Below are 57,671 nucleotides of genomic sequence, written 5' to 3' on the forward strand. Positions count from 1 at the left end.
ATTTCCTCCTTGATTCTTTATTTCAACATAGTATATGCAAGGAGAAAGAATGCGTGTGAATCAGGAGTACAGATCCTTAAGCATCTGATCAAGTCCGGCCATCTCTTCACGCTTGTCTCTTGTCATCAATTGAGTGACCGCATCTTTAGGATTTTTATTTTCAAAAAGAATCTGGTAAATCCCTGAAGTGATCGGCATTTCAACCGCTTGTTCTTCAGCAATCTGATACGCGGCCTTAACTGTACGCACCCCTTCAACAACCATACCCATTTCACTTAGGACATCATCAAGCTGGTGTCCTTTACCCAGCAAGTTTCCAGCACGCCAGTTCCTGCTATGTACACTTGTACACGTAACGATCAAGTCACCAACACCGGATAATCCTAAGAAACTAATCGGGTTCGCTCCTAGCGACGTTCCTAATCGGGTAATTTCAGCAAGTCCTCTTGTGATGAGGGCTGATTTAGCATTGTCACCATACCCCAATCCATCTGAGATACCTGCGCCTAGGGCGATAATATTCTTTAATGCCCCGCCTAATTCAATCCCTAACACATCTTGACTTGTATACACTCTAAATGTATCACTATTGAATAGATTTTGAGCATGTTTACTCTTCTCTGGATTCTTCGCAGCAACTGTTACCGTTGTCGGGTGTCGCAAAGCAACTTCTTCAGCATGGCTTGGGCCCGATAGAACGACAATATCGTCGGAAGGATATTCCGGAAATTCTTCAGCAATTATTTCCGATACACGTTTCAATGTAACGGGCTCAATTCCTTTCGTTGCGTGAATGATCGTTGCTCCGTTCGGTAAGACACGTTGTAAAGAACGGGTCACTTCCCGGATTGCCTTTGCTGGAACAACGATTAAAACCGCCTCCGTTCCCTCCACTGCCTCATTTAAGTCAGAGAAGGCTTGGATTCCTTCAGGTAATTCTACATCTAAATATCGTTCATTGCGTTTTGTATTGTTAATCGCTTCAGCTTGCTCCGCCCGGTGGCTCCACAATCTTACGGAATGGCCATTATCAGCTAAAACGATACTTAAGGCAGTCCCCCAGCTTCCTGCACCTAACACTGCAATTTTTTTCATATAACTTTCTCCTCTCCTGGCTACTGACGTCTTCTTACAAAAATGTTGATCGGTGTGCCAGTATAGTCAATCGCTTCCCTAATCTTATTTTCTAAAAATCGCTTATACGAGAAATGCATTAACTCCGGATCATTAACAAAGATTACAAAGGAAGGAGGCTTCACAGAAACCTGTGTCGCATAGAGAACCTTCAAACGCTTCCCTTTAAATGTCGGGGTTGGGTTCACTGCAATTGCATCCATAATCACATCGTTCAACAAATTAGTAGGAATCCGTTTTGCGTGGTTCTCACTGACCATTTTAACAACTGGAAGCAATGTGTGCAGTCGCTTTTTCGTCTCCGCAGATAAAAATACAATCGGTGCGTAATCCAAAAATTGAAACTGCATTCTGATGTCCTCTTCGAATTTCTGCATTGCCTTTTGATCAGATTCGACGGTATCCCATTTATTAACTACAATGACAACTGCCCGTCCTTCTTCATGGGCATAACCGGCTACTCGTTTATCCTGTTCAATGATTCCAGTTTCAGCATCAATCAAGACAAGGGCAACGTCCGCCCTTTCAATCGCCTTTAAAGTCCGTAGCACACTATATTTCTCCGTCGTCTCATATACTTTCCCGCGTTTTCGCATACCCGCTGTATCGATGATGACATAGTCTTGTCCATCCCTAGTGAATGGAGTATCAACCGCATCTCTTGTCGTCCCCTCCATATTACTTACGATGACACGATCTTCATTTAAGAGTGCATTTACTAAGGAGGACTTACCGACATTCGGCCGCCCGATTACACTGAAGTAAATCGTTTCATCATCATCTTCTGGTTCTTCTTCTGGAGGAAAGTGGCGAATCACTTCATCCAGTAAATCACCAAGACCAAGGCCATGGGCGCCTGAAATAGGAAAAGGCTCTCCAAATCCAAGAGAATAATATTCGTAAATAGTTTCTTGCATCTCTGGATTATCTATTTTATTCACACCTAAAACAATCGGTTTATTGGATTTAAATAATAGTTTAGCAACTTCCTCATCCGCTCCAGTGATTCCTTCTTTACCATTTACTAGAAAAATAATAACATCTGCCTCATCGATTGCAATTTCAGCTTGTTGGCGCATTTGAACAAGCAATGGTTCGTCGCCCGCTTCAATTCCTCCTGTATCGATGAGATTAAATTCTCTATTCAGCCATTCCGCTTGCGAGTAGATCCGGTCTCTTGTAACACCGGGAATATCTTCTACAATTGAAATTCTTTCACCGACTAATCGGTTAAATATCGTTGATTTGCCTACATTAGGTCTTCCAACTATTGCAACTACTGATTTTCTCATGAAAGGAACTTCCCTTCTACAACATACTTTATTACTTCATTCATTCTAGCAAAATCAACTCATATAAACAATTTTTAACCGAAATCAATGTTTTACAATGATGTACAATTCCTCACTTAATGAATGAACAATTCCATCTGTTATCGCTTCTAGATTAGCAGCGAACGTTTCCAGTTCCTTCTTTGATTCACAAATAAAGATTGGTGCGCCTCCATTAACTTTCGACGGATTTGTTGTAATGACAGCTAGTACTGCTTTTTCGATATTCATCATTCATCCCTCGTTTCATGATAGGCTTTTGACTCGGAAGGCATTCGGATGGCAGTTTCTAGGATTGGGACTGCACCAATAATCCTAATGGCAAGATCAATATCACGATTTTGTGGGAGAATAAACATCCCGATTCTTCCGTCATCCAAATCCCGCTTTATGATCGGGGTTAAAGCAGGTGTTCCCGAATCACGAAAAACTCCAAGGGACACGGACACATCGTGAAGCATTGCTTGTCGCTGCCCTAAATTGGCTAGTGTCTGCACGACATTCTGGTTTTTCGGATAGATGATGAATCCGGCACCGTATTTCAATATTTCTTCACGTCTTTCTTTTAACCCAATATTCATAATATAAATATTATCAACATACAACCCCGCACCATCAAACTTCAAAGGGGTATATTCGATATTAGCGATGCTTTTAATCGTTTTTCCACTCATTAGGCGTAACCCTAGAAGGACGGAAGCAACACCTCCAGCGATCGCAATAGGAAGGCTGAAATAAATATACAATACTGTAGAAATAAGCGCCGTGAAAATACAAAGATAATTTCTGCTTTCAAATGAAATTGCAATCCCTTCAATATACACTTTCCCACGGGGAACTAGCTCCAAGGGGTCAATCTCAGTCAATGTATTCCTCTCCATATTACGGACTTCCCGAAATTGCGTAGCGGCAACCGTTAGTAACGTAACTGCCGTATATTCTCGCTCAATTAATGCAGGAACTGCAATCGCCCCTAAAGAGGCCGCAATAAATCCAAGAGAAACGTGAATGATTTTCCCGTGGAGATAGGTTGGATACTGTCTATAATCAGTTCTCAACATTAGAATCCTTGCCATCGTACCGACAAACACGCCAAATAAAATAGCATACTTAAATTCGCTCATATTCTCACTCCTTGGCATTCAGTCTGCCAAAAAAGCAAGTCTGGTATACACCAAGAAAAAGGTCCTCCTTTCGCAGGAAGACCTTTCATTATTATTTATATTTGTCGAGCTGATCGCCAATAACGTCTCCAAGTTGGAATCCGGAATGGTCGTCATCTTTTTCATAATTTTTTACTTCGACTTGCTCTTTCTCCTGTTCCAATTCTTTGATACTTAAGGAAATACGTTCGTCTTCTTCGTTCACGTCAAGCACTTTAACATTCACTTGCTGACCTACTTCAAGCACTTCATCTGGTGTGCCGATATGACGGTTCGCAATCTGGGAAATGTGAACAAGTCCTTCTACTCCAGGGAATAATTCAATAAAAGCACCAAAGCTAACTAAGCGTTTAACGGTCCCTTCTAACACATCACCTTGAGAAACGCGTTCCCCGATGTTTGTCCAAGGTCCTGGTAAGGTCGCTTTATGGGATAGAGAAATTCTTTCATTATCTCTGTCGACGGATAGCACTTCCACTTCAATCTTGTCACCTTCTGAAACAACATCGGAAGCTTTTTCAACATGGTAGTGGGCTAATTGGGAAATATGAACTAGTCCATCAATACCGCCGAGATCAACGAATGCACCAAAGCCTGTTAGGCGTTGTACAGTTCCTTCAATTACTTGACCTTGCTCGAGAGAATCAAGAAGTTCTTTCTTTTTCTCCTCTTCTTCCTTTTCAACTACGGCACGGTGAGAAAGGATAACGCGATTTTGACTGCGGTCGAGTTCTTCTACAATAACTTCTAATGATTTACCTTCATAATCACTGAAATCTTCTACATAATATGTTTCTACGAGTGATGCAGGGATGAAACCACGCACACCTACATCAACAACAAGTCCACCCTTAACAACTTCTTTTACAACGGTTTCAAAAACTTCCTTGTTGTCATGTTTTGCTTCAAGGTCTTCCCATGCTTTTTCAGCATCTACTGCCCGCTTGGACAATACTACTTCTTCATCTGTCAATTTCTTCACTTGTAGGGTAACAGAATCCCCTTCGCTTACAACATCGCTTGGAAGCTCAACATGTAAGCTGGAAAGTTCACTAATTGGGACAATTCCCTCTGTTTTATAACCGATATCTACGAGAACTTGTTTTTCCTCTACTTTTACAACTGTTCCCGTAACCGTATCTCCTACATTTAATTCTGGTATTTCGTTAAATTCATTAGTCATAACCTTAGCCCTCCTAATAGCATCATAGCGATATAAAATTATTCTTTCTATAACTTCTAATAATTACATTTCTTTGTCAAGTAAAGTATTCTAATTTTGCTTATTTTTATACTTTTCCACTTCTTGCAAGATAGAGTGGACGACTTCATGGATGGAAAGGGATGTTGTATCAAGTTCAACCGCATCATCTGCCTTCACTAAAGGTGCTGTTTCACGGTTAGTGTCTATTTCATCTCTTTTCTCAATTTCAGCTTTTAATTGTTCTAAATCCGATGGGATGCCTTTTGCAATATTTTCATCATGACGCCTTTTTGCTCTTTCATCAACAGATGCCACGAGAAATATTTTCACTTGTGCACCAGGAAGGACATGGGTACCAATATCCCGGCCGTCCATCACAACTCCACGGTCTTTCGCTAATTCCCTCTGCCGTTTCAACATCTCTTGGCGTACGGCAGTAAGCTTAGCAATATAAGATACATTCGCAGATACAGGCTGGTAACGGATTTCTTCTGTTACATCTTTTCCATTCAAAATAACACGTTGTCCTGTCGAATCGTTGGCAAGTTCGATATTCGTCTCTAGTAACAAGTTTAAAACTGCTGCCTCATCGGAAGGATCAACTCCATCGTTAAGCGCCTTCAACGTTAATGCACGATACATCGCACCTGTATCCACATAGATATAATTTAATTTCTCGGCTACAATTTTTGCGACCGTGCTCTTACCAGCAGCTGCCGGGCCATCAATCGCAATAGCTATATGTTCTTCCTGCATCTACAAACTTCCGTCCTCTCATAAGCATGTGGGTAATTTCTTCATAAGTACTGTAAGTAATAATCATTTCTATCTCTTGTTTATCATAGCATAATTCAATTTGACTGGTCTACAATCTCTACTTAAGATAATTCTTTTTTTCTCATTTCCCGCTGTTTTTCAAAACAGTAACTGATGACTAATTGTTGATCCATCGGTTTTAATCCAAGGAACTTTATTGAAGCTGTATGGATTCCGTTTCTCAGTTGCAAGAAAACGACTTGACCCGCTGTCTGTATATAATGATATTTCCCTGAGCTAAAGCTGAGTACGAGCCAGACATTAATCACTTCATGTATATCCAGTAGATCTTCCCTTGGCACGATTAATGATAACCCGCCACCGCTTATGTCGGAAGTAACCGTTGTAAAAGCTTCCTTGTCCTCATTTTGGCGATGGATAGCGGCATCAATTGTTGCATCCACACGTACAAACTGTCTCCGCTGAATTCGCTCAATATCTTCTAGCTCTGGTTTACAAAGTGCTAAAGCGGGGACATTCATCTTAACTCTATCTGCAAGTGTCGTCTGAAATTGATAAACTGCTTCATCATCACCTACGAAATCAACTTTAAAAGAGGCACCTATTTGGAAAAATTTGGTCTTCCCTGTTTGTTTATGTACGGGATAATCAATAAGAAGATAGTTGTCGTTGATGTCAACAACTTTACAATAATATTCATCCGCTTGCAATCCAGGTTCTTTAAATGTTAATCCCAGTTTTGTGCCAATCTTTATCATTGGTCCTTTCATATCTTCACCACGATTCTATCTGCCTTCATTACGGAATGATTGTATATATTTATTATTACAGATTTAAGAGAAAAGGGGAAGGCTTTTTGCCTCCCCCCCTTTACCTGTATTAAAAAAATATAAAATAAAGATGCAGTGGACAACTATAGTTGCTAGCAATCGCCACATCCGTTCTGGAGCTTTTTCAGGAATACTTCAATTCCTTGCCCCCGAGTTTTTCGACTTTTTCTTCTCTGCCATCCATGGCGTTAATGAAGATGCGGTACGTATCATTGTTGAATGTACCTAAGAATTCATAAGTAAGCACTTCTTCTTCCACATCATTCGTAATAATCGCTAGGCCGCTTTCTTCTATTTGGACATTCGTATTAACGAATTCACGTGCTTCTTCTTCCGTAAGTTCCGGTTCATCGATTTCTCGTTCATGATGATTACTATAATATTCGCTTGCTGTCACTCCTAAGACATCTCCATTATCTAGCGCTACTTTCACCTCTACGGAATCAGAGTAAATCCGAATGCCATCCTGATTATAATTGAACGAATACATTCCGACATTATTCAGTTCCATACTTTGATATAGTTCCATATCGTCAAAGTCAAATTGCTCCAAATATTTTTCCGCATGTTCTTGTCCATCATGCAAGCTAAGCTTCTTATTTTCTACCGGACGTTCGATTAATAATGTTAACGGATAACCTCCTTTTTGAGAGAGGTCCATGTAAGCGCGTTTCTCACCATTTTGATAAGATACACTGTAAATTGGAATATCGGCGCCATCTCCAGAAGGTGTAATTTCAATATTTTCTTTCGAATTGATATCGAAAATCTTTCTGCTTTTATCTAATGCTTCCTCTTCACTCAATTCTTTTCCGGGTAGATTTTCGAAGTGATCTTCTGGTTTTGTACTAACCCCGATTAAACCGGATTGGCTGTTCGCCTCAGCGTACCCCTCCACTTGCTTCTCTACAGTTTTGAACCCATCGATAATCGTGTTATCTGTTTGGTCATTGTTAACCAATGCAAGCTGAACATCCATCCACCGCAAATTATTTTCAAGTGCTAAATGCTGTACATGCCGCAATTCATCCTTAATATCATTTGCTTGCACGTAAAGATCCTCTAGAACTTTCGTTTCATCTTCAGTTAGCGGGTCATCATCCAAGTTGCGAATTGCCGTGCGGTACGTGAAATCACCAATATTCGAGAGAAACTCTTCTGTTTTATTAAATGGCAAGAGCCCAAGTGGTAATTGGGAAACATTGGAATGGGCTTCTGATGTAATCCGCCAAATATCAACGAACTTAGGTGATAACCGTTCATGGGAGTTCATTGCCAGCACTGTTCCAATCTCATCATGCAGTAAATCCATATAATAACTAAGTTCGTGGAATGATTTTTGATAACTGTTTTCCGCCTGTATTAAAATCGCATTTTTCTCCTGGTGTTCTTGGTAGCCCCAAATGGCTGCACCAACTAATCCGAGCGACAGAATACCAATGGTAATCCAACGAATCATACTATTCACGCCTTCCTATTTACAAAAGATATGCTTACCAATTTGCTTAATCTGCGGCCTTGACCATATCCAAGGCGAGGTTGCCGTATCCGGGTTAAAATAATAAATGGCATTGGATGAAGGATCCCAACCATTAATTGCATCAAGCACAGCCTCTTTTGCCACATCATTCGGTGTGAGCCAGATTTGACCATCTGCTACGGCTGTAAAAGCCCGTGGCTCAAAGATGACACCTGAGACTGTATTGGGAAAACTAGGACTCGCTACCCGGTTAAGAATTACGGCTGCAACTGCAACCTGACCTTCATATGGCTCTCCCCTTGCCTCCCCATATACCGCATTTGCCATCAATTGAATATCATTCTGTGAAAAGCCTTGCGGAACATTGACTGCGGTTGTATTATCTACTGGTACATTTTGCTCTGTTTGTTGTGCTTGGCCAGCCTGTTGCTGCCCGCCTTCCGTTCCGCCATAATGACTAAAGCGATTACCCTTGGAAATTTGTTCTTTCACATAAGCTTCATTGAACTGACTCGCTTTTACTAGTTTATTCTTTGTCTCCTGACCAGCGAGCCCATCAATGTTCATACCGAATTCATATTGGAAATTGCGAAGAGCCCAATATGTTCCCCACCCGAAAACTCCGTCAATATTTCCGTTGTAAAATCCTAAATATTGTAATCTCGCCTGTAATTCAATAACATCATCCCCAACTGCACCATGTTGAATAACCTGGGGACTGAATGCTTGTGCCTCTTCTTTTCCGTCGAAGAATAAAGGTAATAGAAACAAACCGAAAACGATGAAAAAACTAATCTGTCTGTATCGCAAGTCTAACCCTCCTCAAAAAACGATTCGTCATGCCGAAGAATCTTTGCTTATCTTCCGCGAAATGTTAACTAAGATATCAGAGTATAAGCGTCCGTTTCCTCTCACCTTTTAATTTGATTTCCTTATCTTTTACAAGCTGAAAGAGATACGAACGGTTACACTTTGATAAAGCAATGACTTGAGGATAGCTTTTGTTGCTAATCTATTTTTATACACTTTTATGAAATAAAAAGCATGTACGGCGAGGGATACTGTACATGCTTTTGTAACGACGTATTCTGTTCTTTAATTCAAATCAGGTTGATTAGCAATTTTCATGCGGTGAAGTCCGAATATCCATAAGATAATCATAAATGGGACAAGGTAGTAAATCCAGTTGCTCGAAACTGACTGCAAGATGTAATTATAGATTCCATGAAGTAGAAACGGGATGAAAAAAGCGAGCCAAAGATTAAACCTTGTCTTACTTACACGTGTCTTCGCTTTTCCGAAATAATACCCCATAATAACACCGAATAATGCATGAGATGATACAGGAAATATCGCTCTTGAAAAGGCATACTCAATGCCATTTGTCAGTAAATATAAGATATTTTCCACCGAGGCGAAACCCAAACTAATTGCCACAGCATATACAATTCCATCATAATGGTCATCAAATTCGTCATGATGGTACATGGAGAACATAAAAATAAACCATTTTAAAAATTCTTCCAGTAATGCAACTTGGAAAAAGGATGTCAAGAAAATATTTAACACGAACCCTTCCTTTACAAATGCATGCTGCACAAACATAATCGGAAATACAATCAGACAGCCTAATAGAAAAGACCGTACAATTAAAGGGATTGGTTCCGTATATTCATCCTTTAGATAAAAAAAGGACATCAATGCTACAACAGGGGCAAGTCCCACAGAAAAAATAGCAATCATAGTTATAAACCTCTTTCCAAGTACAATACTTTTATCGTATCATGAAGTTATCCTATTGGAAATAGTGAAAATGTGAAGCAGGTGATTTCGTTGAAGAAAATCTTGATTATCCATACAGGTGGAACAATTTCGATGCTGGAAAACAAGGAAACTGGAGCAGTTAACGTTACAGATGAACATCCATTGACTAAACTGCAGGATCAATACAACAAATTTGCCGATGTGGATGAATTCGTTGTTTTTGACCTGCCTTCCCCACATATTACACCAAAGAACATGTTGGAACTGGCAGAGTACATTAAACAATCCATACCTAAATACGATGGGATTGTCATTACTCATGGTACAGATACACTGGAAGAGACGGCGTATTTCCTTGATCTGGTGATCGATACTGAAAAGCCGATTATCATTACCGGTGCCATGCGTTCCAGTAATGAAATCGGATCAGATGCACTCTATAATTTAATCAGTTCCCTCCGCGTTGCCTGCGCGGAACAAGCAAATGGCAAAGGTGTACTAGTTGTTATGAACGATGAAATTCATACAGCTGCAAACGTCACGAAGACCTCAACAAGCAATGTCGCAACCTTTCAAAGTCCGCAATATGGCCCAATTGGAATTGTTACGAAAGAATTGATTGTTTTCCATCACAGCATTTTAAAAAGGGAGCATTATCCTGTTACGAAAGTTCGATCTAAAGTTTTTCTTCTGAAGGCATTTGCTGGGATGGATGAGGATTTAATTCACGCGCTCCACTTAGGGAAACCGGATGGACTTGTTATTGAGGCATTTGGCCAAGGTAATTTACCAGGAGCGATTATGGATGCACTTACGATAGTTATAAATGATAATATCCCAATCATCCTCGTCTCCCGCTGTTACCAAGGAACCGTTCAGCCAACTTATGCTTATTCCGGTGGCGGTAGACAATTAAATGAAATAGGTGTAATCTTCGCTAATGGACTAACCGGCCCTAAAGCAAGAATCAAATTACTCCTTGCCTTAGAACAAACGACGAATATGGAAGAGTTGAGCAAACTATTTTCTGAACAGTAAAGGAGCTAGCAGTCGCTAGCTCCTTTATAAATTATACTTTCATTGTCCGCTTCGCCGCGATCGAGCGTGCAATTGCTTCTCCGTGAAAACGTCCATTTTCAATAAAGATAGCATTGTTGTTAAACCCTGCCGCTACGACACCTGCTACATAGATTCCTTGTATGTTTGTTTCATACGTATCTTCATCATACGCTGGAATTCCACTCACTGGATCTGTTTCGACACCCGCGTCGTGTAAAAATTTGATATCTGGTTGGTAACCGATCATTGCGAAAACAAATTCATTATCAATACGCCGCTCGACTCCATCCACTTCATAAGAAACCGCATTTTCAGTAATTTCTTTTACGTTTGCATTAAATACCATCTCAATCTCATCTTTCCTAACTAAAGAATCAAATCCTGGAAGAATCCAAGGCTTAACGCTCGAAGAATATTCCTTTCCGCGGTAAAGGACTGTCACATTTGCTCCTGCCTTATGGAGTTCGATCGCTGCATCTACTGCAGAGTTTTTCCCACCTATAATTAAAACGTCTTTATTGTAATAAGGATGTGCTTCTTTAAAGTAATGGCTAACCTTAGGCAAATCCTCACCCGGAACATTGAGACGGTTTGGTTGATCATAATAACCTGTCGCGATAATTACAAATTTTGCTTTGTATTGTTTTTTCTCATTATGATTAGTTTCCGTATTGAGCAAAAAGCCTTTATCTTTCTTTTCAATCTTAGTAACTTCCTCGAAGGATTGAATGCGCAGAGATTTTCTTTTTGCTACTTCTCTGTAATATACCAGTGCTTCATTTCTGACTGGCCGCTGTTTCTCGGTAATAAAAGCAATATCACCGATTTCCAGATTGTCACTGGAGCTGAAAAATGTTTGGTGTGTCGGGAATTTGTACAAGCTATTCACGACGTTTCCTTTTTCAATTAACAGAGGGTTGATACCTCTGTCTTGTAAAGCAATCGCTGCAGCCATTCCACAAGGTCCGGCTCCAACAATAATAACTTCTTCCTGTTGCATTTACTGCCACATCCTTTTCACATGCTCTAATAATATTCTACTATAATTTGCTTATCGGATAAACCAAGATGGTTAAAAACAAAAACTTATATTCTACTGAACGTCAGCAGTCTAAAAATGGTAATTGTATCTTACCCAACAGAAAAAACCCCTATCCTAAGATGATAAGAGTTTTTTGTGTGATTAGCTTAAGTTTCTTATACCCAACCGCGGAACCTTGCTGCTTCGGCCATTTTACGGACCCCTATCATATAAGCAGCTAGCCGCATATCGACTTGCCTCGTTTCGGAAAGATTGTAAATGTTATTAAAAGAATCAATCATAATCTCATGTAGTTTTTGATCAATTTCTTCTTCAGACCAGTAATAACCTTGGTTATTCTGTACCCATTCGAAATAGGATACTGTTACTCCACCAGCTGAAGCAAGTACGTCAGGCACTAAAAGAATATCTCGATCGGTTAAAATTTTTGTCGCTTCAGCTGTTGTAGGCCCATTGGCAGCTTCGACAATAATACTCGCTTTAATATTATGTGCATTCTCCCGTGTGATTTGATTCTCGACTGCAGCAGGAATGATAATGTCACAGTCGAGTTCAAACAACTCTTTATTCGTAATTGTATTGTCGAACAGGTTGGTCACCGTGCCAAAACTGTCTCTCCTGTCAAGAAGATAGTCAATATCAAGGCCATCAGGGTCGTGCAGTGCACCGTGTGCATCCGCAATTCCCACAATCTTTGCCCCTTGATCATAAAGGAATTTCGATAGATAACTACCCGCATTTCCAAACCCTTGAATGACGATACGGGCCCCTTGAATATCAATTCCGCGTTTTTTCGCAGCTTCGTTTAGTACGATTGTAACCCCTTTTGCTGTAGCAGATTCTCTACCATGTGAACCACCAAGAACAATCGGCTTCCCGGTAATAAATCCTGGATTATTAAATTCATCAATCTTACTGTACTCATCCATCATCCAGGCCATGATCTGTGAATTCGTGAATACGTCTGGTGCCGGAATATCTTTCGTCGGTCCAACGATTTGACTGACAGCACGAACGTAACCACGACTAAGCGTTTCCAATTCACGGAAGGACATATGGCGCGGATCACAAATTATTCCACCCTTTGCTCCGCCATATGGTAAGTTGACAATACCCGCTTTCAAACTCATCCAAATGGATAAGGCTTTTACTTCTTTTTCCGTTACGTCTGGATGGAACCTAATGCCACCTTTCGTCGGGCCTACTGCATCGTTATGCTGGGCGCGATATCCAGTGAACACTTTCACCTTGCCATCATCCATACGTACCGGAATGCGAACAGTCATCATACGAAGCGGGTCTTTTAATAGCTCATATACCTCATTGGAGTATCCCAACTTTTCCAAAGCCGTCATAATTACTGCCCTTGTTGAACTTAAAACATCTAGATTTTCATGATTTTCTTCGGTAGAATCTACTGCTTTATCGGCTACCATGAAATTTACCCCCTAGAATACATATATTAATAAACCTTCTACTAAGAAGTTAGTATACACTTTCACTGTAAATATGCAATTAAAATACTATGGAACACCTATATTATTTGTCAGTTGAAACTAGTTGTAAAAATGATTCATAATCTGTTTTACAGCCTGCTTTTCATAAATAATTTTCCCGTATTCCTTTAGACGATGGGAAGTAAGAATACTTGAATGAGAATACTCCGACATGATTGCAATGATGCTTTCTTTTTCAATATCGGGAAGGGACTCTTCATCAAATAACATATAATAATGATCATCCAAATAATATACTTGCCCATCTTCTATTCCAAGTGGCGATAAATAGGATGCAACGTCGATTAAATCTTCAATGTCCTCAAATAAAAATATTAATTCATGGCTTTCGTCAAGTGTCACTTTCATTTCAATAAAATCTTCGTCTTCATTTTCCATATCACTCATTTGCGTCACGACTACATGCATACCTTGAGCCTGCATCATGAAAACTTGAACAAGCAGCATTCCATCAAGTTCTATATCTAATTCATCACTTGCATCATACATCATTTCACTAAATAAACTCCGGACACTAGCTGCATCGTGCCATATTTCATCACTCGTGAAACCACGCTCAATTAAATCGTCAAAAGTCAAAAATATGGTGAACTGATGACTGGATAGTCTTTCCACACGCATACAGTATCCCCCTTAAAAAATATTACTTAACAACAAAGACAACGGTCTATACATGCAGATGAAACATTGGATGTATACAATACTATATGCAATTAATCAATTTTTAGGTAGTAAGCTAATCCGTAAAGTCTGTTCCTTATTAGAGTTTATGCAACAGAGTCGTAATTTCATCCTGCCAGACATAAATTGCCGTTCCCAATCCCGCTATAACAATAATCACCGTAAAAAGAAATCGCAAGAGTGGCTTGCTTAACTTAATTTTAGTCCGTTTATTTTTCGTATGTACCTCTTTTCTCGGAGGTAAATTCAAAACATCAATCTCATTTATGATTTGATCAGCGAACAATTCTTCATCATTTTCATTTCCTTCTTCAATATCCTGAAAAAGGGTCCTCAACTCATTCGCTTGATCTTCCTCTTTATGTTCAAGCTGCGTACTCAACTTAGAAAGCACCTCACTTTTTGAAGCGAATAAATAATCCTAAAAGAAAGTCTACTATAAAATGAAGTGTAATAGTAACAAAAAGATTTTCCGTTAATAGAAAAAGGTAACCTATTAAAAGACTGATCACCAATATGGATAGGAATAATACCGGTTTCCTTAAATAACGGAGATGAACGAGTGCAAATAATATACTTGCAGGTATATATCCGATTGTACTTTGGATCACACCGCGGAATAGTAGTTCCTCTGAAATTGCTACTAGTAAAGCTATACCAAAAATAAACGAAATGGATCTGTTTCTAAAAATCCTTTCATTTATTCCGCCATCATCAACTGCAGATTCAGGCAGCAATCTAATTAATAGCAAGTCCATCCCGACGATGAATATAGCAGGTAGAACACCAAAGTAAATAACTTCCTGTGTGTCCCAAACAAATAAAGTTGTCCAATCACGAAATCGATCAAATAAAAACAAGCTTAACAAGAGAGCAATTCCAAGAAATATCCCTTGGGAAAACAATAGATTAATTTTTAGTTCCCGATCTGATAATTGTTTGATTAATTCACTTTGCTTCATGTTCTGCTCCAAGTAGTAGCTTTCGAAGTTTTCCCCTCCAATCGGTATCTTTCTGTAGACTAGGGGGTAACGCTTGAGCTTCCCATTGTTCAAGATCGATCCCACAGTTACTGCAGCACTCAAAGATTGGCGGATCATAACCCGATTGAAACTTTTTATACAACTGCTTCCGTAAGCAATCATCTGACTCAGCCCAACGAATCATCTCTTGCAACTCTTCCATTTTATACAGACTTCGTGATTGGATCCACTTGACAAGATGCTCATATACATTACGCCAATGCTCAGCTTGATAGACAACTTTCTTACCATTAATCATACCATGTTTTTCAAAATGAAACCGTAAAAATCTCCATTTTATTTCACTGATTTGAAAGAGTTCATTTAAATCATGCAGCGTTTCTTTCGTCAGTTCAATTCCTTGTTCACTCAACACTTTTAACTGTTGCATAATCATCCGGATTTCACCGGATTCTGGTAATTCATTTTCAATAATACTCTTTGGAATTGCAGCATCATAACGCCCATAGAGTAATAAACAAATACTTGGTTTTCCGTCTCGGCCTGCCCTTCCGACCTCTTGAATATATGCTTCCATTTGCGACGGAATATGATAATGAATAATTAAACGGATATTCTGCTTATTAATTCCCATTCCAAATGCACTTGTACAGCAAATTACATCAATTTGATTATTCATGAACTGTTGTTGAATCTGGATTCTATCGATTGGCTCTACGCCACCATGATAGAAAGCAACTTGAAGTTCAGGTAATTTCTCTGTTAAAATACGTGCAAGATTTTCAGCTTGGATTCTGCTCGAGAAATAAATTAAAGCAGGTCCATAATGTTTATTGAGGTATATAGTTAATAATTCAAGCTTCTCTTGATCAGAAGTTACATCTTGAATCGCAAATGTTAAATTGTTCCGATCCATTGGATAGACCCGCTTCACCATTCGGGGTCGGTCCAAGCTTTTAATAATATCCGCCTGAACAGCAGGGGTTGCTGTTGCACTTAATGCCAGCACTGGTGGATGATGCAAATTTTCAATTACCTTGCCAAGTTTTAAATAATCCGGACGGAAATCATGTCCCCATTGGGAAATACAATGGGCTTCATCGATAACGAATAAACTAATTTTAAGTTGCGACAATCGCTTGAGTAGCTGCGGCTGCTGCAATAATTCTGGAGAGATATAAAGTAATTTATAATGATGCAACTGTTCCATTACCATCTGTCTTTCGGAATAGGTGACAAAGCTATTTAACGCAACAACTCTTTTAAAGTTTTTAGCTTTCAATTCTTTTACCTGGTCGATCATCAAAGATATTAAAGGTGAAACGACAACGGTCAGACCATCCAATAACAGGGATGGCAGCTGATAACAAATCGACTTTCCAGAGCCGGTCGGTAAAATGCCAAGCACGCTTTTACCTTGCAGTACATCGGAAATAATTTCTCGTTGCCCTAGGCGGAACGAATGATATTGAAAATGTTTCTGTAATTCATTTTCCAAATGAAGAGTTTCACCCATGTCGACTTCCTCCCTCCCTCAATTTGTGATGAAAGACGAGCATTAAGCGTATTTGGAAAAAACTTATCTCTGGGTGGACATTTTCTTTAATCGTCTTCAATTTAAATGAATTCGTTTCTTGAATCGCTTGTAAAATTTCCTTCGTGTCTCTTTCCGATACATAATCCGAAAAGGGGAAAGCAGGATCATACAGTGCGATTTCAGCTAAATGATCGTAAATTGTATTAATTTTTAAGCTCCGTATGCGAGAAATCTCTTCAGGAGTAAGTCCTTGCTTGAACAAATCATATGTCTTCCCTGGTGAGCCGACTAATTTTACTGTCTGGCCAAGATCAGCAACTAGCGGGTATAGAGCGCTGTAGTCTGATTGACTTATTTCAATCTTTTGCAACAACATATGTATCATACCGACCAAGAGCAAGCGGATATCAGCTGCTTCTCTGTTATACTGGATCGCAAGTTGATCGAGACTTTTCCCGTAATGATTATATCCTGAAAATCGGTCAATGAATATTTGAGCTTCCTCTTCGGGAAAAGCAGCCAGTAACTGAACAAGTTCATCATATAATTCTTCCAAGTAACTTCTCTCATTTTCTTTAATCTGCTTATAAAATTGTCGTACAAACCGTTCAGTAGCCGGCTGATGAATAACGGGAATAAACGAGAAATTACTTTCGTTCGTATTACTTAATGTTTGAACGAGTAATAGTAATCTATTATAAAATACGTCGGCTTTATCAAAATACAGAAACCCCTGAAAATAGTGAAAGGGAATTCTGCTCTGGTGAGCGGCAAGCCACGTTTCTCCCTCAGGTAAACAGCGTACTGCTTGGCGTCCCTTTTCTTCAACAGTTTCTTCCAAGAAACCTGCTTGAATTAATGCAGTTATTTTCTCATCAAAGATTTGCTTCCTCAGCCCTCTATAAATTCCAAAGAATGCCTGGTTGGAGAAAATATGGGCATCTTGAAGGGTCTGGATGCTCCTGCTGCCTGTTAGTAAATGATAAATGCTTGATGTACTCCGCTCTTGTTTAATTTGTTTTGCTGCTGTTAAGAGTATACCGTTAAAAATCAATTATCTCACATCCATTCCTAATCATCTAATTGAAATTATTCGTGACTAGTTTTACAATAAGGAGTGTTTAATGGGGGTAAAATAAATGTATGTTATCGTGAATCAGGATACTTGTATCGCTTGTGGAAATTGCGGGGCTAATGCACCGAAGTTATTTGGATATAATGAGGAAGGGTTGTCTTTTGTTAAAATTGATGGCAATACAGGGACGAAAAAGGTAAAAAGAAGATTAAGAAACGACCTTCTGGATGCTTATGAAGCTTGTCCATCTATGTCTATTCATATTAGCAAAAAGCCATTTCAAACGGACAAGTAATAGATGTTACCCAAGTCATATTATAGTAAAATTTAAAGTAACAGCCAAGTGTTTCACTAAAACTATTGAAAACTGCGAGAATCAGTTAAAATTCTCGCAGTTTTCATTTAATATCAGCGATTATATTTACAGCGGTTGGAACAGGTAGCGGTGAATTGAAGTTATAGCCTTCTAATTGATTGAACGGGAGTTGGTCAAACTGGACTTCGGTATATCCAAAGCTTTTTGCTGTTAGTAATATTGCTTCAACCATTTGAATCGTTACATCTGCTTCTTGAATAGATTCTTGTACGAACTCCACTATAACTGTTTCCCCGGCTTCTTTCACAGTGAATTCAATATCTGCATCCATCACCGGTTTAATTTGACTATCGGAGTACGACTGTTTTAGTGCATGTAATGCCTCTTCAACTGTCGAATCATTGTCCAGAGGAACAATGATATAGTTACCACCATACAAAAAATAGCTTTCCCGCTGCTTAGCGTACGTAGATAAGTCAATTGTTTGCGTCGTTTCGCTCGCGTCATTTTCAAACGTTACCTCTTCAATACCATATGGAAGGAACATTTCGCCCAATAATTGTGGTAGTAATTCATTCGAATTCGAATCCTCAAGTAACTCGTTCTGCATAGTTAGGACGACTTGCTTCGTGTCGAGATCGATTGAAAACTCTGCACCCTCCAATATATAATGATCTGGTAAAAGGTCGAAAGCATTTAATATTTCATCCAACTGTGCGTAATAACTCTCCATGTCTGCTTCTTCTGGTACAAGAAAGGTTAACGGAATAACATACTCCCCTGTTGCATTATAAGTTGCAAAGTGAATGACTTCCCTGTCTGACGGTACATCGGTAAGTACCCCGCCACTAATAAGAGATATCTCCATTAGTCCCTCCCGCTCGAATGTTTCCGTACTTTCCATATTATCGTCGGAAGTATGGGACGATTCCTCTTCTATTCCGAAAATTGCACGTTCATCGGTTGCATCTGTTTCCATTGTTGTTTGTTCCGTTATGTTATGATTGACAACAAAAGGTAAGCCCAGAAGCAAAAGGAAGATCGAAAGAGCAGCAACATAAGGAATAAATCTCTTGCTCTTTCTTTGAGATTTTCCCTTGAACTGCAAAGTCAATTTTTCATATATTTCCTGTTGGGGGCGCTTGTCCTTATGCTGGGGCAGATTTTCCAATAGTTTAATTATCTTCTCATCATCTCGGTTAGTCACCCGACTCTCCCCCTTTCTTCTCTTTCGCAAACAAATTCTTCAACTTCTTTATTGCACGGTGCTGCAAGGTTTTCACATTGCTTACTGTCATATTCAGTATCTCTGCCGTTTCTTTCAGGCTATGCCCTTGTATGTAACGGAGAACAACTACTTGTTTCTGATTAATACTGCACTTATCTAGAAGGCGATACAATACTTGCATATCCTCCTGTTGGATAACGACTTCATCTGGAGCGGCCTCTGTCGTAGGGATGAATTCCGTCCATTCACCAAGATCGACTGTTTCGTTTGTATGTTTTTTCTTTCTTTTTTGCTTACGGAAGTGATCAAATACGGCATGTCTAGCTATCGAGAAAGCCCATGTTTTTTCACTGCTGTCTCCACGAAAGCGGTCATAGGATTTAATAATACGAATATATACTTCTTGAACGATATCTTCTGCCACAGTTCTGTCTTTAACCATATAGAAGACATAATTATAAATGTCCTGATGATACGTCTCATAAAAATGATTAAACAGAGCTTTCATCTGCTTCCCCCATTCCTCCTATTAGACGTCATTCCAATCAAAAACGTTTCACATTCATTTAGCGTATGTGTTTTGCTCATTCACTAATTTTAGGGTTCTAATCGACGTTCAGTTGCCCGGCGGAAAGCGAGAGGTGCCTGGACTGCGGACCTTCAGAAGTAAGTTGCACATACTACGCTGAATGAGAGTGATTAGTAGTTCTTTTTGAAAAAGCCTTTTATATTAAAATAAGGGTGTCTTGGGATGATTTGCTTTCTTTTTTAAGGTGTGAAGTCTAAATACTTTAGCGATGAAACTTGTATGTTCTAATTATAGATCATAAAAAAGGTTGGAACAAAACTTTGATGTTATGTTCCAACCTAATCTTGCCTTTTATTGCAAATCGAGGATGATTCGATCTCCACCGCTTAAGGTGTAATCTTTAGCTGGTACGTCGGATATTTCGTCGTTTACGAATAGATGCCAGCTTGTGCCTTCTTCTTCACTGATTGCGACCCGTTCAATGGAGGTCAGCTCGTCATCTTCATCTGTTTCGATATAGAACGTATCATCTAGAACTTCCAGTAAATTTGCACCATCTTCAATTTCAACTTGCTGTTCATTAATAAATTGTTCCCCATCATTGATTGAAATCGTGAGCCGGACCTCATTTTCCGGAACATCGTTCATTTCACCAGTTTCATTTGTACTAACTGTTGTTGTCGTCTCTTCATTACTGTTCCCGCATGCTGCAAGGAATAGGAGAACTGCAAAAATGATGAGAACGTTTATTAATCGTTTGTTCATTTGTAGCAACCTCACTTTGTAATCTGTTTCTTATTGGACTGGGGAATTACAAAAGTAAAAGTAGTACCTTGCAGTAACTTACTTTTCACGCGAATCGTACCTTGGTGAGCATCGATGATGTTTTTCGCAATAGCAAGTCCAAGGCCTGTCCCTTTCTTCTCTTTATTCCTTGTCCTTGATTTATCCGCTTTATAGAATCGTTCAAAGACAAACGGCAAGTCCTCTTCAGGAATACCGCTGCCATTGTCGGCAATCTCTCCAAGAAATTCTGTTTCATTCACTGTAACTTTAATATGAACATATCCTTGTTCATCAGTGTGTCGAATCGCATTATCAATCAGATTAGTGAAAACTTGTTCGACCCTGTCCGAATCAAAAGTTGCCTGATTTGTTGTGATATTCGTAGACAGTTTTACTTCTACATGATTCTCCTCGGCAACTCGTTGGAACTTCTTAATAATCCTTTCGATAAAGGGTTCTACCTCCACTGTTTCCAGGTTCAACTGAATATGTCCTGCTTCCATTCGTGCTAAATCTAATAATTCATTAACAAGTCTGCTCATTCGCAATGATTCATCATGAATGATGGCCGCAAGTTCATTTTTCTCCGATTTAGATTCTGCTACATCATCAACAATCGCTTCACTGTATCCTTGCAGCATTGCAATCGGCGTCCGCAATTCATGTGAAACATTTGCGATAAAATCTTTCCGTAGCTTATCCAGTCTCCGTTCTTCCGTCATATCTCGAATGACGGCAACTGCGCCTCGAACATAATTCTCATCGTACAATGGTGTCATCAGCATGACATAATCTCTTCCCTGTAGATGCATTTCGTGAACGACTTCTGTTTCTCCTCCGATTACTTTCTCTAAAGCCTTCCTTAATTCATCCGGTAATTTCTGTTGGTTTGCATTCGGTTCGATATTTCTTTCAAAATACCAGTCTTCGATATACTTCTCAGCTGGTGGATTGATCACAATAATATCTTCGTTACGGTTAAGCGTTATGACTCCATCAGCCATCGATTTTACAATACTTGCGAGTTGTTCCTTTTCTTGACTAACAGCATTAATATGATACTTCAGCTGTCTTCCCATCCGGTTGAATTCCCTGGCCAGATCTCCAAGCTCATCATGAGTTAAAACAGGAACTTTCGTATTAAATTCTCCTCGTGTCAAATCGGCTGCAGCTTCTCGCATTTTAATTAGCGGAGACGTTATCCGCGTTGAAAGGAATACTGCAAAGAATACAGTAAACACAATGGCAAAGCCTGCAGCAATTAAGATGATCTTCTGTGTCTCTTCCTTCGTTTGATTTACAACATCAAGGGATTGATAAATATAGACTGCACCATCATTTAAGAGTGGCTTACCAACAATTATTGCTGCCGTTGTATCGTCCGGCAGCACAATAAGTTTTTGAATTTCCCGTTCCAAGGTAATCACTTCAAGGAGATCCGGTTCATTTTCGATCCAGTCCAAATCAATAGCACTAAGTTCATTATCACTGCTCATCGACAGCCAGAAATCCCCTGTCGGATAAAGAATTGCAATCCTGCTTGCGGGATCTTTAATTAATTCGGCTGTTTCATGAATAAAACTCCGATCATCCTGCTGGTCAATGATTGTAGCAATCTTTGTAGCTGTTTCAAGCATATCCTCTTCTGCTTCATTAATATAGAAATTCTCAAAGAACTGCATGAGAAGCATAAACAGAATGAATAAAACAATAAACACAAGAAGGATAATTGTTAATGCCAATTTAATAACAATATTATTACGCCATACCATTATTCGTCCTCAACAACCTCGAATTTATAGCCGACACCCCAAACAGTAACAATCATCTTTGCAGCTTTATCTGAAACAGAACTTAACTTCTCTCTCAGTCGCTTGACATGCGTATCAACTGTACGCAGATCTCCAAAGAATTCATATTGCCATACTTCTTTCAGCAAGACTTCCCGGTTAAATACCTTATCAGGCGCTTTAGCGAGGAAACAAAGTAATTCATATTCTTTTGGTGTCAGGTTTACTTCTTCACCATCTGCGGTAACACGGTGGGCGTCATGATCAATTGTCAGATGCGGGTATACAAGAACATCTCTTGCCGAGCCATCTGCATTTGTTAATGAAGAAGAGGTCACTCTTCTTAGGATTGCTTTTACTCGTAGGACAACTTCGCGTGGACTAAATGGCTTCACAATATAATCGTCCGCCCCGACTTCAAAGCCTTGTACACGATTTGATTCTTCTCCTTTTGCTGTTAACATTATAACCGGTGTTGATTTTTGCTTTCGTAATTCCTCACATACTTCAATACCGTCCATTTCAGGCATCATGAGATCTAGGATGATACAGTCATAGTCCTCTTCCAATGCCATTTCCAAAGCTTCGTGACCATTCTCCGCTTCATCGATCTCATAATTTTCCCTTTCTAAATACATCCGAACAAGCCTGCGGATCCTTTCTTCATCATCAACTACTAAAATTCTTACATCGGTTTCCATGAATAAATTCCCCCACAATCTCTAATCTTTCATATATTCCACTAAACTCAATTATTACAAAACCCTTACATCAAATCTCTATCAATCATTATAAACGAATCCGTAATAAATGTATAAGAAAAGAGACAAATGCAGCCGAATTCTAACGATGCGGTGCATTTGTCTCTTTTTTTATTCCTGATATTTAAGCGTATGAGTGTAATCCGGCAAGGACTAGGTTCACGACAACCAAGTTAAACATAATGATACCGAAACCTACAACAGCAAGCCAACCTGATTTTTCACCGTGCCAACCACGGGATAGACGTAAGTGCAGGAAGGCAGCATAGAAGAACCATGTAACAAGTGCCCATACTTCTTTCGGATCCCAGCCCCAGAATCTGCCCCAGGCGATTTGTGCCCATATCGCAGCAAATATTAGTCCACCGAGGGTAAAGACTGGGAATCCAATTGCAACAGCACGATACATAATCTCATCAAGAAGGTCAGCTTTCACACCGCGCAGTAAAGGCTGGATTGCAGCAGCAACCCGTTTTCTTAAAATAAGTACGGTGATCCCATAGATGAGTGTACCGGTTAATAGAGACCAGATGACCGTATTAAACTTCCTGCCAGCGTCCTCTCCTTGCATCCAGGCTGGAGCTTCGAACAACGGCTCCATTACATTCTCTGAACGTAACACACCATTATTTGGAGAAACAATTGCCGGGAGGTGGTATTCTGTCTCTATAATTTGATTTCCATCTTGATATTCAAAAGTCGCTTTATAACCCGCGATATTAAATGCAGACGTGATCACGATAAAACCAATAACTATAAACAATGTATACATAACAATTTCAAGCCACGTATTCCTTTTTGTCCGCTTCGTCTGATCAATCTCCTTAATCAGGTACATTAATCCAGCAACGAAACTGATGAACAAAATACCTTGACCAATCGCTACAGTCGATACATGAATCCAGAGCCAGTAACTATTTAGTGATGGGACTAATGGAGCTACCTCTGTCGGGAACATACTCGCATAAGCAATAATTAACATTGCAATCGGTAAAGCAAATAGTCCTAAAAATCCAAGTCGATACATAAAATAAATAATAATGAATGCAAGAACCATCGCCATCCCGAGGAATGTGACAAATTCAAACATGTTTCCAAGCGGAGCATGGCCACTTGCTATCCATCTTGTAAAGAAATACGTTAATTGTGCTAAGAATCCAAGGATTGTAATAGTGATTGCAATATTGCCAGCGACTTCTTTTTTGTTTTCTTTATTACGTTTTTCACGAATTGTCGCTCCGAAAAATAGCGTCGCAATCAAATATAAGATAAAAGCAGCAAAAAGCATATTACTGCTTAAATTGACTAAATCCATCAAACACCCTCCTATAGAAGTTAGTAGACTAGACAAATAGATATACTACTTGTCTAGCTCCTGCCTATCTTCGACCATTTTTATATTCGTTTGTTCAATCGCTTTCTCTATATCTTTCGACAAGCCAAACCAGTTCTTATTCGTATGGGCAGCCAATAATACACCATCGTCTTTCGGGTGGATCCAGACTCTGCGATGTTGCCAGTACATTCCTTGAATAACACCAATCATAAAGATAGCTGCGCCAATTCCAAAGAAGATCAATGTATGGTCCACACGTAACGTCAGGCCACTGACATAATGGGTATCGAAATCCTGAATAGCAATTTTATATTCATTCTCTCCAGTTGCATCGATATTTCTACCGATACCAAGGAAACTTATTTCAGGTTCCGTTTCGTCTGGCGGGTAGACGAGCAATACAAATGCTGGATTTCTTGGATAATTTGTTTCTGAAGCCGGTGTTCCATCATCTGCTAAATAATAATCTGGATAATACTGATCAATCACTACCCTGAAATCATTATCCAGTATGTATTCTGATTCTGGATTAAATAAATCAATGGTAAAGGAATCAATCGCTTTTGCATCTTCATCATCCGTTTCATGGATTTTAAAGGTCATACTGCTGAATTCATTCTCCTGATACCCTTGTTGATATAGTGTATATCCGTCAAATTTCGCAGGTTTATTCATTTGGATGGATTCTGTTAGAATAGGTTCCAGTTCAGGTTCAGCACCTGGTATATCCTCATTTGCATCCTTATATATGACAGCATCCGTTTGGAAATTACTAGCTACCGCTCCAGTTTGTTCGATTGCATCTTTGAATCGCTCATCATCTGGATCGTGCAAGTCTAAATGAAACTTTTTGTTTTCAATATAGTATTCACCGTTTGTTCCAGGGATAACGATTGTCTCGCCTTCCCTCACCCAGACATACTCATCAGTGAACATAATCGGGGTTGTCCGTAATATTGCTGCAAGCAGAATGATAATGAGTCCGATGTGGTTGACATATGGTCCCCATCTCGAAAACCTGCCTTTTTCAGCTAAAATATGGCCGTTCTGCTCAGTTATTTTATAACGTTGCTTCTTCAATTTTTCTTTTACTTGTTCAATTTCCGCGTCACTGACTTCTTTTGATTCACTGTAAAAACGCTGTCTGTTCAGAAATGTCTCATGACGGCGCGGCTTTTGAATCTTCAGTGCTTTGTAAAGTGGTATAAAACGGTCTAGACTACAAATAACTAAGGAGACACCAATTAAACCTAATAATAGCAAGTACCACCAAGCACTGTACATTTCATGAAATCCGAGTAAATAATAGATCTTACCAATCAACCCGAATTGATCTTCATAATAGATTGCAGGGTCCCTTGATACAGCATTCTGTGGAATGAATTGTTCTTGCGGAAAAATCGTGCCAATCATAGAAGCGACAAGCGCAAGGACGATGAGCCAGACTCCTACTTTAACGGAAGAGAAGAAACCCCAGACTTTATCGACCATTGATTTCCGGTAAGTCTGTGAACGGCGTGCAGATCCTTCATATCTCATATTAAGTAATTTCTTCTGATCATTGCCGTCAATATGCTGATTCCCTTCTACCGGTTTCCCGCATGCTTCACATAGGACCGTTCCCTCCGGGTTAATATGACCGCATTCACATTTGATCTTGTTCATTTATATCCCTCACAGTTGTCTTTACCAAATCTGGAATAAACATATTTTCTGGTAAGGTAACTTTCATACCTATTAATTTGGTGTTATTTCGTTCAAATATCCTTCCAGCAGATCCAAAGTCAAAGCACCGTTCACTACTTCCTGTATCTCGCCGTCAGGGTTAATGAAAAATGTGCTCGGAATTGGACCAACTTTATATAAATCCCTAATTTCCCCATTTTTGTCATGAGGGATTGGGAATGTCAAATCATAGCGATCGATGAAACGATCAATGACAAGCTCCGTAGTATCCAGACTAACAGCTACAATTTCCACCCCTTTATCCTTATACTTTGGATAAAGTTCTTGCATATACGGCATTTCCGCTTCACAGGGTTTACACCAAGTTGCCCAGAAGTTCAACATGACACCTTTCCCCTCGTAGTCACTTAAGCGCAACGTTTCCAAATCACTATTCTTATTGATTTGCGTTAACTGAAAGTCTGGCGCCGGATCCCCTACTCGGTAAACCGTATTATCTTTTTGCAGGTTCGATACAATGGCAAAAATAAGCGCACCAACAAGCGCAGCTAAGATGACGCCCCTATATATTAACCTGTTTCTTTTTTTTTGTTTTTTTCTCTTTTTCGCTTTCTCTATACTCATCAAAATCACTCCCAGTGTATTGTACCATCATAGCGGCTTAGAGAATTAACAATTCTATGTCAAAACTGGTACAATTTACTTCGCGATATTCTTTAATTGTTTCACTTCTTTAGGGGTCAATGGTCTCGTTTCACCGGGGGATAAACCATCCAACGTCAAGAAGCCATACCTTTCTCTTTTTAATTTTTGTACAGGGTATCCGAGTGCCTCCATCATCCTTCTTACATGACGGTTCTTCCCTTCCACCAATGTTAGTTCCAGTATCATTGTATCTTTTTTTCTATCGGCAGATAATATATTATACCGGACCGCTTTTAGTAGTTCTCTATCTGCTGTTACACCCTTTCTCAGCTTTGCCAACTCTTGTTTACTCGGGATCCCTTTCAGTTTAGCTACATAAACCTTCTCCACACCATGGCTTGGATGCATAAGTGTATTGGCAAGATCCCCATCATTCGTTAAGAGAATTAAGCCGGAACTATCATAATCAAGTCTCCCGACAGGGTAAATCCTCTCTTCGACCTCCGGAAAGAAATCAAGAACAGTCTTTCTTCCTTTATCATCTTTTGCACTTGAGATGATGCCTCTTGGCTTATACAACATATAGTACACGTGCGCTTCCTTTTCAATCGGCACACCTTCTACTTCAATCTCATCTTGGGCAGAAACTTTCGTACCCAGTGTCGTAACAACTTGATTATTTACTTTCACCTTGCCACTTGCAATTAACTGCTCCGCCTTCCTCCTTGAAGTAAGGCCGCTCCGAGCAATAACTTTTTGTAATCTTTCCAGTGCCATTCTTTCATCATCCTAAAAATTATTTTTTCGCGTTTTCCGTCCATAAGGTGAAACTTCATTCAGTGGGGGTTTCCTTCCCCCCCACTGAATGTTAGTTGAACAGAATCAGGTATTTACGGACTGTGTATCCCTACCCTTCACATATTGATTTTCCTCCATGTTTAGAAGTGGGGGTACTACAGACCGTTAATACGTGATAAAACAATAATAGCGTTTAATCTAGATTAAACGCTACAAATTAGCTTATCCAAATACAATGCTAACTATTATTATCGCAACAATTATACCAACCAGGTCCGCTAATAGTCCAACCTTAAGTGCATAACGCATCTTTTTTATTCCAACTGCACCAAAATAAATCGTAAGGATATACAGCGTCGTATCTGTACTACCCTGCATGGTCGAAGCTAATCTTCCAATAAACGAATCTGGTCCATATGTTTGAATCAATTCTGCTGTCATTCCTAGCGCCGCTGTACCTGAAATTGGTCTAATGAGTGCGAGCGGTAATACTTCCGGCGGGACTCCGATAAAAGTAAGTACCGGTGTGAGTAACCCGATCAGTGCATCCAAAGCTCCAGAACTTCTTAAAATCGTAATCGCTACAATCATACCTACCAAAAAAGGAAGTAAAGAAAATGCCAATTTGACACCTTCCTTCCCTCCTTCAACAAACAGTTCATAACTGGGCAGCTTTTTCCAAGAGGCTGTGACTAATACAATTAATAAAAAACAAGGGATGATCCATACGCTTATTGTAGTCATCCAACTCATCCTATTTCCTCCGTGACTCTTTATTATAGTAATACCGATCTATCAGAACAGCACTCGTAACACCGGCAATTGATGCAATTAAGGTTGTACCGACGATTTCAGTTGGCGAAACCGAGTTATATTGCATGCGGATGGCTATAACAGTAGTCGGAATCAACGTTAGACTCGATGTATTGATGGCAAGAAAGGTTATCATCGACCTGGATGCGGTATCAGAGTTACTCAGGTTTTTCATTTCTTGCATCGCTTTGATCCCTAATGGGGTTGCAGCGTTACCTAAGCCGAAAAAGTTCGCAGTGAAATTGGAGAGGATATACCCCATTGCCGGATGATCCTTCGGTATGTCCGGGAAAATTTTTATAATAAGAGGTCGCAATAATTTAGTGATTAGCTTAAGTATTCCCGCTGCTTCAGCTATTTTCATTACGCCAAGCCAGAAAACGAGAATGCTGATTAATCCAATCGATAACGTTACGGCTTCATTTGCACTTTCAATTATTGCTTTATTCACATCATCCATCGTACCATTCAACATCGCATAAAGGATTCCGACAATCGCCATCAGTGCCCAAATTAAATTCACCATGTTTGAATCCCTGTCACTTTACGTAATATTTCAGATAAAATAGACGAAACACTGTTTCCAGCGGTTTCTTTTACCTCTGTCTCTTTTTCAGGGCTATTTTCTGTTAACTCTTCAAATCCCCATTCAAATAAGGCGATATGATCATTCCAATCATTCCCGGCATTCAGGGTTACGACAATTAACGAATGGCCATTTTTTTCAGCTGTCGTTACAAGAGTTCTGCCGGTCTGTTTCGTATATCCGGTCTTTCCCCCTGTAGCATTCTCATAATACCCAGTCACAAGTTTATGTTTATTCCGCCAACTGTAGGAACGGTTTTCAGATAAATAACTCGTACTGCCGCTAATTTCCCGAAACTGTTTATTTTTCATCGCCTCTCTTGTTAGAAGCGCCATGTCGTAAGCGCTCGAATAATGTTCTTCATCATCCAAGCCGTGCGGGTTTGTGAAATGAGTCTGATCCATCCCTAACCACATTGCCTTTTCATTCATCAAATAGACGAATCCCTCTTCACTTTCCCCAATATGTTCAGCAATCGCGACAGCAGCATCATTTCCTGAACGCAGCATTAGCCCATAGACAAGATCTTGAATCGTAATCTTCTCCCCCTGTTCCAGATAAATAGAAGAACCTTCTGTATAAATAGCATTTCTTGAAACAGTTGCCTTCTCGTCCATTTTTCCAGATTCAATTGCAAGAATAGCTGTCATGATTTTCGTAATGCTTGCAATCGGTCTTGCTTCAAATGCATCTTTTTCAAATAAAACTTGTCCACTCTCTGCATCCATTAAGATTGCCTGTGCTGCTGATACATCTGGAGCAGCCTGTCCATGCTCAGGTAAAAAGAAAAAAAGGGAAACGCATAATATGAAGCCGAAGAATAATCGCATGCGAACTTGCCTCCTAGCATATTTCTCTATTTCATTCTATGCAGGAAGGTTTTCTATATATGACAAAGATAAACTTAATCGCGGATGTTCATTGCTCTTAACAAGCGATTGTTGACATCCTCCCAGTCCACAATATTCCACCAGGCTTCCACATAATCGGCTTTCTCTGTTTTATATTGTAAATAATAAGCATGTTCCCACATATCAAGGACAAGGAGCGGAATCATCGAAACGAGGTGATTCTGCTGATGTTTCTCAATTGATTCAATTACAAGCCGGTGGTTAACTGGATCGTACAATAATGCAGCCCAGCCCGGACCTTGGACACTTTTGGCGACATTTGTAAAACTTTCCTTAAAATGGGCGAAAGAACCAAAATCCCTATTAATCCATTGCTCTATCTGTTTGCTTGGTACTTTTGATGAGTATGGGGTCATATTTTTCCAAAAAATAGAGTGAAGCAGATGCCCTGATCCGTTGAAAGCCTGCTCTCGTAACCAATGTCTTAACATATCCGGTTCATGATTACGGTAATAAATCTCTTCTTCAGCTTTATTTAATCCATTCACATACGCTTGATGATGCACGAGATGGTGGAGCCTCATGATTTCTTCACTAATATATGGCTCCAATGCATCATAAGCATAGGGAAGCGGGGGAAGAACATGATTCGCATAATCTGCACGGATTAATTCTTTTGAAGAATCACTTAAATGACGCCGCAATTCCTCCCCTTGCTGGTGGAGCTTTATTAATTGTTCTTGTTCCACGCCATTTTCAAGAGAAGCTTGAATTTTCTCGTCCCAGTTTCCCCAAGTATTTATCGTTTCCTCCGGTAAATCTTCCATTTGTATGGTCTTCTTTACATCATCACTCCACTTTTTTAACGCTTGTAAATACAATTCATTCATATTAAAAAGCCCTCCTCCAAAGTATTTTATGAAGGGGGCTGCTAATTGTGCCTATGAACTACTCTTCTAGTTCATCATTAAATCGTTCGAAAAACAAATCAACTTCTTGATTGTTTGTATCGTCTGTCGTTTCCGGAAGTGGCGGCAATTCGTCAAGGGAAGTTAAACCAAAATAAGTCAAGAAATCTTTCGACGTTCGAAAGAGGATGGGACGTCCAATCGTTTCTTTTCTGCCCATCTCTTCAATTAATGAGCGATTAAGTAATGTCTGAACCGGTCCATCGCTCTTCACCCCTCTGATCTCATCGATTTCCGCCCGGGTGATGGGCTGCTGATAAGCGATGATTGCAAGTGTTTCAAGGGCTGCCTGTGACATTCTTGTCGAGCGGGGTGTTTCAATTAATTTCTTGAAATACGAGCTATGTTCCGGTTTCGTTGTCAGATGCAATACTCCATTTGCTTCCATGATTTTCAGTCCACGAGTTTTCTGTTCATAATCATCTTTTAATTCATCAATAAGCTCTGTTGCTACGTCTTCTGTAATATTAAGCACTTTACTTAATTGTTTAATGGTAACTCCTTCATCTCCTGTGGCAAAGAGAAGCCCTTCCGCGACAGCTTTCAGTTCTCCGATATCCACTTTCATTCCTCCATAGCATACAAATATAACACATCAAAATGCTTCGTTTGTTTACAATAAATTTGTCTATCCTTCATTAGTTCTAATAAGGCAAGAAAGGTGACGACTATATGGTTCCGGGTGCGCTCCGGAAATAATTCATCAAACCGGACGCCTTCCCTTGTTTTATTAACGATGGAAAGCACTTCTTCCATCCGCTCTTCTATTGAAATTTCGGCGCGCTGGACTTTCGTATCAAGCGGTTCACTCCATTTTTTCCTTTCTAGCATCTTACCGAGAGCACCAAGCATATCATAAATCGTAATTTCCCCTTGTACAACAGGCGGTTTTTTAGTTAGGATTTCATCAAATCCCATCGGTGGCCGTGTAAAGGTGTGAGTTGCTTCTTCTTCTTTCTTCTTGAATTTCTCAGCGGCTTCTTTGTATTTACGATATTCGATTAATCGCTGCATAAGTTCATCCCGCGGATCTTCCATATATTCTTCCACGTCTTCCGTCATTTCTTGCTTAGGTAAAAGCATTTGACTTTTAATTGCGACAAGCGTCGATGCCATAACGAGATATTCACTTGCAATATTCAACTCTAACACTTGGAAGGTATGGATATATTGCATATATTGTTTCGTTATGTCTGCTACAGGGATATCATAAATATCAATCTCATATTGCTTGATTAAGTGTAATAAGAGATCAAGCGGCCCTTCAAATTGTTCTATTTTCACCTTATAAGCTTCTTGCATCATTTGCATCCTTTCTAGAAAAGAAAAAATATTATGTAATCTGCCCAAACATATTTGTTAGCAACACATAAGCTATATCGTAAGCAAAGTCAGAATGCTCTTCATCTGACTTTATCACCTACGCATTACGTAAAGGAGGTTTTTAGTTATGAGTGGTTACGGTGGAGGCTTTGCAGGAGGATTCGCGCTAATTGTCGTGCTGTTTATACTCTTAATTATTGTAGGGGCAGCATGGTTCTAAGTCGAATGTAGGTGATTATTCTACCGGCTTAAAATAGCAGGTATAAAAGCCAGCCCGGTTGATGGGGCTGGCTTTTACTACTCAATCGAGTCACATTTCTCATAAAACTGTCTGATTTGTTCACTTGGATAAACAATATATTTCTCACTATATATTTCTTTTATTTCTTGTATTAAAGTTTTCCCTAGGCCTAGGTTCCGGTGGGATGGGTTGACGGACAAATCTTGAATAATCGCATTCACTTCATCCTCTATTCGAACACCAACCGTACCTAGGATGTCATCTTCCTCGTTTTTCCATAAATACAAATGCCAATCCGGATTCGTTTCATACTCTTTTATATGTTGCTGGAGCTTTTTTACATCCCTTTTTTCATCAGGCATAAAAGATAATAAGCCCATTGCAATTTTCTCCATATTTTTCTTATAGCGAATTAACATATTAATCCCTCATTAATTAACTTAAACTTATATTAAGTCATTTCAACAATGAATCATTCTAAAGCATATATATATTTATGGCATTTTAATGCTAGTTTGTCAACAAAAATCCGTTATGAAAAAATGAATGATCCTTAGTGCTCTAGAATTATTCAGCAGATACCCGCACTTCTTTCATGACATCACCATTCTGCATATTACGTGCAACTTCTAGTCCAGAAGTGATTTTTCCAAATACAGTATGGACTCCGTCTAGATGTGGTTGCGGTTCATGGACAAGGAAAAATTGGCTTGAGCCTGTGTCTTTACCAGCGTGTGCCATAGATAATGCTCCTGCTTCATGTTTGTGCGGATTACCTTCTGTTTCACACTTAATGGTCTTACCACTGCCACCAGCCCCAGTTCCTGTCGGGTCTCCTCCCTGGCTAACGAAACCAGGAATTACGCGGTGAAATGTCACCCCATCATAAAATCCTGAATTTGCAAGTTCTTCAAAGTTCTTTACCGTGTTCGGTGCAGCTTCAGGGAAGAATTCCATTTCAATTTTTTCCCCATTTTCCATTTGTATATAGCCTGTTTTAGTCATGCAAAACGCTCCTTCTATGTTTAATTCATATTCCAATCTATTTTACCATTTTCGATTATTATTGAAAAGAAATGTCATATCATTCATAGGATAAATCATTTTTTACAATGTCTTCTACGCTCTCTCTTCTTACAACGAGTCTATCCATACCATCTTCAACAAAGACTACCGCAGGCTTTGCTAAACGGTTATAATTACTTGCCATAGAAAAACCGTAAGCTCCGGTTGCAAGGACTGCAAGTACATCTCCGGGCTGGACTTCCGGAAGCGGCAGATCCCAGATAAGCATATCTCCTGATTCACATGCTTTCCCTGCAATCGATACAGTTGTTGTCGGTTCTTCCGTCGCTTTATTAGCGAGAACTGCTTCATACTGCGCCTCATAGAGGGCTGGGCGGATATTGTCAGCCATCCCACCGTCAACTGATACATAATTTCTTATATTGGGAATTTCTTTGGATGAACCAATCGTATATAAAGATACACCAGCATTTCCAACAATCGATCGACCTGGTTCAATCCAGATCTCCGGCAGGGATATGTTTAAACGCTCACTGTTTTCTCTCACAGCTGCAACGATTTTTTCCGCGTAGATATGATATGCCAAAGGCTCATCTTCTTCTGTATAACGAATCCCGTATCCTCCACCAAGATTTAATACTTCCGGAACAAAATCTACTTGATCCAACCACTTTTCTAGTTGATCGAATAATAGATTAACAGCAACCATAAAACCTTCTGTTTCAAAAATTTGTGAACCGATATGGCAGTGTAGTCCCTTCAATTGAATATGTCCATGATTATGTAAGAGTTGAAAAGCTTCATCCGCTTGCCCGTTAATAAGATTAAAGCCAAACTTAGAGTCTTCATTCCCCGTCATAATATATTGGTGAGTATTCGACTCGATACCAGGCGTTACGCGAATAAGAACATCGATTGTTTTATTCTCTTCCCGAAGAATTTCTTCAAGCAATTGAATTTCATACAGATTATCAATGACGATACAGCCAATGTTTTCGTCAACTGCCATTTTTAATTCTTCTCTGCTTTTATTATTGCCGTGTAAGTGGATCCGCTCTGTTGGAAATCCAGCTTGAAGGGCGGTATATAGCTCCCCTTCTGAAACGACATCAAGACACAAGCCTTCCTGTTTCGCAACTTGTACCATTGCAATACTGGAAAATGCTTTACTTGCATATGCCACTTTAGCTTGGACATCTAAATCTTTAAACGTTTGGACGAAGCTTCGCGCATTTTTACGGATAATCCCCACATCATATACATATAATGGGGTTCCATATTTTTCAGCAAGCGTCAGACTATCAACGCCCCCGATCATTAAGTGCCCTGCAGCATTAACCTCAAATGGATGGTGGTCAATTATCATCTTCATCTCCCCCGTACGCTAATTGTAAAATGATACATTACTTTACCATATTAAAGGAGAAAACAAAAGCACAATGCCTTAAAATATTATAATTATACACTCAACGCATCACTTTCATTCAGCGTAAGTGTCTTTGCTCGTTTCCTTTAGTTTAGATCTCTAATCGCCGCGGCGGACGGGTGCGCATCCTAAAGCACAGCCGAAGCCTCGACACACAGGACGTTAATGTCAGACGTTGCCACATACGAGAGCGTTCTTAGTCTGCCTCGGGCTGAGCAATTAGGGGTCTTCAGACTCGTGCTATTCCTGCAGGAGTCACCGTCCACCGGGCAACTAAACTGGTAGAGAGTATTATTATCGGAAACTATCCCACCGTGATGAGAGTTCTATTCCTAAAATGGAAAATAGTGTTCCAAATTTGGCTTTTCCTCGGAGCAATCCAGACACCTCGAGACTCCTGCGGGAGGCCGGCTAAGTGCGGTCACGTCCTGTGACCAATGCCGGCATTAGAACCTCCTGTTCGTCGATAGGCCTAGGTGAGACCCCACAGGGCGTTAGCCCGAGGAGGCTCACCAGCCGCTCAGCAGGTGCGAGAGGTGTCTGGACTGCGGACCCCGGAAAGAGAGTTGCACTTACGCTGAATGAAAGGGAACGAATTATTTGTCTTTTCCTTTCCCTTTTTCAAGTGGTTGCCGGTAAACATTCTTCGGATGAACAATGCTTGGTCTTCTGTTCGTGTACGGAACAGGAATACGAAAGATGATATGGAGCAATGCACTTGGATTATAAGGAATGAACGGCCAGAAGTACGGCGTTTTCAATGATTTTTGCTCTACCAAAAATAAAATCGTTAACGTAAAACCAATCATTAATCCATTAATACCAAATAGCGCCGTTACAATCACTAGAAAATATTTAAGAATCTTATTCGCTGTCCCTAACTCATAACTAGGCGTCACATAGGAACCGATTGCTGAAATAGATACATAAAGGATGACTTCCGCACTGAACATACCAACATCAATCGCAATTTCACCAATCAATACCGCCGCAATCAAACTCATCGCAGTGGAAAGAGGCGTTGGGGTATGAACAGCTGCCATCCGCAAGAATTCAATCCCCAAATCGGCTAAAATGATTTGAAGAACGATTGGCACACTTCCTTCTTCGTTTGGACCGATAAAAGCCAGATTTTTCGGTAATAAACTCGGATCCTGGACAAACAATATCCATACGGGAAGCAGAAATATTGATAAGAATACGGCTAAGAATCTTATCCATCTTACGAAAGTACCAAATACCGGTGATTGTCTGTATTCCTCCGCATGCTGCAAATGGTGAAAATAAGTTGTAGGAAGAATAATCACACTTGGTGAAGAATCAACCGTCACTATTACATGTCCCTCTAACAAGTGATTCGCTGCTACATCCGGACGTTCGGTATAACGTACTAATGGAAAAGTATTCCACTTTCTTTTAATAATAAACTCCTCTAGTGACTTGTCGGCCATGGATAAACCGTCGACTTCAATACCTTCAATTCTTTCCTTGACTAAGTCTACAAGACCATCGCTGGCTATATCTTTAATGTAAGTGATACAGACGTCCGTTTTAGACCGTTCTCCCACTTTCATCATTTCATTACGCAAACGAGCGTCCCGCAATCTTCTTCTCGTTAAAGCAGTATTTTCTACCACATTCTCTGTATATCCATCTCTGGAACCCCGAATGACTTTTTCTGTGTCCGGCTCTTCAGGTGTTCGGCCAGGGTAATGTCTTACATCAATTGAAAATACTTGGTTGTATCCATCTACAAATATGACAACCAAACCGGAAAGCATTTCATCTACTGCTTCATCCAATGTTTTCAACTTAGCTACCTGTTGATGTACTAAGCGATTTGTAAGAATTTCGGGAAACTTCTCCTTTTCTTTCTCATTTTCATTCAAGTTAAGCATTTCTATTAATAACTCTTGAACGATGGTCGTATCACAAAGCCCGTTAACAAAATACAGTTGAACACGGCGACCAAGTATAATAACTTGCCGGTAGTCAACATCATAGGAAATATCCAGGCCTAACCTTTCCTTCATATACTTTTCATTTTTCTTAATATCTTGATATACTTTCGTTTTTACTTCCATCCCGTTCACTCCGAATTCTCGTTTAGTACGAATCTAAACCGTTACGAAATATAGCCATTGAAAAAGTGAGCCAATAATTTTACCGAACATAATCGCCATTAATAACCAAAGTAAAAAACCGTCCAATTTTACTCGCTTCAGCAAAATAGGAAACACATTCAGTATTTCTGTAAGTGCCGCTGCGAGCATCCCATTAAAAATCCCATGCAATAACCCCCATAATACGAGCAGTATAACCGGCTCCTGCCAATTGCCGTTAAAGAAGGTGAGAAAAGTTCCAAATAATAAACCTAATATAATACTTGCTGTATATATTTTAATAAATGCTTCACTTTTACTTAGCTGAATGAGGCGCGGAATGATCCTTAATACTGTAATAAAGGCAACAAAACCAGCACCAACCGTAATGCCACCACCAAAACCGATGAACGCTTGCGCGAGATTCAGACTAATTTCTTTCATCGAGCTCATTCTCATGCATCACTAAATACTGATTGAGTTCAGTTTGATAATTTGAGATTTCGATCTCAAGAGGACTCGGTTCTTCGTTAAACCGTTTATTGAACCAATGGTTGAAAAACAATAAAGTCCCGAGACCGAGACCAAGGGAATAAGGGATTTGAATCCATAATGGAAATTCATTTTCCTCACCGGTTAATATATAGTGGAGCTTCTGTTGAACTTCCTGCATGCTGACATCATAATGAAAGTTCATGATAGTCATTGCTGTACCAATAAATAAAAGCAACCAGATTAATACTGCAATAAACAAATTTGCTTTTTTCTTTTTCTTTTCTATCCGGATGACCGTTTGATCCGGTCCAACTGATTGGATATCCAGTTCAGGGAATTCTTTTATAAGTTCTTTAATAATGAGAAATACGTCAATGACAAGGATGTTGAGGTCTTTATCACTGATGCGGTAAATTGGTTTACTTTCAAGGTTCTCTTTGATCGCAAAAGGTGCTGCTATATGGGCAATATCTCTAAGATGCAGCTGCTTATTTTCATTTACATCCACATTACGCTTCATTCGCAAATAGACCGTATGAACCATAACATCATCAACCTTTACCGAGCATTTTGCTTAGTATGAGTATTTCGATTGAATTTTATCCTCCAAAAAACAATTTCGGACACAGCATTTTTATTTTATAGTTTCTTATACAATCAACAGAAATACCCCCAGCAAGGATCCCGATATCCATGCTGGGGGTATGTTTAGATTCCTAAGTATTCTTTTATCTCTTGTAAGAGCTTTTTTTCAATTCGTGATACTTGGACTTGGGAGATTCCTAGACGTTCTGCTACTTCCGTCTGGGTCTGGTCTTTATAATACCGCAAATAAACAATTAATCGCTCTCTTTCATCTAAATGCTGAATCGCTTCTTCCAAGGAAATTTTCTCAAACCACTTCGTATCCTCCGTTGAAATCTGATCTAGCAATGTAATCGGATCACCATCATTTTCAAAAACCGTTTCATGTATTGATTGCGGTGTCCTTGCAGCTTCTTCAGCATGAATGATTTCTTCTACGGAAAGATCCAACTCCTGCGCAAGTTCACTTACAGAAGGGGATCTGCCCAGTTCCTTTGTCAAGGCATCCTTCGCTCTCCGTATTTTATTCCCTGTTTCCTTTAACGTCCGACTCACCTTTACGCTCCCGTCATCTCGAATAAACCGCTGAATTTCACCGATAATCATCGGGACGGCGTAAGTGGAAAAACGTACGTCATAGGTTAAATCGAATTTATCGATGGATTTGATTAAACCGATACTGCCGATTTGGAATAAATCGTCCGGATCATACCCCCGATTGATAAAGCGTTGCACGACGGACCAAACGAGCCGAACATTCTGCTCCACCAAGAAATCCCTTGCTTCTTTATTGCCATTTTGGCTTTGGAAAAGTAGTTCTTTAACTTCCTCATTCGTAAGCTTATGCTTATTTGACTTTGGTTTTGTATTAAGATCCATTGGCTTTCATCCTAATTATAAACCGTTTTATTATTTATTAATTGCTTTGACATCTCTACCGTCGTACCTTCACCGGGACGGGAAACAATCTCTACTTTATCCATAAAGTTTTCCATAATCGTAAAACCCATACCTGAGCGTTCTAGTTCTGGTTTGGATGTATAGAGCGGTTCACGGGCTTCTTCAATATCGTCAATACCTAATCCTTTGTCTTCAATTCTAAGTTTAACTTCATTATCCTCTATTGAACAAAAGATTTTAATGAAATGATGAGGTTCATTCTGGTAACCATGAATAATCGCATTGGTTACCGCTTCAGAAACAACGGTCTTCATTTCTGTCATTTCCTCAACCGTAGGATCTAATGGTGCGATGAATGCTGCAACAGCTACTCTCGCAAAGGCTTCATTCTCACTAACACTCAAAAATTCCAATTGCATACTATTTTTCATGATGCCACCCCCAAGGTTTCCAAAGCATTTTCCTCATTTTCAGCAAGACGGATAATTTTAAATAACCCAGCCATTTCAAACAAGCGATTAATCGCTGGTGTAACAGAACAAACGACCATTTCACCACCAAGCTGTAATACTTCTTTATATCTGCCTAAAATAACGCCTAAACCAGAACTATCCATGAATGAGATTCCACCCAAGTTTAAAATAACATGTTTTACAGGACGACTATAAAGCATGTCTTTCCACTCTTTTCGAAGCGTTTCAGCTGTATGATGGTCCAGTTCTCCCGTCAGTCTGACAATTAGTACATCCTCCTTCACGGAAAATAAGGATTGTAATCCCAAATTAATCTCCTCCTCTTTAATTCCTTAATCTATGTTTCTTTATTCCTTCGTCTAATTCCTGCATGACGACAAAACTAGTCAGAATAACCGTTTATTCGACCCTTATTCAAAAACAGCCACTTCCTGTAAAGACCGTTTCATTAAGGTGAAAAAAGATGCCTTATGAATTGGGTGTTCTACGGTCACCGGAGATTCGATTATAATTTCTTCACCATTTTTAATCAAAAGTGTTCCAATTCTGTCCCCTTGTTCAATTGGAAGACTGATATCGTCCATCAATTCATATTCTGTTGTTAAATCTTCAAGCTTTTGACCCTTCGTATGAATCGTGCTTATCGGGGATGCAGTGATGATATTTGTTTTTTTTCTGTCACCTTTTAGCGTAGTAATTTCGGTAATGACCTCGCCTTCTTCATAAAGCCTTTCCGTTTCAAATTGATTAAATGCATAATCAAGCATTGAGGAAACAGCAGCATTTCTCGCTTTCGAGCTCTCGTATCCTAAAACGACAGCAACAACTCGCATGTCATCCTTTTTGGCAGTTGCAGTCAAACAATATTTCGCTTCACTCGTGTACCCTGTTTTTAATCCATCCACTTCAGGGTAAAAACGGACGAGTTTGTTTGTATTGACAAGCCAGAATTCCTTATCAGTATCTTTCCGTAAGTAGTCCTCATAAATCGAAGTAAATTCTGTGATCTTTTCGTATTTTAGCAGTTCGCGTGCCATCATTGCCATATCATAAGCTGTGCTGTAATGATCATCTGCTGGTAGTCCGGAAGTGTTTTGGAAGTTAGTATTTTCTAGACCTAGGGATTTCGCTTTTTCATTCATCGCTTTCACAAAAGCTTGCTCACTTCCCGCAATCCGTTCAGCAAGTGCTACACTCGCATCGTTTGCTGATGCTATTGCAATACCTTTCAAAAGATCTGTAACCGACATTTCCTCCCCTGCCTCAAGGAAAATTTGCGATCCACCCATAGACGCAGCATTTTCACTCACACGCACCTTCTCATCGAGTGATAAGGACCCTTCATCGATCGCTTCCATGATTAATAAAAGGGTCATGATTTTCGTCATACTTGCGGGTGGTAATTTTTCATGAGGATTCTTATTAAATAAAATGGTGCCAGTGTCCTGTTCAATCAAGATTGCTGACTTGGCATCCTCCGCGAGTTCCGGCTGATTTTCCTCCTTTGAAGCTGCATGAACTGCAAGTAGTGGGGTGAAACTAGTAAATAGTAAAAACGAGATAACTGTTAGAAGAATACTGCTTTTATTCATAGATTTACCTCCAAAATATAGTATGGAACTAGGATGCCCAATTTGGAGGGTTTTATACAGTAAAAAACCCTTATTCATTTGAATGGAATAAGGGCTTAATGCGTTTAGTTAAGCTCTTGGATGATATGCTTTGTACATATCTTTCAGTCTTTTCTTCGTAACATGTGTATAGATTTGCGTGGTGGAGATGTCCTCGTGACCAAGCATTTCTTGGACGATCCGTAAATCAGCGCCATTTTCGAGCAAATGGGTGGCAAAGGAGTGGCGTAAAGTATGTGGTGTAATATTTTTCTTAATACCAGCTTCTAGTGCTTTTTTCTTGAGGATTTTCCAAAATCCTTGTCGTGATAACGGTCTTCCATGCTGGTTGACGAAAAGTGTTTGCGTACTTTGTCCTTTAACAAGCTTCGGTCTAGCGTTTTCTAAATAGTCTTCAATCGCATGGATTGCTGTATTTCCCAATGGAACGATACGTTCTTTGGATCCTTTGCCGAAGCATTGCACAAATCCCATCATAAGATGCAGATCATTTGTTTTCAGTTCAATCATTTCCGTCACCCGTAAACCTGTTGCATACAATAATTCGAGCATCGCTTTCGTTCGTAATTCTAGCGGGGTGTCATCATTTATTTCAAGAAGCTTATCAATTTCCTCTTGCGCTAAGACGTCTGGTAACGTGCGGTCGTTCTTCGGCTTTTCAATATGGAGGCTAGCATCTTGTGCGACGATTTGCTCCCTGACTAAAAATTGATGGAGTGAGCGGATAGAAGAAATATGCCGGGAAATGGTTGCAGTTGATTTCCCGTTATCCTTTAGATGATAGAGAAACTGTATAATATCGTTACGTGAAACTTCTTTCCAGTTCGTTTTAGCTGCTTCTTTCTCCAAATGTTTTATATAATTTTTTAAATCTCGCTTGTAGGAGGTCAGCGTATTTTCCGCTAGACCTCTTTCAATTTGTAAAAAATGCAAAAAATCTTCCAGTTCATTATGTAACATCGTTCTCATCCCCTATAATGTCTAATTTACCCTTTTTCAGTTCAATTGTAAATTACAGTCTGACCGAATATATGGAGTTGGATCATAGCATTTTTATTTTATAGTTTCTTATACACAAAAAAAGCTTCATCCCGTTTTTGGACAAAGCCGTTCTTTGCATTGATTATTGTACTTTCACTACTGATTCCTGGCATTGTTTGCAAATTCCATGAAACGTCAAACGATGATCCATCACCTGGAAACCGAAATCATTTTCAACAATTTTTTCAACATCTTCTAATAGATCATTAACAATTTCTTCAACAGAGCCGCATTCAATACAAACTAGATGGTGATGAAAATGTTTAGCGCCTTCTTTACGAAGATCATAGCGAGAGACACCATCTCCAAAATTTATTTTATCGACAATCTTCAGTTCAGATAATAACTCCAATGTTCGGTAGACAGTCGCTAAACCAATTTCAGGCGATTTTTCTTTAACTAATAAATAAACATCCTCCGCACTTAGATGATCTTCTTCTCTTTCTATTAATACCCGAACGGTTGCTTCTCGTTGCGGTGTCAATTTATAATTCTGTGCATGGAGTTGTTTTTTAATTTGTTCAATCCGATGTTCCATTCCCTGTTCGCCTCCCTCATAATCCCAACTTTATTATAGGCACCATTCGTAAGCGTGTCAAAGTATAGTCTATCACTTTATATTAATAATAATTATAAAGAAGGTTCGATTATAAGTAAAATGATTTGATTAGCGTCTCCATCAAACCACCGGAAATATAAACTTCAACGAAGGATGCGCCGATTGATACGATAATCAGGATTGAGAATATGACGATGTAATTGACAAATGGTTGCCAAAGCGAATCAACATTTCTTCTCGAAAATATTTTCCGTAAACTGAACAGCGCAAAGATCATCGCCATTGTGCCGGCAAATATATAGATTGGAATGGCAATTAAATTATGTGGGGCTATCGTTAAAGTTGAAAACAAAAGACCTTCTGAACCTAGCTGATTAACGATGAAACCAACAGAGAATCCAATGACTAAGCCTTTAATGAACAATAAAATCCAAATAACCGGCAAGCCAATCACAGAAAGACCCAGTACGAATAATAACAAAAGATATTTCAAGTGAAAATAAAAGCTATCTTTCCATACCATAAAGCGGTCCACATCTTTTTCGTCTAACGTATGATTGAAAAAACGTTCCAAATAAAAAAACAAGTCCTGTTTCTGGATAAAATTCATGCTGTTAACGAGGAGTGCACCGAAGATGATTCCCGTTAACAGCAAAATGCACATGAATAAATAGATGATAGCGTAAGTTCGTATATGGTTGGCGAACCGTAATTTAAATTCTTGCATGTGGACCCTCCTTCGCATATTTCTATAATTATGCTATGAGGGTCTATAATTAAATAGAACTTATTACTAGATTCACCCTTGAAAAAGAAGAGAGTTTAATTGCTGGAATCTGTTTCACTGGCAACAACTTTACCATATTTACCGCCACCACCTGCTGCTATTTGCAATTCTCCATTCCGGTTTGCTAATATCATCTCGGCCAGTTTAGCAGGGACGACTTCTTCCAATTCTTCTTTACTCACCCGGTGAATGATATTCATTTCTGTACCGAATGCTTTTAATAGTTTTGCGTACGTTTTCGCACCTAAGGAAGGGATGAAGTCAAGCGGAACTTGGTGTACATAGGTTGGACGTTCACGAGAATATTCATTCGTTTTTAACATATCAATCCGTTCCTTCACACCATTTATCCGCTGTAGGGAGCCGCAGTTACTGCACGGTTCATTTTTAGGCGCAGGGTGTAAACATTTTTTACAAACCGTATGATAATATTTTCCAAGAAGTGGATTCATTCCATAATTACGAACTATTTTTCTTCCTTTGACGTGATGGATTGCATAGTAAAGCTCCTTAAAACTCGGTGTTTTCATAAGCACTTCCTGATATTCCCTCGCCATCTTCCCTAATGAATGGGCATCAGAATTCGTTAAAAATGTATAAGGATTAAGCTCATCAATCCCGTCAACCATATACGTGTCCGAACTAAGACCTAGCTCGACTGCATCAATTAATGAGTCATCTAATACTTCCCGGAGTGACTGCTGCACCCCTTTTCCGTATAAACTCTTAAATGGGGTGAATATATGGGCCGGAATAAACAAGCCGGATAACTCTTTTACTTTATACTGTAAATCCTTTGCGGAACCATAATACCTTTGGGAGCTGAGGTTAATATTTGTCATCCGTTCCCTTAGCCAAGCTGTAAAGGCGCTCATACTTGCTAGAGTCGGGAAAAAACAAAGCACATGGATCGGTCCTTTACAATTTTCATCATAGATTTCGATCTCTGAGCCTAGAATCAATGTCACTTGTTTGAACTGGATTCCACCATCTTTCAATTCTTTAGCCTGCTTCGTATCGATCAATTCCTGAATTTCAGCTTGTACGGCAGGGGCGTGGCAATCGATCACACCAACCATATCCAATCCCTTCTTTTCATCTGCTTCCTTTAGAATATTGGATAAGGTAAGTGTCTTTGCTCCTGTAATCTTCACCGGTCGATTATTGTAATCCCTGCCGATATGAATATGCAAATCTACAAAATACGATGATAAGTTCATTACATCCTCCCAAGAGCGTGTAAGTAGAGAATGGCATAATTTGTTTTCGCATCATGAATCTTTTCTTCTTCGACGTACTGCTTCGCTTCATCCAGTGTCAATTCAATGATTTCGATAAACTCATCGTCATCTCCTTGAACTGGTGTCTCCAACTTTTCCAATGTATCCGTAATGTAAATATAGATAAGTTCATCTGCAAAGCCAGGTGATGTATAAAAAGATGTGACGAAATTCAGTTCTTTCGTCGTATAACCCGTCTCTTCCTCCAGCTCGCGTATCGCTGCTGCAAGTGGTTGTTCATTATCATCCAATTTCCCTGCCGGTATCTCTACTAATGTTTTTTCAAGCGGTTTACGATATTGTTTCACAAATACGATTTTTTTATCCTTTGTAATCGGTATAATTGCCACTGCACCAGGATGTTTGACAATCTCCCTTTTTGCTTTTTCACCATCTGGTAAAACGACATCATCGACTTGCAGATCAATTATCTTTCCTTCATATATTTTTTCTGTATGAATTGTTTTTTCTTCAAAATTTTTCATTATAATCTCCTTTATTTCCTTGTATGTCTCACCATTTTATCATATATTTAATTATTAAAACTAGTAACTGATTGGCGTATGTCACGAATCTTCCTTATAATAGAGTTAACTTGAAACTAGTGAGGTGCAAGACATGAAAATGAATCAATTAGGGAAATCAGATATTTATGTATCCGAGCTTACCCTCGGTTGTATGTCCCTTGGACAAGACAAAAATAAAGCAAAAGAAATTATCAGTACCGCATTAGCACAAGGGATTAATCATCTCGATACAGCTGATTTATATGATTTCGGATTAAATGAAGAAATTATCGGAGAAATTATTAAAGATAGAAGACAAGATGTGATTCTCACTACGAAAGCTGGAAACCACTTTTCAAAAGAAACGAAGGATTGGTTCTGGGACCCGTCTAAAGAATATATCATGCAGGCTGCAAAAGAAAGCTTAAAACGACTCCAGACCGATTATATTGACTTCTTCATGCTTCATGGCGGAACGATGGAGGATCCAATAGACGAAACGATTGAAGCAATGGAAGAACTGAAAAAAGCAGGATTAATCCGAGCTTACGGTATCTCCTCCATCCGTCCTAATGTAATTGATGCATATGTGAGAAAATCTTCCATCGATGGTGTCATGCTGCAATACAGCTTGCTTGACCGCCGGCCGGAAGAAAGTGTATTAAAGCAGCTGGATGATAACAATATTAGTGCAGTAGCAAGAGGGCCACTAGCGAAAGGGATGCTGAGTACATATTATAAAGAAAATATTACGAAGAAAGCTGCAAAAGGTTTTCTCGATTATAACCAGACCGAGCTGCTGCAAACAGTTGAAAATATTGCCGCACTCTCTGAAGGTATGCCAATGAACGAATTGGCTTTAAAATATGTCTTACAACACCCTGCCGTGACAACAATTACCTTTGGTGCGAGTACGACAGAGCAAGTCATAGAAAATACCAAGGTTGATTTAACTACTGGATTATCTGAAGAAATGTATGAAAAATTAAAAGAACAAACAAAACGAAATATCTATGAGCAGCATCGGGTCTAAACCTACAATGTTTCGAAAGGATGGATCACTTGCAGACGATGATATTCGCTCACCGCGGAGCAAGTAACTATGCCCCGGAAAATACGATGCCCGCTTTCGAGCTCGCCTATCAGATGGAGGCGGAAGGAATTGAAACCGATGTACAATTAACAAAAGATGGCATCCCCGTTCTGATTCATGATGAAGACGTCCGGCGAACGACGAATGGAAGAGGTTTTATTATAGATCATCGATTAGAAGAACTACTGAATTTGGACGCTGGCGCTTATTTTGCACCTAAGTTCAAAGGTACCCGCATATTGACACTTGATCAATTCTTAGAGTGGGCATGTGATAAGCCGTTACACTTAAACTTAGAACTGAAAAATAATAAGATAGCCTATGAAGAAATTGAAATTAAAGTTCTTGACGCAATACGGAACTATAATGTTAAGAAGCATACGACGATATCGAGTTTTAACCCGGAAAGCGTCAAACGGATGAGGCAACTTGATCAGACATTAGACGTTGCCCTGCTCCGTTCAAGGAAACATCCTAATCTTGTGGGGTATGCCAAGGAATTAGGAGCAAGCTCTCTGCATGTTAAACATACCTTACTCACCCCATCCTTAGTTAGGGCATGTAAAGCTGCAAACATACAACTTCGGGTTTATACTGTAAATCGGACGATCTTAATAAAAAAATGCCTAAAACTCGCTTGTTCCGGCATCATTACCGACGTCCCGGATAAAGCACATCACATCCGGAATAATTTTAAATAAACCATCTATCACCTTCGTTCAGCGTAAGTATTTTGCTCGTTTATTTAATTTAGCGCTCTAATCGCCGTTCAGTTGCCCGGTGGACGAATGCTTTCCGCGGGCACAGCCGAAGCCTCGACGCACAGGACATGGCGAACTTAGTCTACCTCAGGCTGAGCACTAAGGGGTCTCCGGACTCGTGCTATTCCCGCAGGAGTCACCGTCCACCGGGCAACTGAACTGGTAGGGATGATTACTTTGAATGGAAATTATCTCCTCCCAATGAGCAAACATCGTACCTGTTAAATAATAGTGTTCTAAGTCAGGCCTTTCCTCGGAGCAGTCCAGACACCTCGAGACTCCAGCAGGAGGCTCACCAGCCGCCTGCGGAAAGCGAGAGGTGTCTGGACTGCGGACCCCCAGGAGAAAGTAGAAAGTTGCACTTACGCTGAAAGTAAAGGTATACCTAGCTGTCTAAGAATACGGAAGTTGGATTAATAAGTAAACTATTTGTTTCGGAGGAAATCGCATGGAAATTACATTTCTTGGTACTGGCGCAGGTCTTCCATCGAAAAGCAGGAACGTGTCGGCTATTGCCCTACACCTTCTGCAAGAAGAGAATCAAATCTGGTTATTTGATTGCGGAGAAGCAACCCAGCACCAAATCTTACACACTTCGATTAAACCGAGGAAAATAAACAAAATATTCATTACCCATTTACATGGCGACCATATTTTCGGTCTCCCTGGCCTGTTAAGTAGCCGCTCCTTCCAAGGAGGAGATGATGCTGTCACAATTTACGGGCCACAGGGTTTACGTGATTATATCGTAACAGCACTGCGAATCAGCAAATCCCATTTGAACTATCCGATAACGATTAAAGAAATTAAAGATGGGACGGTTATTAAAGAAGACAACTATACAATTTATGTAAAAGAACTGGATCATGGAATCCCGAGCTTCGGTTATCGAATTGTCGAAAAAGACTCCCCTGGGGAGTTACTTGTAGACAAATTACAAGCAAAAGGAATACCAGCGGGACCGTTATACGGTAAAATTAAAAGTAATGAATATATTAATACGAAAGACTATGGTATACTCTATCGCAAAGATTTCCTCGGCCCAGATAAACCTGGGAAAATCATTACGATTATGGGAGATACCCGTTATCGGGAAAGTTTTACTTCTTTTGTTGAACGGTCTGATGTGCTCATTTATGAAGCCACCTTTAACGCGGAGCAGGAAGATTTAGCTTTTCAATACTTTCACAGTACAACGAAGCAAGCCGCAACCCTAGCGAAAGAAGGTAACGTAAAACAATTAATCATGACTCATATTTCGTCACGTTACCAGTTAGCAGATTATGAGGATTTATTAAAGGAAGCTCGAGAAGTTTTTCGAGACACAGAGCTTGCAAACGATTTTTATCATCATCAAATTAGGTAATGAATGAGGGTTACACAGTAGGAGAGAGAAAAAATGAATCGTATCCAAGAATTAATAGAAAATCAGCGAACCTTCTTTATCCATGGGAACACCACTGATTTTGAATACCGCAAAGAAAGTTTATTAAAATTAAGGAAAATGCTCAAAGAAAATGAAACAGAGATTTATTACGCTTTAAAACAAGATTTAAATAAATCAAAACATGAAGCCTTTGTGACAGAATTAGGCTTCTTATATTCCGAGATTGATTTTACATTGAAAAATTTAAAAACGTGGATGACTCCGGAAAAAGTCCCGTCCCCATTATCACATAAAGGATCGAAATCCTATATAATGAAAGAACCATACGGGGTTGTACTAGTTATATCGCCATGGAATTATCCATTACATCTTGCACTCGCACCCGCAATTGCGGCTCTTGCAGCTGGAAACTGTGTCATTATTAAACCATCCGAACATGCAATAGCAACATCCCAATTGCTGCGTGCGCTCATACAAGATACCTTTGACCCTTCTTTAATTGACGTTGTTGAAGGTGGTGTAGAAACAACAGAAGCACTTCTGAAAGAAAGGTTTGATTATATCTTCTTCACCGGTAGTGCGAACGTTGGAAAAATAGTAATGAGAGCCGCAAGTGAACATTTAACACCGATCACGCTTGAATTAGGCGGAAAGAGTCCAGCAATTATCGATTCTGACGCCAATGTTAATCTTGCAGCTAAACGAATAACATGGGCGAAATTTACTAATGCGGGACAAACGTGTGTAGCCCCGGATTATCTCTATGTTCATGATGACGTCAAATTTAAATTTATGAAAGCACTCGTGAAACAGATTAAAGCCTTATTTGGAAAGCATCCGTTATACAATGAGGATTATACAAAAATAATTAATGAGAAACATTTCAACCGGTTAGTAAATTTTATTGATCAGGAAAAAGTTATTCATGGCGGAGGTTTTGCGCCTGACACGCGTTTAATCGAGCCGACTGTGATGGATAAAGTGACCTGGGATGATCCAATTATGCAAGAAGAAATTTTCGGGCCACTTCTCCCTGTTCTTTCCTTTTCCAATATTGAAGATGCCTTGTATACAATCAAGCGACAAGAAAAGCCGCTAGCTCTCTATTACTTTGGAGAAAATGAAAAAATTCAACAGCAGGTCATTGAGTTTATTTCCTTTGGTGGTGGGGCCATCAATGATGCTGTCTATCATTTAGGCAATCCGTTCCTGCCGTTTGGCGGTGTTGGCCAAAGTGGAATGGGAGCCTATCACGGTCAATACGGCTTTGACACATTTACCCACCAAAAAGGCATCCTTAAACAAACAACCAAATTCGACTTCCCGTTCCGTTACCCAGGAAGCAAGCTAAACACTTCAGTTGTGAAAAGAATCATGAAATAAACGGTAACTAAATAAGCTACCAACAATCCGCAGTGCAAAGGAATCGGGGCTGCGGATTTCGTTTATTTTTTAAAGTCATCGAGGAAGTCTTTTTGAAAGCTTGTTCTGAATTCGTTGGATTCATTGTCTACTTTATTAGGTAATGCCTTAAATGTGTCCTCGCCAAATTTATCTGCAAGTTGGTTTACCGTCTGCTTTAACGTCTCTTTTTTCACCGCGTCTTCATACGTAAATAAATCAAGCTGCTCCCCAACATTACGCTTATCTTCTAGATGTTGAGCGGTCACTCCTAATAGCCGGATGGGTTGCTCATTCCAATGCTGCTCGAATAACTCAACCGCTATTGGCAGGAGATCCGCCTTCTCATCGATATATGTATCCAATTTCCTGCTACGCGTAACCGTCTTCCGGTCATGATAACGAATCATAACTTGCACACTTTTCCCCACGACTTCCTTTCGCTTCATGCGGCTAATGACCTTCTCAGAAAGCTTATCAAGCAAGTAGTGAATCTCTTGAAGGTTCGTCGTGTCGTATGGTAAAGTTTGTGAATTGCCGATACTTTTGAAATCAAAAATCGCATCGGGGTCGACTTCCCGATTATCAATGCCGTTTGCACGATTGATCAATCGCTCCCCGTTGATGCCAAGCAATTGCCGTAACTCATAAACATCTGCTTCCGCCAAATCTTTAATCGTATGAATTTTAATCGCTTTTAATTTTTCCGCCGTCTTTTCCCCCACACCATACATTTCATCAATGGGAAGTGGCCACAACGTTTCGGGCAACTCCCTTTTTCGGATAATGGTTATACCAAGGGGTTTCTTGAGGTCTGAACCCATCTTTGCTAAGAATTTGTTCGGGGCAATACCGATACTGCATGGCAAATCAAGTTCATTTAATATCCGCTTTTGTAAATTTCGAGCAATCTCTATAGGAGTACCTTGACCCTCCACGTCCGTCACATCTATGTAGCCTTCATCAATCGATACAGGCTGAACAAGTGGGGTAATTTCAGACATCATCCGGAAGATTTCACTTGAAGCAGCCCGGTACCGTTCAAAATTCGGCTTCAAGATGATAAGTTCTGGGCAAAGTTTCTTCGCTTGCCAAACCGTCATAGTTGTCCGAACTCCTTTTGCCCTTGCCTCATAACTGCTCGTTACGATAATCCCTTTTCGTTCTTCAGGCTTTCCTGCAATAGCGACAGGTTTTCCTTTCAGGTCCGGATTGAAGGCCATTTCAACAGATGCATAAAAACTATTCATGTCTATGTGAAAGATTACTCTTCTTCTCCCTGTTGGCTTCAGCGTAGACATGTTAACCACCCTCTACTGATTGGTTGTCACTCTCTATTATATCATAGAAAAAGCATCCATCAGGTCTGAATCAGACCTTGGATGCCTATTATAATGGTTTAATTTATCATTACTTTGTTGTTTCCATTACAATTGCTGTAATTAGTTCTGTAATTTTAATCAAATTGTCTATGGAGATTCTTTCTTTCGTCGTATGGATTTCTTCATAACCTACTGCAAGGTTCACGGTTGGAATTCCGAAACCAGCGATAATATTGGCATCACTGCCACCACCGCTTTTCAGCAGTTTACTTTCTCTACCAATCGATTTCGCGGCTCTTCTTGCCACTTCAACGACTTGGTCTCCACTTTCTTGTTTGTAGCCGGGATACATAAGCTTTATTTCTACTTCCGCTTCACCGCCAAGTTCACTCGCTGCGTGTTCAAACGCTTCTTTCATTGCTGCTGTTTGTTTATCGAGTTTCTTTTTGTCTAAGGAACGAGCTTCTGCAATAATATCTACATGATCTGCAACGATATTCGTTTGTTGTCCCCCTTCAAAACGACCGATATTTGCCGTCGTTTCTTCATCGATCCTTCCAAGCGGCATCTTAGATACTGCTTTGGCCGCAATCGTAATCGCAGAAACACCTTTTTCCGGTTCGACTCCAGCGTGCGCAGTTTTCCCTTTAACGGTTGCGAAGATCTTCGCCTGATTAGGCGCTGCGACAATAATGTCACCAACATCACCATTACTGTCAATTGCGTAACCGTAATCAGCGTGAATAAGAGAAGCGTCTAATGCTTTAGCACCTACTAGACCCGATTCTTCTCCGACTGTAATAATAAATTGAATATCTCCATGCTCCACATTTTCTTCTTTTAATAAACGAATCATTTCTAAAATTGCTGCAAGACCAGCTTTATCATCTGCGCCAAGAATGGTAGTACCGTCAGACTTAATATAGCCGTCTTCTATTACTGGCTGGATATTTTTCCCCGGTACAACGGTATCCATATGGGATGTAAAATAAATAGTATCGCCATCCGATTTGGTCCCTTTAAGTGTACAGATTAAATTTCCTGCACCGTGACCAGTCTTTTCCTTTGCATTGTCTTCTTTCACTTCAACCCCAAGTTCAGTGAATTTCTTTTTCAGTAATGCTGCAATTTCTGCTTCATATTTTGTTTCTGAATCCACTTGAACGAGCTCAAGGAATTCCTCTACTAATCTTGTTTCATTTACTGTGACCATTATTTAACCTCCAATTACTCTTATTAAATTATAGTGTGTGTTCAAAAAAGAAGCAAGGTCGGCTAAGTAGTAAGGTGGCCTTGGCAAATTCGCCCCTAACGTACTATGCGCCGAAACTCGAGGTTGCAAGAGCTCTCCGTACCGGAATAAGCTGGTGAGACATGAGAAATGCAAAAGCAAGCCACCCAGCTTATCACTTATGTGACGGATTCTATACCATTCGGCTTAAGTAGAACTTCTACATTCATGAAGTGCCCTTTAAACAAGACTTTTTGAACAACCTCTTATAAAGGTATATTTCCATGTTTTTTATGAGGACGTTCTTCCTCTTTGTTCCGCAGCATTTCTAAAGCTTGAATAAGCTTAATTCTCGTTTCCCTTGGATCAATGACGTCATCAACCATACCTAGACCTGCAGCTATGTAAGGGTTAGCGAATTTCTCGCGGTAGCTTGCAATTTTCTCTGTCCGCAAGCTTTCCGGATTTTCACTTTCAGCGATTTCCTTTGCGTATAGAATATTAACTGCTCCTTCTGGACCCATTACAGCTATTTCAGCGTTCGGCCAAGCGAAAACGAGGTCAGCACCGATTGACTTACTGTTCAATGCTACATAAGCTCCGCCAAATGCTTTTCGCGTAATCACCGTAATTTTTGGAACAGTTGCTTCTGAGTAAGCATATAAAATTTTCGCCCCATGACGTATAATACCACCATGCTCTTGTTTTACACCAGGGAAAAATCCGGTAACATCTTCAAAAGTGATAATCGGTATATTAAAGCAATCACAGAAGCGAATGAATCGGGAAGCTTTATCACTTGAATCAATATCAAGTCCACCGGCCATATATTTCGGCTGATTACAGACAAGACCAACTGCTTCACCTTTAATCCTAGCAAAGCCAACGACGATATTTTTCGCGAAATCTTGATGAATCTCAAAGAAACTATCTTCATCAACAATCGCTTCAATAACCTGCTTTACATCATACGGACGAACTGGATCAAAGGGAATGAGATCTGCTAAATTTAAACGGAGCTCTTCTTCCATTCGTTGCTCCTCATATGGCTGTCGCTTAGGCTTCTCTTCAAAATTCGCTGGAATATAGGATAATAGTTTTCTTACTGTATCAAGAGCAGCTTCTTCAGTTAGAGTTCTTATATGCGCATTTCCGCTTTTTGTATTATGGATCGAAGCTCCGCCAAGGTCCTCTGAAGATATTTTCTCAGTAACCGCTTCAATCACTTTCGGTCCCGTAATGAACATTTGTGAGGTCTTCTCCACCATTATGACAAAATCAGTTATTGCAGGTGAGTAAACCGCTCCACCCGCACTTGGACCCATAATAACTGAGATTTGCGGAATAACACCTGAATAGATGGAGTTGCGATAAAACACATGCCCATAGCCGTCCAATGAAGAGACACCTTCCTGGATGCGTGCGCCGCCTGAATCGTTCAATCCGATAAACGGTACCTTTGATTTGGCTGCAAGGTCCATTACAGCCGCAATTTTTTCTCCATGCATCTCACCAAGAGCACCGCCATAAACAGTAAAGTCTTGGGCAAATAAATAGACAGGTCTTCCATCGATTTTTCCGTAGCCTGTTACAACTCCCTCTCCCTTACCGCTTGAGTTACCGTTCATGCTAAAGTCAGACGTGCGGGTTTCAATAAAGGGATTCAGTTCTACAAAACTTCCTTCATCCAGAAGATAATCAATACGTTCCCTTGCAGTCATTTTCCCTTTTTCATGCTGCCTTTTAATTCGTTCGTCCCCTCCGCCTAGTTCAACTTCCCTCCGTTTATCATACAACTCATTAATCTTATCATACATATCCATCATTCATCACTTCCTTTTGCCTGTTCGCATAACTCAACTAAGACACCATGAGCTTCTTTCGGATGAATGAAAGCGATTTGACTGTCGTTTGCACCTTGTTTCGGTTCTTCATTAATGAGGCGGATGCCTTGTTCTTTCAACCGGGAAAGCCTCACCGCTAAATCTTCCACTTCAAAAGCTATATGATGGACGCCTTCCCCGCGCTTTGTTAAAAATCCCTTAATAGGTGATTGGTCATGCAATGGTTCGAGTAATTCAATTCGTGTTTCCCCTATTTTTAAAAATGCGATTTTAACACCTTCCGACTCAACCTCTTCAATTGCTTCCACTTCAAGGCCAATTGTTTCCGTAAAAAACTGCAGTGCGTCTTTAATCTGATGAACGGCAATACCAATGTGGGCAATCCTTTTCGGAGGAACTGGCGCTTCTTCCGGTCGCAGGAGATTCTTTAAATAAACAGCCATTTCTTCTGTTGATGATCCGCTCGTGAATATTCGTTTTATACCTTTTTCAAGCAGGAATGGTATATCCTCATTCGGGATAACTCCCCCGCCAATTACCGGAATATCCCCTGCATTTCGTTTCTCCAGTTCTTCAATTACTTTGGGAAATAGTGTATTATGTGCCCCTGATAAAGAAGACAAGCCAACAACGTCAACATCCTCTTGAATAGCCGCAGTAGCAATTTGTACAGGTGACTGACGCAGCCCGGTATAGATTACTTCCATTCCGTGATCACGCATTGCCTGAGCAATGACGAGTGCTCCACGATCATGCCCATCGAGTCCAGGCTTCGCAATTAGTATTCTGATTTTCCTCATGATACCTTCCCCCTTAAAATCCTGTGTACTCACCAAACTCATCACGCAACACGTTACAGATTTCACCAATCGAGGCATAAGCTTTTACAGCATCTAATATATATGGTATCAAATTAGCCTCCTCGTCAATTGCCACCCTGCGCAGTGCTTCGAGCTTTTGGTCAACTGCTTCTTGGTTCCTCTTTTTGCGTACTTTGTGTAAATTATTGATTTGGGCCTTCTCCAACGCCTCATCAACCTTCAATAGATCAGGGTTAACCTCTTCCTCCAATTTAAATTGATTGAGTCCGACAATAATTTCTTCTTCACTTTCAATTCGTTTTTGCGTTTCATAGGCATTGTGATGAATCTCCCGTTGCATATATCCTTCTTCAATTGCTTGCACGGCCCCTCCGAATTCCTTGATCCGTTCTAAATAATCCATTACTTTTGCTTCCAGCTCATCTGTTAGCGCTTCCAAATAATACGGGCCACCAAGGGGATCGACCGTATCCGCAACTCCACTTTCATGGGCAATAATCTGCTGTGTCCGTAAAGCTATTCGTGCCGATTCCTCTGTCGGTAAAGAAAGTGCTTCATCGCGTGAATTTGTATGCAGACTTTGTGTGCCTCCTAATACTGCTGCAAGGGCTTGCATGGTCACACGAACAATATTATTATCCGGTTGCTGCGCAGTCAGTGTTGAGCCGCCAGTCTGAGTATGGAAACGCAATTTCCAACTTTTCGGTTCCTTTGCCTCATAATGTTCTTTCATAATTTTTGCCCAAATTCTTCTCGCTGCCCGGAATTTAGCAATTTCTTCAAAAAAGTTATTATGAGCATTAAAGAAAAATGCCAGCCGTGGTGCGAAAGTGTCCACATCAAGACCGGATGCAATTGCAGCATCGACATAAGCCATTCCATTTGCGATTGTAAACGCCGCTTCCTGTACAGCATTTGAACCCGCTTCCCGGATATGATATCCAGAAATACTTATCGTATTGAATTTAGGCAAATGTTCTTGACAATAAGCGAAGATATCTGTAATTAGCCGCATGGATGGCTTCGGCGGGAAAATATATGTCCCCCTTGCGATATATTCCTTTAAAATATCGTTCTGAATCGTTCCAGTAAGCTTTTCAGATGATACACCCTGTTTTTCCCCTAGTGCAATATACATACATAAAAGAATTGCTGCAGGAGCATTAATTGTCATGGATGTACTTACTTTGTCTAGTGGAATTTGATCTAATAAATTCTCCATATCAGCCAATGTATCAATTGCGACCCCGACTTTCCCAACTTCCCCTTCACTCATGACATCGTCTGAGTCGTAGCCTATTTGTGTAGGTAAATCAAAAGCGACAGAAAGACCTGTCTGGCCTTGTTCCAATAAGTAGCGGAATCTTTTGTTCGTCTCACTTGCAGAACCGAATCCAGCATATTGTCGCATTGTCCATAATCTGCTGCGGTACATCGTAGGCTGGATCCCGCGCAAATAAGGATATTGACCTGGATAGCCCAAGTTATAATTTGCATCCTCTGTTCCATATAAATAGTCAACCGTGATTTCAGAGGAAGTGTGAAACCTTTCTTTACGCTCCGGAAAGCGCTTTAATGTTTTCTCGACATCTTTTATCCATTTTGTTTTTTCACTCTCATGCTTTTCAGGCATATTAGTTCCCCCATTCTCCAGCAGTTCCATAGCAAAAACATTTTCTAACAATTTTTAAACTTGTCCAATGAGCAATTTCACGTTAAAATACTTAATAGTAGTAATTGTGATAAGGAGGTCAGAGAATTGTCCAAACAATCTTATACAAAAAGACAATCAAAACGTCAACGCAGGACAAAGATTATTGTATACGTAATGATTATCCTTATGTTGTTGTCAACATTCACTTACGGGTTGGCCGCCTTCGCTTTTTAATGAATCCGACTAATAAAAATGACTTACAAAGACTGGTAAATAAAACCGGTCTTTTTTAATTTCTTATTGATTCCACGTTCACATCTGAAAACTGCCCATCGCTTCCATACAGCGTAAGTGTCTGCTCTTTCACTAATTAAGGCGCTCTAATCGCCGTTCAGTTGCCCGGTGGACGGATGCTTTCCGCGGGCACAGCTGGAGCCTCCTCGGGCTACCGCCCTGCGGGGTCTCCAGACTCGTGCTTTTCCCGCAGGAGTCACCGTCCACCGGGCAACTGAACTGGTAAGATGATTATTATTGAAAGCATTTATTCTAGTCCCATGTCACGATAGAAATTATATCTGTGGAATAATAAAGAGTGATCTAAATTGGGCTTTCCCTCGGAGCAGTCCAGACACCTCGAGACTCCTGCAGGAGGAAAGGCATAGGTGAGACCCCGCAGTACGCAAAGCGTACGAGGAGGCTCACCAGCCGCCTGCGGAAAGCGAGAGGTGTCTGGACTGCGGACCTCCGGAAGACAGACACTTACGCTGTATAAAAGGAATTCAGTTTATTCTTCAGTTTATTTTAAGTTTTATAAAGAAATGTTTAGTTATTTTAGGGTATGTAAGGTTGAGCTATGTAGTAAAAAGGAGACTGACTTGTGCTTGCCAGTCTCTACCTGATAATAATTAGATTTCATCACAGTGTGCATCAAATAACGCTTGCAGCTTCACCATTACGTCCATTGCACTATAGCTTTCGATATCGTGACGTTCTAGCATAGACACGATCTCGCCGTCTTTAAGTAAAGCAAAGGATGGGGAGGATGGCGGGTAGCCTTCGAAATATTCCCTTGCTCGTTCCGTTGCCTCACGATCCTGACCGGCGAATACCGT

Annotated in this window: 61 protein-coding genes (1 of these 61 only partly in view); 8 read left to right on the forward strand and 53 right to left on the reverse strand. The window is 40.0% G+C overall.

The features are described 5' to 3' along the window. Nucleotides 1-60: 60 nt before the first annotated feature. The 10 genes from GN217_RS06625 to prsW form a co-directional block, all read right to left on the reverse strand. Nucleotides 61-1,095, reverse strand: coding sequence for an NAD(P)H-dependent glycerol-3-phosphate dehydrogenase (locus GN217_RS06625; protein WP_156855895.1), 1,035 nt, complete (start codon nucleotides 1,093-1,095; stop codon nucleotides 61-63). Between the two features lie 20 nt (nucleotides 1,096-1,115). Further along, the gene (gene der, locus GN217_RS06630) at nucleotides 1,116-2,426 is read right to left on the reverse strand and encodes a ribosome biogenesis GTPase Der (protein WP_156855896.1); all 1,311 of its coding nucleotides are present in this window, start codon (nucleotides 2,424-2,426) and stop codon (nucleotides 1,116-1,118) included. 84 nt (nucleotides 2,427-2,510) lie between these two features. Further along, the gene (locus GN217_RS06635; RefSeq protein ID WP_156855977.1) at nucleotides 2,511-2,696 is read right to left on the reverse strand and encodes a capping complex subunit for YIEGIA; all 186 of its coding nucleotides are present in this window, start codon (nucleotides 2,694-2,696) and stop codon (nucleotides 2,511-2,513) included. After that, the gene (locus GN217_RS06640) at nucleotides 2,696-3,589 is read right to left on the reverse strand and encodes a YIEGIA family protein (RefSeq protein ID WP_156855897.1); all 894 of its coding nucleotides are present in this window, start codon (nucleotides 3,587-3,589) and stop codon (nucleotides 2,696-2,698) included. Before GN217_RS06640 ends, GN217_RS06635 begins: the two co-directional genes overlap by 1 nt. A gap of 91 nt (nucleotides 3,590-3,680) precedes the next feature. Further along, the gene (rpsA, locus tag GN217_RS06645) at nucleotides 3,681-4,811 is read right to left on the reverse strand and encodes a 30S ribosomal protein S1 (RefSeq protein WP_156855898.1); all 1,131 of its coding nucleotides are present in this window, start codon (nucleotides 4,809-4,811) and stop codon (nucleotides 3,681-3,683) included. A gap of 90 nt (nucleotides 4,812-4,901) precedes the next feature. After that, nucleotides 4,902-5,588 (reverse strand): (d)CMP kinase, encoded by a 687-nt coding sequence (gene cmk, locus GN217_RS06650; RefSeq protein ID WP_156855899.1) that lies wholly within the window; start codon nucleotides 5,586-5,588, stop codon nucleotides 4,902-4,904. 122 nt (nucleotides 5,589-5,710) lie between these two features. After that, nucleotides 5,711-6,379, reverse strand: a complete 669-nt coding sequence (locus GN217_RS06655) for a flagellar brake protein (RefSeq protein WP_156855900.1) — start codon at nucleotides 6,377-6,379, stop codon at nucleotides 5,711-5,713. A 184-nt stretch (nucleotides 6,380-6,563) separates the two neighbouring features. Further along, nucleotides 6,564-7,898, reverse strand: coding sequence for a germination protein YpeB (gene ypeB / locus GN217_RS06660; protein WP_156855901.1), 1,335 nt, complete (start codon nucleotides 7,896-7,898; stop codon nucleotides 6,564-6,566). 15 nt (nucleotides 7,899-7,913) lie between these two features. Continuing rightward, the gene (gene sleB, locus GN217_RS06665) at nucleotides 7,914-8,702 is read right to left on the reverse strand and encodes a spore cortex-lytic enzyme (protein ID WP_232334359.1); all 789 of its coding nucleotides are present in this window, start codon (nucleotides 8,700-8,702) and stop codon (nucleotides 7,914-7,916) included. Nucleotides 8,703-9,014: 312 nt separating this feature from the next. Then, nucleotides 9,015-9,662, reverse strand: a complete 648-nt coding sequence (gene prsW, locus GN217_RS06670) for a glutamic-type intramembrane protease PrsW (RefSeq protein ID WP_156855903.1) — start codon at nucleotides 9,660-9,662, stop codon at nucleotides 9,015-9,017. A 90-nt stretch (nucleotides 9,663-9,752) separates the two neighbouring features. Here prsW and GN217_RS06675 point away from each other — a divergent pair, with 90 nt between their 5' ends. Continuing rightward, nucleotides 9,753-10,721, forward strand: a complete 969-nt coding sequence (locus GN217_RS06675; protein WP_198042605.1) for an asparaginase — start codon at nucleotides 9,753-9,755, stop codon at nucleotides 10,719-10,721. A 31-nt stretch (nucleotides 10,722-10,752) separates the two neighbouring features. Here GN217_RS06675 and GN217_RS06680 read toward each other — a convergent pair whose 3' ends face one another. The 7 genes from GN217_RS06680 to GN217_RS06710 form a co-directional block, all read right to left on the reverse strand. After that, on the reverse strand, nucleotides 10,753-11,742 hold the full coding sequence (locus tag GN217_RS06680; protein ID WP_156855904.1) for a YpdA family putative bacillithiol disulfide reductase: 990 nt from the start codon (nucleotides 11,740-11,742) through the stop codon (nucleotides 10,753-10,755). A 197-nt stretch (nucleotides 11,743-11,939) separates the two neighbouring features. Continuing rightward, complete coding sequence (locus tag GN217_RS06685; protein ID WP_156855905.1) at nucleotides 11,940-13,220, reverse strand: Glu/Leu/Phe/Val family dehydrogenase; 1,281 nt, start codon at nucleotides 13,218-13,220, stop codon at nucleotides 11,940-11,942. Between the two features lie 120 nt (nucleotides 13,221-13,340). Further along, a complete protein-coding gene (locus GN217_RS06690) occupies nucleotides 13,341-13,922 on the reverse strand; it encodes a genetic competence negative regulator (RefSeq protein ID WP_156855906.1) in 582 nt (193 codons plus the stop codon). 139 nt (nucleotides 13,923-14,061) lie between these two features. Then, the gene (locus GN217_RS06695; protein ID WP_156855907.1) at nucleotides 14,062-14,364 is read right to left on the reverse strand and encodes a hypothetical protein; all 303 of its coding nucleotides are present in this window, start codon (nucleotides 14,362-14,364) and stop codon (nucleotides 14,062-14,064) included. A 13-nt stretch (nucleotides 14,365-14,377) separates the two neighbouring features. Further along, nucleotides 14,378-14,956: a CPBP family intramembrane glutamic endopeptidase gene (locus GN217_RS06700; RefSeq protein ID WP_370459738.1), complete on the reverse strand. Its 579-nt coding sequence runs from the start codon at nucleotides 14,954-14,956 to the stop codon at nucleotides 14,378-14,380. After that, nucleotides 14,931-16,481: a RecQ family ATP-dependent DNA helicase gene (locus tag GN217_RS06705; protein ID WP_156855909.1), complete on the reverse strand. Its 1,551-nt coding sequence runs from the start codon at nucleotides 16,479-16,481 to the stop codon at nucleotides 14,931-14,933. The genes GN217_RS06700 and GN217_RS06705 overlap by 26 nt, the downstream gene beginning before the upstream one ends. After that, complete coding sequence (locus tag GN217_RS06710; RefSeq protein ID WP_156855910.1) at nucleotides 16,474-17,556, reverse strand: YpbB family protein; 1,083 nt, start codon at nucleotides 17,554-17,556, stop codon at nucleotides 16,474-16,476. The genes GN217_RS06705 and GN217_RS06710 overlap by 8 nt, the downstream gene beginning before the upstream one ends. An 85-nt stretch (nucleotides 17,557-17,641) precedes the next feature. Between GN217_RS06710 and GN217_RS06715 the strand changes: the two genes are divergently transcribed. Beyond that, nucleotides 17,642-17,872 (forward strand): ferredoxin, encoded by a 231-nt coding sequence (locus GN217_RS06715; RefSeq protein ID WP_156855911.1) that lies wholly within the window; start codon nucleotides 17,642-17,644, stop codon nucleotides 17,870-17,872. Nucleotides 17,873-17,975: 103 nt separating this feature from the next. On the opposite strand, the gene GN217_RS06720 is transcribed toward GN217_RS06715, so the two are convergent. From GN217_RS06720 to GN217_RS06790, 15 genes are all read right to left on the reverse strand, one after another. Beyond that, complete coding sequence (locus tag GN217_RS06720; RefSeq protein ID WP_156855912.1) at nucleotides 17,976-19,100, reverse strand: hypothetical protein; 1,125 nt, start codon at nucleotides 19,098-19,100, stop codon at nucleotides 17,976-17,978. Next, on the reverse strand, nucleotides 19,093-19,629 hold the full coding sequence (locus GN217_RS06725; protein ID WP_156855913.1) for a sigma-70 family RNA polymerase sigma factor: 537 nt from the start codon (nucleotides 19,627-19,629) through the stop codon (nucleotides 19,093-19,095). Before GN217_RS06725 ends, GN217_RS06720 begins: the two co-directional genes overlap by 8 nt. 372 nt (nucleotides 19,630-20,001) lie before the next feature. After that, entirely contained in the window at nucleotides 20,002-20,415 is a 414-nt protein-coding gene (locus GN217_RS06730; RefSeq protein WP_156855914.1) for a DUF4430 domain-containing protein, read from the reverse strand. Nucleotides 20,416-20,426: 11 nt separating this feature from the next. Then, nucleotides 20,427-22,208: an ATP-binding protein gene (locus GN217_RS06735; protein WP_156855915.1), complete on the reverse strand. Its 1,782-nt coding sequence runs from the start codon at nucleotides 22,206-22,208 to the stop codon at nucleotides 20,427-20,429. Then, entirely contained in the window at nucleotides 22,208-22,927 is a 720-nt protein-coding gene (locus tag GN217_RS06740; protein WP_156855916.1) for a response regulator transcription factor, read from the reverse strand. Before GN217_RS06740 ends, GN217_RS06735 begins: the two co-directional genes overlap by 1 nt. Before the next feature lie 184 nt (nucleotides 22,928-23,111). Continuing rightward, nucleotides 23,112-24,302 (reverse strand): c-type cytochrome biogenesis protein CcsB, encoded by a 1,191-nt coding sequence (gene ccsB / locus GN217_RS06745; RefSeq protein WP_156855917.1) that lies wholly within the window; start codon nucleotides 24,300-24,302, stop codon nucleotides 23,112-23,114. A gap of 45 nt (nucleotides 24,303-24,347) precedes the next feature. Beyond that, nucleotides 24,348-25,988 carry a cytochrome c biogenesis protein ResB gene (resB, locus tag GN217_RS06750; RefSeq protein ID WP_156855918.1) on the reverse strand — a complete coding sequence of 547 codons (1,641 nt, stop codon included), beginning with the start codon at nucleotides 25,986-25,988 and terminating at the stop codon, nucleotides 24,348-24,350. Nucleotides 25,989-26,060: 72 nt separating this feature from the next. Further along, nucleotides 26,061-26,633: a thiol-disulfide oxidoreductase ResA gene (gene resA, locus GN217_RS06755; protein ID WP_156855919.1), complete on the reverse strand. Its 573-nt coding sequence runs from the start codon at nucleotides 26,631-26,633 to the stop codon at nucleotides 26,061-26,063. 75 nt (nucleotides 26,634-26,708) lie between these two features. Next, entirely contained in the window at nucleotides 26,709-27,431 is a 723-nt protein-coding gene (locus GN217_RS06760; protein ID WP_156855920.1) for a pseudouridine synthase, read from the reverse strand. A gap of 243 nt (nucleotides 27,432-27,674) precedes the next feature. Further along, nucleotides 27,675-28,205 (reverse strand): spore maturation protein, encoded by a 531-nt coding sequence (locus GN217_RS06765; RefSeq protein ID WP_156855921.1) that lies wholly within the window; start codon nucleotides 28,203-28,205, stop codon nucleotides 27,675-27,677. A gap of 1 nt (nucleotide 28,206) precedes the next feature. Then, the gene (locus GN217_RS06770; RefSeq protein ID WP_156855922.1) at nucleotides 28,207-28,791 is read right to left on the reverse strand and encodes a nucleoside recognition domain-containing protein; all 585 of its coding nucleotides are present in this window, start codon (nucleotides 28,789-28,791) and stop codon (nucleotides 28,207-28,209) included. Further along, a complete protein-coding gene (locus tag GN217_RS06775; protein ID WP_156855923.1) occupies nucleotides 28,785-29,681 on the reverse strand; it encodes a serine hydrolase in 897 nt (298 codons plus the stop codon). Before GN217_RS06775 ends, GN217_RS06770 begins: the two co-directional genes overlap by 7 nt. 74 nt (nucleotides 29,682-29,755) lie before the next feature. Continuing rightward, the gene (locus GN217_RS06780; RefSeq protein WP_156855924.1) at nucleotides 29,756-30,592 is read right to left on the reverse strand and encodes a superoxide dismutase; all 837 of its coding nucleotides are present in this window, start codon (nucleotides 30,590-30,592) and stop codon (nucleotides 29,756-29,758) included. A 58-nt stretch (nucleotides 30,593-30,650) separates the two neighbouring features. Beyond that, on the reverse strand, nucleotides 30,651-31,232 hold the full coding sequence (scpB, locus tag GN217_RS06785) for an SMC-Scp complex subunit ScpB (protein ID WP_156855925.1): 582 nt from the start codon (nucleotides 31,230-31,232) through the stop codon (nucleotides 30,651-30,653). Nucleotides 31,233-31,234: 2 nt separating this feature from the next. Next, nucleotides 31,235-31,972 (reverse strand): segregation/condensation protein A, encoded by a 738-nt coding sequence (locus GN217_RS06790; protein ID WP_156855979.1) that lies wholly within the window; start codon nucleotides 31,970-31,972, stop codon nucleotides 31,235-31,237. A 148-nt stretch (nucleotides 31,973-32,120) separates the two neighbouring features. On the opposite strand from GN217_RS06790, the gene GN217_RS06795 reads away from it, so the two are divergent. Next, a complete protein-coding gene (locus GN217_RS06795) occupies nucleotides 32,121-32,213 on the forward strand; it encodes a YjcZ family sporulation protein (RefSeq protein WP_156855926.1) in 93 nt (30 codons plus the stop codon). Nucleotides 32,214-32,290: 77 nt separating this feature from the next. On the opposite strand, the gene GN217_RS06800 is transcribed toward GN217_RS06795, so the two are convergent. From GN217_RS06800 to GN217_RS06870, 15 genes are all read right to left on the reverse strand, one after another. After that, entirely contained in the window at nucleotides 32,291-32,653 is a 363-nt protein-coding gene (locus tag GN217_RS06800) for a GNAT family N-acetyltransferase (RefSeq protein WP_156855927.1), read from the reverse strand. 148 nt (nucleotides 32,654-32,801) lie between these two features. Further along, on the reverse strand, nucleotides 32,802-33,239 hold the full coding sequence (locus tag GN217_RS06805; RefSeq protein WP_156855928.1) for a peptidylprolyl isomerase: 438 nt from the start codon (nucleotides 33,237-33,239) through the stop codon (nucleotides 32,802-32,804). Between the two features lie 79 nt (nucleotides 33,240-33,318). Continuing rightward, nucleotides 33,319-34,626, reverse strand: a complete 1,308-nt coding sequence (gene lysA / locus GN217_RS06810) for a diaminopimelate decarboxylase (RefSeq protein WP_156855980.1) — start codon at nucleotides 34,624-34,626, stop codon at nucleotides 33,319-33,321. A 656-nt stretch (nucleotides 34,627-35,282) separates the two neighbouring features. Next, nucleotides 35,283-36,770, reverse strand: coding sequence for a spore germination protein (locus GN217_RS06815; protein WP_156855929.1), 1,488 nt, complete (start codon nucleotides 36,768-36,770; stop codon nucleotides 35,283-35,285). 33 nt (nucleotides 36,771-36,803) lie between these two features. Then, nucleotides 36,804-37,232: a stage V sporulation protein AB gene (locus GN217_RS06820; RefSeq protein ID WP_156855930.1), complete on the reverse strand. Its 429-nt coding sequence runs from the start codon at nucleotides 37,230-37,232 to the stop codon at nucleotides 36,804-36,806. Beyond that, nucleotides 37,219-37,827, reverse strand: a complete 609-nt coding sequence (locus GN217_RS06825; protein WP_156855931.1) for a stage V sporulation protein AA — start codon at nucleotides 37,825-37,827, stop codon at nucleotides 37,219-37,221. Before GN217_RS06825 ends, GN217_RS06820 begins: the two co-directional genes overlap by 14 nt. 164 nt (nucleotides 37,828-37,991) lie before the next feature. Then, complete coding sequence (gene sigF / locus GN217_RS06830) at nucleotides 37,992-38,747, reverse strand: RNA polymerase sporulation sigma factor SigF (RefSeq protein WP_156855932.1); 756 nt, start codon at nucleotides 38,745-38,747, stop codon at nucleotides 37,992-37,994. A gap of 11 nt (nucleotides 38,748-38,758) precedes the next feature. Beyond that, nucleotides 38,759-39,199, reverse strand: coding sequence for an anti-sigma F factor (spoIIAB, locus tag GN217_RS06835; RefSeq protein ID WP_156855933.1), 441 nt, complete (start codon nucleotides 39,197-39,199; stop codon nucleotides 38,759-38,761). Continuing rightward, nucleotides 39,196-39,549, reverse strand: a complete 354-nt coding sequence (spoIIAA, locus tag GN217_RS06840; protein WP_229782628.1) for an anti-sigma F factor antagonist — start codon at nucleotides 39,547-39,549, stop codon at nucleotides 39,196-39,198. The genes spoIIAB and spoIIAA overlap by 4 nt, the downstream gene beginning before the upstream one ends. 102 nt (nucleotides 39,550-39,651) lie before the next feature. Continuing rightward, nucleotides 39,652-40,833 (reverse strand): D-alanyl-D-alanine carboxypeptidase family protein, encoded by a 1,182-nt coding sequence (locus tag GN217_RS06845; RefSeq protein WP_156855935.1) that lies wholly within the window; start codon nucleotides 40,831-40,833, stop codon nucleotides 39,652-39,654. Between the two features lie 108 nt (nucleotides 40,834-40,941). Continuing rightward, entirely contained in the window at nucleotides 40,942-41,832 is an 891-nt protein-coding gene (gene xerD / locus GN217_RS06850) for a site-specific tyrosine recombinase XerD (protein WP_156855936.1), read from the reverse strand. 163 nt (nucleotides 41,833-41,995) lie between these two features. Next, the gene (fur, locus tag GN217_RS06855) at nucleotides 41,996-42,451 is read right to left on the reverse strand and encodes a ferric iron uptake transcriptional regulator (protein ID WP_156855937.1); all 456 of its coding nucleotides are present in this window, start codon (nucleotides 42,449-42,451) and stop codon (nucleotides 41,996-41,998) included. A gap of 109 nt (nucleotides 42,452-42,560) precedes the next feature. Then, the gene (gene spoIIM, locus GN217_RS06860; protein ID WP_156855938.1) at nucleotides 42,561-43,199 is read right to left on the reverse strand and encodes a stage II sporulation protein M; all 639 of its coding nucleotides are present in this window, start codon (nucleotides 43,197-43,199) and stop codon (nucleotides 42,561-42,563) included. A gap of 95 nt (nucleotides 43,200-43,294) precedes the next feature. Next, a complete protein-coding gene (locus tag GN217_RS06865; RefSeq protein ID WP_156855939.1) occupies nucleotides 43,295-44,479 on the reverse strand; it encodes an endonuclease Q family protein in 1,185 nt (394 codons plus the stop codon). Continuing rightward, complete coding sequence (locus GN217_RS06870; RefSeq protein WP_156855940.1) at nucleotides 44,479-45,024, reverse strand: NUDIX hydrolase; 546 nt, start codon at nucleotides 45,022-45,024, stop codon at nucleotides 44,479-44,481. Before GN217_RS06870 ends, GN217_RS06865 begins: the two co-directional genes overlap by 1 nt. 133 nt (nucleotides 45,025-45,157) lie before the next feature. Here GN217_RS06870 and GN217_RS06875 point away from each other — a divergent pair, with 133 nt between their 5' ends. The 4 genes from GN217_RS06875 to GN217_RS06890 all read left to right on the forward strand — a co-directional run bounded on the left by GN217_RS06875 (nucleotide 45,158) and on the right by GN217_RS06890 (nucleotide 49,669). Further along, nucleotides 45,158-46,078, forward strand: a complete 921-nt coding sequence (locus tag GN217_RS06875; protein ID WP_156855941.1) for an aldo/keto reductase — start codon at nucleotides 45,158-45,160, stop codon at nucleotides 46,076-46,078. A gap of 38 nt (nucleotides 46,079-46,116) precedes the next feature. Next, the gene (locus tag GN217_RS06880; RefSeq protein WP_336251572.1) at nucleotides 46,117-46,839 is read left to right on the forward strand and encodes a glycerophosphodiester phosphodiesterase; all 723 of its coding nucleotides are present in this window, start codon (nucleotides 46,117-46,119) and stop codon (nucleotides 46,837-46,839) included. 508 nt (nucleotides 46,840-47,347) lie between these two features. After that, nucleotides 47,348-48,265 carry a ribonuclease Z gene (rnz, locus tag GN217_RS06885; RefSeq protein ID WP_156855943.1) on the forward strand — a complete coding sequence of 306 codons (918 nt, stop codon included), beginning with the start codon at nucleotides 47,348-47,350 and terminating at the stop codon, nucleotides 48,263-48,265. 33 nt (nucleotides 48,266-48,298) lie between these two features. Continuing rightward, nucleotides 48,299-49,669: an aldehyde dehydrogenase gene (locus tag GN217_RS06890; RefSeq protein WP_156855944.1), complete on the forward strand. Its 1,371-nt coding sequence runs from the start codon at nucleotides 48,299-48,301 to the stop codon at nucleotides 49,667-49,669. Nucleotides 49,670-49,731: 62 nt separating this feature from the next. On the opposite strand, the gene GN217_RS06895 is transcribed toward GN217_RS06890, so the two are convergent. The 5 genes from GN217_RS06895 to GN217_RS06915 all read right to left on the reverse strand — a co-directional run bounded on the left by GN217_RS06895 (nucleotide 49,732) and on the right by GN217_RS06915 (nucleotide 56,538). Continuing rightward, a complete protein-coding gene (locus GN217_RS06895) occupies nucleotides 49,732-50,988 on the reverse strand; it encodes a DNA polymerase IV (RefSeq protein WP_370459741.1) in 1,257 nt (418 codons plus the stop codon). Between the two features lie 109 nt (nucleotides 50,989-51,097). After that, the gene (locus tag GN217_RS06900) at nucleotides 51,098-52,222 is read right to left on the reverse strand and encodes a M20/M25/M40 family metallo-hydrolase (protein ID WP_156855945.1); all 1,125 of its coding nucleotides are present in this window, start codon (nucleotides 52,220-52,222) and stop codon (nucleotides 51,098-51,100) included. Nucleotides 52,223-52,506: 284 nt separating this feature from the next. Then, the gene (locus GN217_RS06905; protein WP_156855946.1) at nucleotides 52,507-54,066 is read right to left on the reverse strand and encodes an acyl-CoA carboxylase subunit beta; all 1,560 of its coding nucleotides are present in this window, start codon (nucleotides 54,064-54,066) and stop codon (nucleotides 52,507-52,509) included. Then, nucleotides 54,063-54,884 carry a methylmalonyl-CoA epimerase gene (mce, locus tag GN217_RS06910; RefSeq protein ID WP_156855947.1) on the reverse strand — a complete coding sequence of 274 codons (822 nt, stop codon included), beginning with the start codon at nucleotides 54,882-54,884 and terminating at the stop codon, nucleotides 54,063-54,065. Before mce ends, GN217_RS06905 begins: the two co-directional genes overlap by 4 nt. A 13-nt stretch (nucleotides 54,885-54,897) precedes the next feature. Beyond that, the gene (locus tag GN217_RS06915; protein WP_156855948.1) at nucleotides 54,898-56,538 is read right to left on the reverse strand and encodes an acyl-CoA mutase large subunit family protein; all 1,641 of its coding nucleotides are present in this window, start codon (nucleotides 56,536-56,538) and stop codon (nucleotides 54,898-54,900) included. 126 nt (nucleotides 56,539-56,664) lie between these two features. On the opposite strand from GN217_RS06915, the gene prli42 reads away from it, so the two are divergent. After that, nucleotides 56,665-56,793, forward strand: a complete 129-nt coding sequence (gene prli42, locus GN217_RS19180; RefSeq protein WP_156855949.1) for a stressosome-associated protein Prli42 — start codon at nucleotides 56,665-56,667, stop codon at nucleotides 56,791-56,793. Nucleotides 56,794-57,464: 671 nt separating this feature from the next. Here prli42 and GN217_RS06925 read toward each other — a convergent pair. After that, on the reverse strand, nucleotides 57,465-57,671 hold the 3' portion of the coding sequence (locus tag GN217_RS06925; RefSeq protein WP_156855950.1) for a BrxA/BrxB family bacilliredoxin. The gene runs 225 nt beyond the window's last position; 207 of the gene's 432 nt are visible here — the last part of the coding sequence; the start codon falls outside the window, past its right edge; it ends in the stop codon at nucleotides 57,465-57,467.

It is taken from the genome of Oceanobacillus sp. AG, assembly GCF_009746545.1.
Lineage (GTDB): Bacteria > Bacillota > Bacilli > Bacillales > Amphibacillaceae > Oceanobacillus > Oceanobacillus indicireducens.

What these genes read in the sequence shown, in the direction of transcription:
- mce (WP_156855947.1), bottom strand. Translation starts at nt 54,884, where the DNA reads ATGAGGAAAATCAGAATACTAATTGCGAAGCCTGGACTCGATGGGCAT.
- GN217_RS06890 (WP_156855944.1), top strand. Translation starts at nt 48,299, where the DNA reads ATGAATCGTATCCAAGAATTAATAGAAAATCAGCGAACCTTCTTTATC.
- GN217_RS06775 (WP_156855923.1), bottom strand. Translation starts at nt 29,681, where the DNA reads ATGCGATTATTCTTCGGCTTCATATTATGCGTTTCCCTTTTTTTCTTT.
- GN217_RS06715 (WP_156855911.1), top strand. Translation starts at nt 17,642, where the DNA reads ATGTATGTTATCGTGAATCAGGATACTTGTATCGCTTGTGGAAATTGC.
- GN217_RS06740 (WP_156855916.1), bottom strand. Translation starts at nt 22,927, where the DNA reads ATGGAAACCGATGTAAGAATTTTAGTAGTTGATGATGAAGAAAGGATC.
- ccsB (WP_156855917.1), bottom strand. Translation starts at nt 24,302, where the DNA reads ATGGATTTAGTCAATTTAAGCAGTAATATGCTTTTTGCTGCTTTTATC.
- GN217_RS06845 (WP_156855935.1), bottom strand. Translation starts at nt 40,833, where the DNA reads ATGAATAAAAGCAGTATTCTTCTAACAGTTATCTCGTTTTTACTATTT.
- spoIIAB (WP_156855933.1), bottom strand. Translation starts at nt 39,199, where the DNA reads ATGAAAAATAGTATGCAATTGGAATTTTTGAGTGTTAGTGAGAATGAA.
- GN217_RS06735 (WP_156855915.1), bottom strand. Translation starts at nt 22,208, where the DNA reads ATGGTATGGCGTAATAATATTGTTATTAAATTGGCATTAACAATTATC.
- GN217_RS06795 (WP_156855926.1), top strand. Translation starts at nt 32,121, where the DNA reads ATGAGTGGTTACGGTGGAGGCTTTGCAGGAGGATTCGCGCTAATTGTC.
- GN217_RS06655 (WP_156855900.1), bottom strand. Translation starts at nt 6,379, where the DNA reads ATGAAAGGACCAATGATAAAGATTGGCACAAAACTGGGATTAACATTT.
- GN217_RS06680 (WP_156855904.1), bottom strand. Translation starts at nt 11,742, where the DNA reads ATGCAACAGGAAGAAGTTATTATTGTTGGAGCCGGACCTTGTGGAATG.
- lysA (WP_156855980.1), bottom strand. Translation starts at nt 34,626, where the DNA reads ATGATAATTGACCACCATCCATTTGAGGTTAATGCTGCAGGGCACTTA.
- GN217_RS06705 (WP_156855909.1), bottom strand. Translation starts at nt 16,481, where the DNA reads ATGGGTGAAACTCTTCATTTGGAAAATGAATTACAGAAACATTTTCAA.
- GN217_RS06900 (WP_156855945.1), bottom strand. Translation starts at nt 52,222, where the DNA reads ATGGTCACAGTAAATGAAACAAGATTAGTAGAGGAATTCCTTGAGCTC.
- GN217_RS06760 (WP_156855920.1), bottom strand. Translation starts at nt 27,431, where the DNA reads ATGGCACTGGAAAGATTACAAAAAGTTATTGCTCGGAGCGGCCTTACT.
- fur (WP_156855937.1), bottom strand. Translation starts at nt 42,451, where the DNA reads ATGGAACATCGGATTGAACAAATTAAAAAACAACTCCATGCACAGAAT.
- prsW (WP_156855903.1), bottom strand. Translation starts at nt 9,662, where the DNA reads ATGATTGCTATTTTTTCTGTGGGACTTGCCCCTGTTGTAGCATTGATG.
- GN217_RS06770 (WP_156855922.1), bottom strand. Translation starts at nt 28,791, where the DNA reads ATGGTGAATTTAATTTGGGCACTGATGGCGATTGTCGGAATCCTTTAT.
- GN217_RS06875 (WP_156855941.1), top strand. Translation starts at nt 45,158, where the DNA reads ATGAAAATGAATCAATTAGGGAAATCAGATATTTATGTATCCGAGCTT.
- GN217_RS06880 (WP_336251572.1), top strand. Translation starts at nt 46,117, where the DNA reads ATGATATTCGCTCACCGCGGAGCAAGTAACTATGCCCCGGAAAATACG.
- GN217_RS06825 (WP_156855931.1), bottom strand. Translation starts at nt 37,827, where the DNA reads ATGGTTCATACGGTCTATTTGCGAATGAAGCGTAATGTGGATGTAAAT.
- spoIIM (WP_156855938.1), bottom strand. Translation starts at nt 43,199, where the DNA reads ATGCAAGAATTTAAATTACGGTTCGCCAACCATATACGAACTTACGCT.
- rpsA (WP_156855898.1), bottom strand. Translation starts at nt 4,811, where the DNA reads ATGACTAATGAATTTAACGAAATACCAGAATTAAATGTAGGAGATACG.
- GN217_RS06865 (WP_156855939.1), bottom strand. Translation starts at nt 44,479, where the DNA reads ATGAACTTATCATCGTATTTTGTAGATTTGCATATTCATATCGGCAGG.
- GN217_RS06780 (WP_156855924.1), bottom strand. Translation starts at nt 30,592, where the DNA reads ATGAATGAATTGTATTTACAAGCGTTAAAAAAGTGGAGTGATGATGTA.
- rnz (WP_156855943.1), top strand. Translation starts at nt 47,348, where the DNA reads ATGGAAATTACATTTCTTGGTACTGGCGCAGGTCTTCCATCGAAAAGC.
- GN217_RS06640 (WP_156855897.1), bottom strand. Translation starts at nt 3,589, where the DNA reads ATGAGCGAATTTAAGTATGCTATTTTATTTGGCGTGTTTGTCGGTACG.
- GN217_RS06820 (WP_156855930.1), bottom strand. Translation starts at nt 37,232, where the DNA reads ATGAAAGAAATTAGTCTGAATCTCGCGCAAGCGTTCATCGGTTTTGGT.
- GN217_RS06730 (WP_156855914.1), bottom strand. Translation starts at nt 20,415, where the DNA reads ATGAACAAACGATTAATAAACGTTCTCATCATTTTTGCAGTTCTCCTA.
- GN217_RS06915 (WP_156855948.1), bottom strand. Translation starts at nt 56,538, where the DNA reads ATGCCTGAAAAGCATGAGAGTGAAAAAACAAAATGGATAAAAGATGTC.
- GN217_RS06870 (WP_156855940.1), bottom strand. Translation starts at nt 45,024, where the DNA reads ATGAAAAATTTTGAAGAAAAAACAATTCATACAGAAAAAATATATGAA.
- GN217_RS06765 (WP_156855921.1), bottom strand. Translation starts at nt 28,205, where the DNA reads ATGAGTTGGATGACTACAATAAGCGTATGGATCATCCCTTGTTTTTTA.
- GN217_RS06690 (WP_156855906.1), bottom strand. Translation starts at nt 13,922, where the DNA reads ATGCGTGTGGAAAGACTATCCAGTCATCAGTTCACCATATTTTTGACT.
- xerD (WP_156855936.1), bottom strand. Translation starts at nt 41,832, where the DNA reads ATGTTACATAATGAACTGGAAGATTTTTTGCATTTTTTACAAATTGAA.
- GN217_RS06815 (WP_156855929.1), bottom strand. Translation starts at nt 36,770, where the DNA reads ATGGAAGTAAAAACGAAAGTATATCAAGATATTAAGAAAAATGAAAAG.
- GN217_RS06895 (WP_370459741.1), bottom strand. Translation starts at nt 50,988, where the DNA reads ATGTCTACGCTGAAGCCAACAGGGAGAAGAAGAGTAATCTTTCACATA.
- cmk (WP_156855899.1), bottom strand. Translation starts at nt 5,588, where the DNA reads ATGCAGGAAGAACATATAGCTATTGCGATTGATGGCCCGGCAGCTGCT.
- GN217_RS06725 (WP_156855913.1), bottom strand. Translation starts at nt 19,629, where the DNA reads ATGAAAGCTCTGTTTAATCATTTTTATGAGACGTATCATCAGGACATT.
- resA (WP_156855919.1), bottom strand. Translation starts at nt 26,633, where the DNA reads ATGAGTATAGAGAAAGCGAAAAAGAGAAAAAAACAAAAAAAAAGAAAC.
- sigF (WP_156855932.1), bottom strand. Translation starts at nt 38,747, where the DNA reads ATGGATCTTAATACAAAACCAAAGTCAAATAAGCATAAGCTTACGAAT.
- resB (WP_156855918.1), bottom strand. Translation starts at nt 25,988, where the DNA reads ATGAACAAGATCAAATGTGAATGCGGTCATATTAACCCGGAGGGAACG.
- GN217_RS06800 (WP_156855927.1), bottom strand. Translation starts at nt 32,653, where the DNA reads ATGTTAATTCGCTATAAGAAAAATATGGAGAAAATTGCAATGGGCTTA.
- ypeB (WP_156855901.1), bottom strand. Translation starts at nt 7,898, where the DNA reads ATGATTCGTTGGATTACCATTGGTATTCTGTCGCTCGGATTAGTTGGT.
- GN217_RS06905 (WP_156855946.1), bottom strand. Translation starts at nt 54,066, where the DNA reads ATGATGGATATGTATGATAAGATTAATGAGTTGTATGATAAACGGAGG.
- der (WP_156855896.1), bottom strand. Translation starts at nt 2,426, where the DNA reads ATGAGAAAATCAGTAGTTGCAATAGTTGGAAGACCTAATGTAGGCAAA.
- GN217_RS06635 (WP_156855977.1), bottom strand. Translation starts at nt 2,696, where the DNA reads ATGAATATCGAAAAAGCAGTACTAGCTGTCATTACAACAAATCCGTCG.
- GN217_RS06805 (WP_156855928.1), bottom strand. Translation starts at nt 33,239, where the DNA reads ATGACTAAAACAGGCTATATACAAATGGAAAATGGGGAAAAAATTGAA.
- GN217_RS06790 (WP_156855979.1), bottom strand. Translation starts at nt 31,972, where the DNA reads ATGCAAGAAGCTTATAAGGTGAAAATAGAACAATTTGAAGGGCCGCTT.
- GN217_RS06685 (WP_156855905.1), bottom strand. Translation starts at nt 13,220, where the DNA reads ATGGTAGCCGATAAAGCAGTAGATTCTACCGAAGAAAATCATGAAAAT.
- GN217_RS06625 (WP_156855895.1), bottom strand. Translation starts at nt 1,095, where the DNA reads ATGAAAAAAATTGCAGTGTTAGGTGCAGGAAGCTGGGGGACTGCCTTA.